Below are 57,671 nucleotides of genomic sequence, written 5' to 3' on the forward strand. Positions count from 1 at the left end.
CTCGCTACTCGCTACTCGCTTAGTACGGATCTTCCGACCAACCATCGCTATCTGACATATCTGGTGCGCCAGCGATGCTGTTCTCTTCGTCTGCCCATTCACCGAAATCAATCATCTGACATTGCTTGCTGCAAAACGGGGGGTGCGGGCTTTGTTCGCCCCATTCAACGTCAGCATTACATTGAGGGCATTTAACGATGGTGATTTTCTTCGACATAGTGATTCTTAATTTGAAGGTGTAATAATAGTGAGTTTAGGCTCGAGTGAGGACTCAAGCCAAACTATAAAAGGAAATTAATTAGGTGCAGATTGCCAATTCAAATTCGATGTCTTGAGTACAGGCTTGCCCAGTTTCAAAGCTCATGAACTTAACAGCAAAGCGGTTCTTGTGACCGGAGATCATCGGGTAGGCACCGTATTGCATCGGAATAGAAAGACGAAGGATATTCGCTTCATCTGCATCGCTCTGGAAGAAGCCAGCACGAGCGATTTGCTCTTTGAAGTGACCCGTTTCTCTGGTGAGCTTCAACCACAGTGTTAGCGCTTCATACAGAGGCTGTAAGCTGTCCATCCAAGCTTTAGCATCTCGCATTCTCTTATCAAGAGGAAGGTGCAGCCAATAATGCAGTGCCGGTAAATCAAAGCAGCATGAGCCACCTGGAAGATTAAAGCGCTGGCGAATCGCACTCAGGAAGCGGTCTTCTTTAAGTGATTGGCCAAAACGTTCTGCCTGCATCAGATCACGATAGATGTTACCAATGTCATTAAGTAGTGATGTCAGCATCTCTTGATCGACACCTTCAACATCCAACCAGCTTTTGTAGGTTACACGTTGCTTCTCAATATCTTTTGCCAGTTCGCTCTTGAGTTGGATCTGTTCGAAGATTTCAATCAGATCAAAGATGGAACGGAAAAAGAGTTGATACTGTTGAGCATCAGAAAATGTAGAAGACAAGTGTAGCTGCCTCAAGAGTGATTCGACTCTTAAGTAGATGCGTGTTTTCTCATTTAGAGGATGTTCAAATTTATGGGTGATCATCGAGCAAACCTTCATTCAACATTGTTCTATTCTGACCCATCTACAGCACTGATTGCCAGATACTTTTGATGTAAATCTGTGATTTGAGGCAAAAGTTCTTGGTTTTTAGTATGGTTTTTAATCACGTCATCTGCAACTGCTAAGCGTTGTTCTCTTGAAGCCTGTGATTTTAAAATTGATGCAACTTGTTCCCTAGAAACATTGTCACGACTCATCGTACGTTCTATTTGAACTTCTGCTGGCACATCAACAATTAATACGCGATCGGCCATGCCTTGCATTTGGTTTTCCACCAATAGCGGTGCAACTAATAAACCATACGGGGATGTGATTTTAGACAGGTCACTGTCAATTTTGTCACGGATCATGGGATGAAGAAGATCATTGAGCCACTGCTTCTCTTTAGGATCAGAGAAGATCAGCTCACGCAGTCGACTTCGGTTGAGAGTTCCATCTTCAAGCAAGATAGACTCACCAAAGTGTTCTGTAATCTGTTTTAAACCGTCACTGCCCAGCGCAACCACTTCACGTGCCACGATATCAGCATCAACAATATCAATATTAAAATGCTCATTGAACAGGTTAGCGACCGTGGTTTTGCCACTGGCGATACCGCCGCTTAATCCGATAATGATTGCCATGGTTAAATTCCTAGTACAGAAGTGAAATACCAACCCATGATGTCGTTACCCCACATCAAGCTTACCCAACCCGCAATTGCAAGGTAAGGGCCAAATGGAAAGGCTTTATCTATGCCTTGCTGTTTCAGGCGAAGTTGAATTAAACCAAACACAAGGCCTACCAGCGAAGATAAAAGGATGATCATCGGTAGGTGTTGCCAACCAAGCCATGCACCAAGCGCAGCCAGGAGTTTGAAGTCACCGTAACCCATGCCTTCTTTACCTGTTAGCAGTTTGAACAACCAATAAACAGACCATAAAGCGAGGTAACCAGCCATTGCGCCAACCACGGAATCTTGCAGCGATACTGGGCCGATATTAAACAGTGCTAATGCGATACCGGACCATACCAAAGGCAAGGTGATTTGATCAGGCAACAACATGGTATCGAGATCGATAAAGGTCGCGGTAATCAGTGCGAAGGTGAAAAGAATCAAAGCAATGGCGTAGTAACTGAAACCAAAGTGGCTAGCAACCATTGTGCAAAGTATTGCTGTAAGCAGTTCGACCAAAGGGTAGCGAGCACTGATTGGATTAGCGCAGCTGTGGCACTTACCCTTTAAGAGCAACCAGCTTAACACTGGGATATTGTCGACGATTCTTAATTGGGTTTTGCATTTCGGGCAGGTTGAACGAGGAATGCTGAGATTGAACTTTCCCTCTGGCGCTGGAATTTTATATTGAGAGAAATATTCCGAGCACTCTTGTTGCCATTCGCGTTCCATCATAATCGGTAAACGGTGTATGACTACGTTGAGGAAGCTGCCGATAAGAAGGCTAAAAATGAAAGCTAATACGGGGAATAGCCAAGGATAGTAGTGAAATACTTCCATAGTGTCCTTTACCACTTAATCAAGGTGAGCAGAGATTGCTGCTCATGGGTGTTTAGTTGCTTTAACTATCCTAACACACTCATAAGATTAAAGATCGGTAAGTACATCGCAACCACAAGTCCACCAACAACGGTGCCTAAAAACACGATGATCAGTGGCTCTAGAATCTTGCCTAAATTGTCGACGGTGTTGTCTACTTCAAACTCGTAAATCGAGGCTACTTTATTGAGCATATCATCAAGGTTTCCTGACTCTTCACCAATCATGACCATCTGTAAAACCATCTCCGGAAAGGCATTGGTATTGCGCATTGCAATGTACATCGGCATGCCTGCGGCAGTCTCACGGTGAACCTCGATGATTGCCGCTTCATAATGCAAATTACCCGCCGTTTTCGCCGTGGTTTTCAGGCTCGTTAAGATAGGGATCCCAGAACTAAAGCTGGTTGATAGCGTCCGGCTGAACTTTGCAATTGATGCCTTAGTGATGACAGCACCCAAGATAGGAAAGCGTAAACCAAGACGACTGGTTGAAAGTCGAATCGAATAAGATCGCTGACGCAGTTGCTGAATGGATAGGAATAATAAACCAATACCGATAGCAGTATAGAAACTGTAGGCCTGCATCCAATGGGAAAGATAAAGCACTTGTTGAGTGAACCAAGGCAAGTCTGCTCCGAAACCAGAAAACATCGATTCAAATTCCGGGATGACCATGGTTAGCATTAGGTAGGAGACAGTTAGTGCAACAATGACCACCATCGCTGGGTAGATCAGTGCTTTTATAACCTTAGACTTTAACTGTTCACTCTTTTCTCGATAAGTTGCCAAGCGTTCGAATACTTGCGCTAGATTACCGGAAAGTTCGCCTGTCGCGACCAAGTCAGTATAGAGGTCATCAAAGTGACGGCTTGCGGTTCGCATCGCTTTTGATATTGGCGTTCCGGCTTCTACGCCTTTGCAGATGTGCGATAAAATCGATTTCATTTCAGCTTTACGGTGGTTGTCTGATACCAACTTGATGGCTTGCACGATAGGCACCCCCGTAGCCAGCATGGTCGCTAGCTGCCTAGTCAAAATAGTGATGTCTTTGGCTTTGACTCTATGGGTTAAACGAGTGACGGCTGAAATACTTTTCTTTTTGATTTTCTTAATCTGAATGTGCTGCTCTTTGAGCTTTTCTCGTACTTCCAATTCGGTGAGCGCTAAGGTCTGCCCAGACACTTTCTTGCCGGAACTATTAATGCCTTTCCAGTGATAGCTTTTTAGTTGTGATTGTTTGGACTTGCTACTCATTGGTGATCCATTAGTTTATATGTACAGAACACGTTGCAGTTCTTGATAGCTGGTGGTGCCTTCAAGCAATTTATCTAGCCCCGACTCTTGCAGAGTTCTCATGCCTTCTCGACGTGCCAAGTTTTCAATGGCTAACGCGTTAGGTTTGTCGATTAGGTTGCTTTTCAGTTGATCGCTAAACGGCATCACTTCATAGATACCCACTCGACCCGAATAACCCTGGTTACACTCATTGCAACCTTGAGGACTCGCTTTGTAGATGGTTTGGCTGTTAGGAATCGAGTGACGCAGAAATATGTCTGGCGAGTCGTCACTTTCTTTACAATGGTTACACAACCGCCTTGCCAGTCGTTGGGCGATAATCAAACTCAATGATGAAGCGAGGTTAAAGGGCTCGATTCCCATATGAGCAAGCCGGGTCACGGTTTCTGCGGCGGAGTTCGTGTGCAGTGTTGAAAGGACCAAGTGACCCGTTTGCGATGCTTTGATCGCGATCTCTGCTGTTTCCAAGTCGCGGATCTCTCCAACCATTACAACATCAGGATCTTGTCGCAAAAATGATCGAAGTGCTTCAGCAAACCCAAAGCCGATCTTAGGTGTTACTTGTACTTGATTGATACCACACAGGTTAATCTCCACTGGGTCTTCAGCTGTTGAGATGTTGCGTTCAGTAGTGTTGAGCACTCGAAGGCCAGTATAAAGGGAGACGGTTTTTCCGCTGCCTGTGGGCCCGGTCATTAAGATCATCCCTTGTGGGCGTTTCAATGCATTAAGGTAGAGTGCTTTTTGATCTTCGCTATAACCTAACTTATCGATATCTAAATTAGCAGCGCTGCTATCGAGTAGCCTCAGTACAATTTTCTCACCCCACAAGGTTGGTAATGTGGAGACTCGCATATCTATCGCCAAGTCGTCATTTAGACGCAGTTTAATACGACCGTCTTGAGGCAGGCGACGTTCAGCGATATCAAGCTTGGCGAGAATCTTTAAACGAGCTGATAGACGACGACTTAAGTGAGAGGCGGGTTGTTGGATCTCGACAAGGATGCCATCACAACGCAGTCGTACTCGGTAGTGTTCCTCGTAAGGTTCAAAATGGATATCTGATGCACCTTTACGCACCGCATCAACCAGTATCTGATTGATAAAGCGGCTGACAGGTGAATCGTCTTGGCTGAGGTCTTCAATCGACGCTATCTCATCGTCAGACACCTCAACGAGATTAGCGAGTTCGTCTTGGGTGATCTCTTTGCGTTTCGAATCTTGCCCTGAAATAGAACGGCCATACAGCTTGCGTATTGCGCCTTCTAATTCGGAGTAGTTGGCGACAACCAATTCAATCTGTAATCCGGTTGCGAATCGAAAGTCATCTTCAGCCTGTAAATTCGTAGGGTCGGCAGAAGCGAGTGTGAGAGTTGAGCTAGAAACTGAAATTGGAATAGCACGATACTTGGTAATTAGTTCACGAAGTCCTAATTGTTCACACAGGGATTCGTAGTCAGTATTGGCTAATCGTACTAACGGTAAGCCGAAGATGGTTTTAATGTTGTTTGCTAAGGAATCGCTGCTGAAGAAATTCAGAGCGAGTAAAGCTTCAGGTGTAGAAACAGCTGAAGCATGTACATGTTCCGCAACGGCTTGTTCTTGAGTCAGACTAAGTAGATTAGCCTGACGTAGAACCGTGGGGAGGTTGGTTAGCATTATTTGACAGGACACCAATCAGAGGCATTAACATTATTATCTGTATCTGAACATTCGACAGTCCAACTAATTCCGCTAGTATCTTTATTTGAAGTCAAGGTTACTTTTGCAGAAGTAGGTAGTGATCCTTTACTGCCTGATACTGCAGATTCAACTATAGCGGCCCCACCACTTAATTTTGCTAGAACTTCAAAACCTGTAAATATTTGTTTTGCTGGAACGCCACTGTTACCGGAAGTACAACTGGCTGCTGATATGCTATCAGATAGACAAAGGCCAACAGCTGTTTTCATGGCAGATGACGCGTTTAACATATCACTCGCATGAGCTCTCATCGTATAGTTTTGATAAGCAGGCACTGCAAAAGCCGACAAAATTCCAATGATCGCCACCACGATCATCAATTCAATTAACGTAAAGCCTTTCTGACTTGTTCTTTTGTTTTTCATTGTTCTATTCCATTGTTTAGTTTGTTTCAGCGCAAGCACTGGTTGATGGAAAGAATAGAAGTTGAGATGGGGTAGTGGAATGGTGTTCAGGCGCGGTCGCGAGTGGTTTGGTGTTTATTGGTGTAGTGTTTCATATAGCAGGCAAAATTATGCGATCAGCTTAAATAACTGCTTGAAATATTGATAATTCAGGCAATAAAAAAGGCACCGTTATTAACAGTACCTTTACAGAAATTATTTATTATTCAGTCAATTACGCTTTGAATCTCATTGATAGATCCATTGCTTTCAGGTGCTTAGTTAGTGCACCTACCGAGATGTAATCAACACCCGTTTCAGCAAATTCTGCGATGGTGTCTAGTGTCACGTTACCAGAGTTTTCTAGTGCAGCACGACCCGCGTTAATCTTAACTGCTTCACGCATCATGTCCGTAGTGAAGTTGTCTAGCATGATGATGTCTGCGCCAGCGTTGATAGCTTGCTCTAGCTCTTCTAGGCTCTCAGTTTCCACTTCTACAGGCTTACCCGGGTTTAGCTCTTTTGCTGTTGAAATAGCTTTTTCAATACCGCCACATGCGATGATGTGGTTTTCTTTAATTAGGTAGGCATCGAAAACACCGATACGGTGGTTGAAACCGCCACCACAAGCCACCGCGTATTTCAGTGCACTGCGTAGGCCAGGGATGGTTTTACGCGTATCCAACAGGCGGCATTCAGTGTGTTTAATTTTGTCTGCGTAGATAGCGGTCGTAGTCGCACAACCAGATAGCGTTTGAATGAAGTTCATTGCATTGCGCTCACCCGTTAATAGCGCGCGTGCTGGGCCTGTTAGCGTGCAAAGCGTTTGGTTTGGTTCAACCTTGTCGCCATCTTCTACGTTCCACTCGATAGTCACTTCACCGCCCAGTTGCTTAAACACTTCATCAGCCCAAGCTTTACCGCAGAACACGCCGTGCTCACGGGTAATGATGGTTGCACTGTTGATTGCGTCTGCAGGGATTAGACTTGCCGTAATATCAGCCGCTGGATCTAACGTACCACCTAGATCTTCTTTGATAGTCTCGGCTACTGCACGAGTGATCTCTAGAGGCAGTTGCTCTTTTAAGTAGTCAAGGCGTTGGTGGCTGTTATGTGTATTTTTCATCGCAAATCTAATCTTGAAAGGGAGTGGGAATGGAATGATACTCTTGCTTAACTTCAAATTAAAGAGGCTAGCGCGACTGCTCTATGGGCAAGGTCACATCTTATTGTGCTAGCAGAAAAGAAAGTGAGACCAAGATGACGATCAGCTCCAACGGATGGTACGACAACGCTCGGCATGTTCCTTCTCCGTATTTTGATGCTCGACCGAGTGCCGACGATATCTCTCTGCTGGTGGTTCACAACATTAGCTTGCCTCCGGGTCAATTTGGTGGGCCTTACATAGAACTGTTTTTTACGGGCAAACTCGACCCGAAGGAACACCCGTTTTTTAAGGTGATTCACCAAATGGGCGTGTCGGCGCACTGTTTGATTCGTCGCGATGGGGAAGTGGTGCAGTTCGTTTCTTTCTTAGACCGAGCTTGGCATGCTGGCCAGTCGAGTTTTGCAGGGCGTGAAAGGTGCAATGATTACTCTATTGGTATTGAACTGGAAGGTAGTGACTTTGTAGCTTATAGCGAGCAGCAGTATCAAGCGCTTAGCCAATTAACAGAAACGCTCGTATCGACGTTTCCTCAAATCACCAGTGAGCGTATCACTGGCCATCAATATATAGCGCCTTTGCGTAAAACTGACCCTGGCTTGGTGTTTGATTGGCAGAAGTTTAAAAAAAATCTCAAAGCTTAAGCCTCAGTTTTTGACGATGGGCTTACCGCTGGTGGGCGTTGAATAGTCAACGCCTGGCATAATGACTTGTGAATTTTTGTTGTTGCGATGTAAAGAAAGTGGTGGAGAGAAGCGCATCAATTAATTGAGAGTGTGACGAACTTATCAAACACTCATTTATTAAAACTTATGAACAGAATTTCCACCCTAAATGTGCGCTTGGTTCGATTTTTAAACGAGTGACACTAATCTTTCTGAAACAATTCATTTTTATCCTGAAACTTTCTAGCACGAACACTCCCCAAAAGTATTACCCCTGTAAATGGTAAGACCAATTTGGTTGCTGTTTTAAATTTCATTTGTTAAATCATGGTTAATTCACGCTGTATTCTATGATGCAGGTCAATTTTAGGCTGGACAGTGGCGTTTTAATTATGTTAATTTCTGCCCAACTTAAAATTGGTATTACCAATTGTCAGCGAAGAAAAAGAAGAACAACAAACTATGGCTTATCAAAGGATTCGTCAGCCAAAACTCTCCGATGTTATCGAACAAGAGTTAGAAAGGTTGATAGTGGAAGGAACACTGGCTCCAGGGCAGCAGCTGCCGCCTGAGCGCGAACTGGCGAAACAGTTCGATGTGTCTCGTCCTTCGATCCGAGAAGCGATACAACGTTTAGAAGCAAAACGCTTGCTTACTCGCCGTCAAGGTGGAGGTACGTTTGTTAGCGAAAATATCTGGAAAAGCTTTTCAGATCCTTTGCTTAATTTGTTGTCGTCCCATTCTGAAACCCAACTAGACTTGTTGGAATCGCGTCATGCGATGGAAGGGATTTCGGCTTACTTCGCGGCATTGCGTGGAACTGATGAAGACTTTGCTCGAATTCAAGCATGCCAAGAAAAAATTCGCGGTGCGCAAGATAAGGTTGATATTGAAGCCGAATCTGCAGCGGTGATGGCTTTTCTTATTGCTTTAACAGAGGCAGCGCACAATGTGGTGTTATTGCACATTGTTCGTAGTTTGGCTCCGTTACTCGAACAAAACGTCTTAGAAAATTTAAAGCTGTTGCATCGTCGTAAAGACGTTGTGGAGAAAGTGAGTATACATCGAGCTAACATTGTGGATGCGATCGTTTCAGGACAGCCAGAACAGGCACGTGAAATGTCACACTCTCATTTAGCTTACATCGAAGAAACATTGATGGATTTGACCAAAGAAGAGTCGCGCCGCGAACGTTCTTTACGTCGAATTCAACAGGGTAAATAGCCGTAATACTTCGGCTATTTACGTGTTTAGTAGAATCCAACTAACAAAAAGGATAGATCGCCATGTCTGACATGAAGCATGACGTTGATGCTCTGGAAACTCAAGATTGGTTAGAAGCTCTTGAGTCAGTAGTACGTGAAGAAGGTGTAGAACGTGCACAGTTTTTACTAGAACAAGTTCTAGATAAAGCGCGTTTAGATGGTGTTGATATGGCTACAGGCATCAACACAAACTACATCAACACAATTCCAGCAGCACAAGAGCCAGCTTACCCTGGTGACGTAACTCTTGAGCGTCGTATTCGTTCGATTATTCGCTGGAACGCAATCATGATCGTATTGCGTGCTTCTAAGAAAGACCTAGACCTTGGTGGTCACATGGCTTCTTACCAGTCAGCAGCAGCGTTCTACGAAGTATGTTTCAACCACTTCTTCCGTGCTCCAAACGAGACAGACGGTGGCGATCTAGTTTACTACCAAGGTCACATCTCTCCTGGTATCTACTCTCGTGCATTCGTTGAAGGTCGTCTAACTGAAGAACAGCTAGATAACTTCCGTCAAGAAGTTGATGGTAAAGGTATCCCTTCTTACCCGCACCCGAAACTGATGCCTGAGTTCTGGCAGTTCCCGACAGTATCTATGGGTCTTGGCCCTATCTCTGCTATCTACCAAGCGCGCTTCCTTAAGTACCTTGACGGCCGTGGCCTGAAAGAAACTTCAGCGCAACGCGTATACGCGTTCCTAGGTGACGGTGAGATGGATGAGCCAGAATCACGTGGTGCTATCTCTTTCGCTGCGCGTGAGAAGCTAGACAACCTATGTTTCCTAATCAACTGTAACCTACAGCGTCTAGACGGCCCTGTAATGGGTAACGGTAGCATCATCCAAGAACTTGAAGGCCTATTCAAAGGCGCAGGTTGGAACGTTGTTAAAGTTATCTGGGGTAGCAACTGGGATTCTCTACTAGCTAAAGACACTACTGGTAAGCTTCTTCAACTAATGAATGAAACTATCGATGGTGACTACCAAACATTCAAATCTAAAGATGGCGCATACGTACGTGAGCACTTCTTTGGTAAGTACCCAGAAACAGCTGCACTAGTTGCAGACATGACTGATGACGAAATCTTCGCTCTTAAGCGTGGTGGTCACGATTCTTCTAAACTGTTTGCTGCATTCAACAATGCAAAAGAGACAAACGGCAAGCCAACTGTAATCCTAGCTAAGACTGTTAAAGGTTACGGCATGGGTGATGCAGCTGAAGGTAAGAACATTGCACACGGTGTTAAGAAAATGGACATGACTCATGTTCAACACCTACGTGATCGCCTAGGCCTAGAAGACATCCTTTCAGATGAGAAGATCGCTGAACTTCCTTACCTGAAACTGGAAGAAGGTACGCCTGAGTACGAATACATGCACGCTCGTCGTAACGCTCTACACGGTTACACACCTGCACGTCTTCCTAAGTTTACTCAAGAGTTCAAGGTTCCTGAGCTAGACGCATTCGCACCTCTACTAGGTGAACAGAAGCGTGATATCTCTACAACTATGGCTTATGTACGTACGCTAAACATCCTTCTTAAAGATAAGAACATTGGTAAGAACATCGTTCCTATCATCTGTGATGAAGCTCGTACATTTGGTATGGAAGGTCTATTCCGTCAGGTTGGTATCTACAACCCACACGGTCAAGAATACACACCTGAAGATAAAGGCATCGTTTCTTACTACAAAGAAGCAACGTCTGGTCAAGTTCTTCAAGAAGGTATCAACGAACTAGGTTCTATGGCTTCATGGGTTGCTGCTGCAACTTCATACAGCACAAACGATCTACCGATGATCCCGTTCTACATCTACTACTCAATGTTCGGTTTCCAACGTATTGGTGACATGGCATGGCTAGCAGGCGACCAACAAGCTCGTGGCTTCCTACTAGGTGCTACTGCAGGTCGTACAACACTGAACGGTGAAGGTCTACAGCACGAAGATGGTCACTCGCACATCCAAGCGAACACTATCCCTAACTGTATCTCTTACGACCCAACGTTCGCTTACGAGCTAGCGGTAATCATGCAAGACGGTATCCGTCGCATGTACGGTCCTGAGCAAGAGAACGTTTACTACTACCTAACAGTAATGAACGAGAACTACGCAATGCCAGCAATGCCAGAAGGCGCTGAAGAAGGCATCCGTAAAGGTATCTACAAGCTTGAATCTCACGCTGGTGCTAAGGGCAAAGTTCAACTAATGAGCTCTGGTACTATCATGAACGAAGCGCGTAAAGCGGCTGAAATTCTAAGCGAAGAGTACGGCGTAGCATCTGACGTATTCTCAGTAACGTCGTTCAACGAACTAACTCGTGACGGCCAAGCGGTAGAGCGTGACAACATGCTTCACCCAGAAGCTGAAGAGAAAGTACCGTACATCACGACTGTTCTTGGTAAAGAACCTGCAATCGCAGTGACTGACTACATGAAGAACTACGCTGAGCAAGTACGTGCGTACATGCCAACTGAGTCTTACAAAGTACTTGGTACAGATGGTTTCGGCCGCTCTGACAGCCGTGCAAACCTACGTCGTCACTTCGAAGTTAACGCTGGCTACATCGTAGTTGCAGCTCTAACTGAACTGGCTAAACGTGGTGACATCGAGAAATCAGTAGTTGTTGAAGCAATTGCTAAGTTCGATATCGACACTGAAAAAACTAACCCGCAATACGCATAAGACTGGCATTAAGGTAGGTAAATACAATGACAATCGAAATTAATGTACCAGACATCGGTGCTGACGAGGTTGAAGTAACTGAGATTCTTGTAAACGTTGGTGACAAGGTTGAAGAAGAGCAGTCACTGATCACTGTTGAAGGCGACAAAGCTTCAATGGAAGTTCCAGCGTCTCAAGCGGGTATCGTTAAAGAAATCAAAGTAGCGGAAGGCGATTCAGTTTCTACTGGTTCTCTTATCATGATCTTTGAAGAGGCAGGCTCTCCTGCGGAAGGTGCTGCTGCAGCTCCTGCAGCGGCGGCTGAGCTTAAAGAAGTTCACGTACCAGACATCGGCGGTGATGAAGTTGAAGTAACTGAAATCATGGTAGCTATCGGTGACGCAGTAGAAGAAGAGCAATCTCTTCTTACTGTTGAAGGTGACAAGGCTTCAATGGAAGTACCTGCACCATTCGCTGGTATCGTTAAAGAAATCAAGATCGCTTCTGGTGATTCAGTATCTACTGGTTCTCTAGTGATGGTATTTGAAGTGGCAGGTTCTGGCGCTCCAGTTGCAGCAGCTCCTGCTCCAGCGGCGGCACCAGTTGCAGCGGCTCCAGCAGCATCTGCTGAGAAAGAAGTGAACGTTCCTGATATCGGTGGTGACGAAGTAGAAGTTACTGAAATCATGGTAGCGGTTGGCGATACAGTAGAAGAAGAGCAATCTCTAATTACTGTTGAAGGCGACAAAGCTTCAATGGAAGTGCCTGCACCATTCGCTGGTACAGTAAAAGAGATCAAGATTGCAGCTGGTGACAAAGTGTCAACTGGCTCTCTAATCATGACTTTCGTTGTGGAAGGCGCAGCTCCAGTAGCAGTAGTGGCTTCCGCTCCAGCACAAGCAGCAGCTCCGGCGGCGGCACCTGCTCCTAAAGCAGAAGCACCTGCAGCAGCTGGCGACTTCCAAGAGAACGGTGACTACGCGCACGCTTCTCCAGTAGTTCGTCGTCTAGCTCGTGAATTTGGCGTTAACCTTTCTAAGGTTAAAGGTACTGGTCGTAAGAGCCGTATCCTTAAAGAAGACGTTCAGTCTTACGTTAAAGATGCACTTAAGCGTCTTGAGTCTGGTGCAGCTGCATCTGGCAAAGGCGGCGACGGTTCTGCTCTTGGTCTACTACCATGGCCAAAAGTTGACTTCAGCAAGTTCGGCGAAACTGAAGTTCAGAAGCTTTCTAAGATTAAGAAGATCTCTGGTGCTAACCTGCACCGTAACTGGGTAATGATCCCTCACGTTACACAATGGGACAACGCAGACATCACTGAGCTAGAAGCATTCCGTAAAGAACAGAACGCAATCGAAGCGAAGAAAGACACTGGCATGAAGATCACTCCACTTGTGTTCATCATGAAAGCTGTTGCTAAAGCGCTAGAAGCATTCCCAGCATTTAACTCTTCTCTTTCTGAAGATGGCGAAAGCATCATTCTTAAGAAGTACGTAAACGTGGGTATCGCTGTTGATACACCAAACGGTCTAGTTGTTCCTGTCTTCAAAGACGTGAACAAGAAAGGCATTTACGAGCTATCTGAAGAGCTAATGGCTGTTTCTAAGAAAGCACGTTCTGGTAAGCTAACAGCGGCAGACATGCAAGGCGGTTGTTTCACAATCTCTAGCCTTGGTGGTATTGGCGGTACTGCATTTACTCCAATCGTAAATGCTCCAGAAGTAGGTATCCTAGGTGTATCTAAGTCTGAAATTAAGCCAGTTTGGAATGGTAAAGAGTTCCAACCACGTCTACAGCTTCCACTGTCTCTATCATACGACCACCGTGTGATCGATGGTGCTGAAGGTGCACGCTTCATTACTTTCCTAAACAGCGCACTATCTGACATTCGTCGTCTAGTACTGTAATTGAGAAAGTAATTATTAAGGTGACTTTCGGGTCACCTTAATTCTTTATACAAAGACTATTTTTAGACAACAGTTTCCTGCATTTCTCATAATCTGATGGGGAATTGTTGTCTAGCTCACAGGCTAACTTAAAGCTACTTTCACACTGTTAACATCTCTGTAAAATGTTTCCTGTTTGAAAGCCCAATAATTTTAAGAACATCTACTCAGCCTGTTAGGGATAATGACTACAAGAGGTCACAATGAGCAAAGAAATTAAAGCCCAAGTTGTTGTACTTGGTTCAGGTCCTGCTGGTTACTCAGCGGCATTCCGTTGTGCGGATTTAGGTCTAGAAACAGTACTAGTTGAACGTTACAGCACTCTTGGTGGTGTATGTCTAAACGTTGGTTGTATTCCATCAAAAGCACTTCTTCACGTTTCTAAAGTAATCGAAGAAGCTAAAGCGATGGCAGAGCACGGCGTTGTATTCGGCGAGCCACAAACGGACATCAACAAGATCCGTATCTGGAAAGAAAAAGTAGTTGATCAACTAACTGGCGGTCTTGGCGGTATGGCTAAGATGCGTAACGTTACTGTTGTTAACGGTTTCGGTAAGTTCACTGGTCCTAACAGCATTCTTGTTGAAGGCGAAGGCGAAGCAACAACTGTTAACTTCGACAACGCAATCATTGCTGCGGGTTCTCGCCCAATCAAACTTCCTTTCATCCCACATGAAGACCCACGTATTTGGGATTCTACGGATGCACTAGAACTAAACGAAGTACCTGAAAAACTGCTTATCATGGGCGGCGGTATCATCGGTCTTGAGATGGGTACGGTTTACCACTCTCTAGGTTCTAAAGTTGAAGTTGTAGAGATGTTCGATCAAGTTATCCCTGCTGCGGATAAAGACATCGTTAAAGTTTTCACTAAGCGCATTAAGAACAAGTTCAAGCTAATGCTTGAAACTAAAGTGACTGCTGTTGAAGCAAAAGAAGACGGTATCTATGTTTCAATGGAAGGCAAAAAAGCACCAGCTGAAGCTGAACGCTACGATGCTGTTCTTGTTGCTATCGGTCGTGTTCCAAACGGTGCACTTATCGACGCTGAAAAAGCGGGTATCGAAGTTGATGAGCGTGGTTTCATCAATGTTGATAAGCAAATGCGTACTAACGTTCCTCACATCCACGCGATCGGTGACGTTGTTGGTCAACCAATGCTTGCTCACAAAGGTGTGCATGAAGGTCACGTAGCTGCTGAAGTTATCTCTGGTAAGAAGCACTACTTCGACCCTAAAGTAATCCCATCAATTGCGTACACTGAGCCAGAAGTTGCTTGGGTAGGTAAGACTGAGAAAGAAGCGAAAGCGGAAGGCATCAATTACGAAGTTGCTACTTTCCCTTGGGCTGCTTCTGGTCGTGCAATCGCTTCTGACTGTGCAGATGGCGTTACTAAGATGATCTTCGATAAAGATACTCATCGCGTAATCGGTGGTGCTGTTGTTGGTACTAACGGTGGTGAACTTCTTGGCGAAATCGGCCTAGCAATCGAAATGGGTTGTGATGCAGAAGATATCGCACTTACTATCCACGCTCACCCAACTCTACACGAGTCTGTTGGTCTAGCTGCGGAAGTATTCGAAGGTTCAATCACTGACCTTCCAAACAAGAAAGCAGTGAAAAAGAAGAAGTAATCCTTCTTTAGCCACTCGCTAATGTTTTTAAAAGCCGCTGATTCGTCAGCGGTTTTTTTATGTCTGAAGAAAAGAGCAGGAACGTTTCACTCCGAGATGCGAGTACGCTGCGCTTCGGGATGCGAAGAGACATTCCATTCTACAAAAAAGGGTTGGCCCATTAGGCCAACCCTTAAATTATTTACTCGAATCTACTTATAAATGCACAGCATGTTCAAGTAGCTATCCGTTAAGCTTGAAAGCTCTTCTGGCGTTTCTACACGTTTTGCTTGGATGAATAGCGAGTAGCAAATGCCGTGGAATAGATTGGCTAGATGTTTAGGATCGTGATCGTCACAAACTTCGCCACGTTCAATCGCTTTGCTAAACATGTTTTGTACTAACATTTGGTTAGTGCGGTTCGTTGTTACGAATAGCGGCCATACTTCATCACGAGTCGAAGCGCTCCATTCGAACCACACATTTAACCAATGGCTATCTTGAGCCACTAACGTCACCATTTCAGTCGCAATATTATGTAGGTTTTGTTTTGCGTGAATATCCAGATCGATATTGTCTGAAAGGAAGTTAGAGAATTGGCGTACAACGTGATTTAGTACTTCATCAACCAGATCTTCACGGGTAGGGAAGTAGTTAAATACAGTTGCGACAGACACCTGAGCGATGTCTGCAATATCAGCGTGTCCACCACGACCGATACCGCGGCGAGAGAATACCTCAAGAGCGATTTCCATCAATTGAAGTTTTCTTTTTAAAGGTGAAAGCCTAGTTCTAGGTCTCTTAGATATTGAGTCCATTTTATTTTCCTTGCCAACGAAATTTTTATATTAATGATTTTATTATTATTTAAGCCAAGATGAGTGTAATGGTGCATATGCGAATGGTCAATCCTTTCAGCTTGTTTTATAGACAGTTACATCAAACTTGATACATAAAGCGTGATCAGCATTGATGTGAAAGGAGACGAGTATTGGATAAGGCACCAGCGCACATTTCGTTGAGAATCTGACAGTAAATTCGAACCATAAGGTGGTGTGGGTATTTGAGCAGTGCTAGACTTACGCACAAAATTGAGCGACACAACTGACGAAACTGTCAACATTCGTCGCAATCACCAAATAGAATGAGAGCAGTATGAAGCATACAGTTGAAGTCATGATCTCTGAGCAAGAAGTTCAGGATCGAGTGAACGAACTAGGCAAACAGATCACGGAACACTACAATGGTAGTGAAGATCTAGTTTTAGTTGGCTTATTGCGTGGATCTTTTGTCTTTATGGCAGATCTTGCTCGTGCTATCGATTTAACTCACCAAGTTGATTTCATGACCGCGTCTAGCTACGGCAACGGCATGGAAAGCTCACGTGATGTTCGTATTTTGAAAGATCTTGATGATGATATCCAAGGTAAAGACGTTCTACTTGTAGAGGATATTATCGATACAGGTAACACGCTGACTAAAGTAAAAGAGATTCTGAGCCTACGTGGTCCTAAGTCTATCGAAATTTGTACGCTATTAGACAAGCCTTCTCGCCGTGAAGTGACTGTCGATACAAAATGGATTGGTTTTGAGATCCCAGACGAGTTTGTTGTTGGTGTTGGTATCGACTACGCACAAAAATATCGTCACCTACCGTACATCGGTAAGGTAGTACCTCAAGAGTAATCATTACGCTTGTGGTTTAGAAGTCATTAAAAAGCCCGCTTGATGCGGGCTTTTTGTATATATGACGGAATGGGTTAGCTTTGTTGACTAAGAAGAGGCGTCGTTAAGATCTTGTTTAATGCATCTAAGTGACTGTTCTCTAAAGTATCGTTACTTGAGCAACGTACGCCAAGGTCCTGTAGCTTGCCATCGCCAATACCATAAACCACACCATGGATTTCAACGTCTTGGCCACGCTCCCACGCATTTTGCATAATGGTTGAGTTACCTAGGTTATAAACCTGTTCTGCGACGTTAATTTCGCATAACTTGTCACCCCATTGCTCACGAGGAAGCCCCTCGATTTGCTTGCGGTATTTTAGGTAATTGTCACGGATGTGCAGTAACCAGTTGTTGATAAGACCAAGTTTAGGGTTATCAATCGCCGCGTTAACACCGCCACAACCGTAGTGACCACAGACAATAATGTGTTTCACTTTAAGCACATCTACTGCGTACTGAACAACAGATAGACAGTTTAGGTCTGTATGAACCACTTGGTTGGCCACGTTTCGGTGAACAAACAGTTCTCCAGAATATAAGCCAGTCAGGCGCTCGGCTGGAACTCGGCTATCTGAACAACCTATCCATAGAAAACCAGGGCTTTGACCCTCTTCAAGCGTTGTAAAATACTCAGGTCTTTCAGAGCGAATTTCTTCAGACCATTTGGAATTGTTCTCAAAAAGCTGTTTTATTTCTGGCATCTTGCTTCTTACATCCCTCAATTAAGATGCTTAACTATACACAATGTTACAAATTCAATCTCGTAAAAACTGCGTCAAAATTTACTCATCTGACGTGTTCTAGTACGGAAAATCATAAACTTAGCCCACTATCAATAATCCGGTTATAAGACATGAATAATGTGATTGAATTAACACTTTCTGAACACTTGATACATTTGCTAAAGTGATAAGGTTTGTCATTTCATCATCAGGAAGGTGTGTTTTGTTTGGAAGTCGTTTTACGGATATCAATCTCAAAGGGGATATGTTTGGCGGTGTAACTACAGCCATCATCTCGTTACCTTTAGCATTGGCATTTGGTGTTGCTTCTGGCGCGGGAGCTGAAGCTGGCTTGTGGGGCGCCATTATGGTTGGCCTATTTGCAGCATTGTTTGGCGGTTCGAGTAGTTTGATTTCTGAACCTACCGGCCCTATGACGGTGATCATGACTGCCGTAATGACGAGTATGGTTGCTAAATATCCTGAAACGGGTATGGCAATGACCTTTACTGTCGTGATGATGGCCGGTGCATTCCAGATATTACTTGGTACGTTAAAGCTAGGAAAATACGTCACTTTGATGCCATATAGCGTGATCTCCGGATTCATGTCGGGCATTGGCGTTATTCTGATTATCTTGCAGCTGTCTCCATTGTTAGGGCATGCCGCTCCATCCGGTGGTGTAATGGGCACGCTCTCTGCTTTACCTGATACGCTAGCAAACTTAAAAGTGAGTGAGCTATTTCTAGGTGCTCTGACACTCGGTATTCTTTTTGGCTTCCCCGCTAAGTATCGTAAGTATGTGCCTGCTCAACTGGTCGCGTTAGTGGCTGTAACGCTCTTGTCCGTCATTATTTTTGATACCGACTCTATTCGCCGTATTGGTGAAATCCCAGCTGGTTTACCTTCCCTCGTTATCCCTACGATCAGCGCTGAACAGTTTACTACTATGGTTATCGATGCCTTGGTGCTTGGTACATTAGGTTGTATTGATACGCTTTTGACCGCGGTTATCGGAGATTCATTGACTCGTAAAGAGCATGACTCAGACAAAGAGCTTCGTGGCCAAGGCATTGCCAATATGATCTCTGGCCTGTTTGGTGCACTACCTGGCGCGGGTGCCACTATGGGGACTGTAACCAATATTCAGGTGGGAGCGCGTTCTCCGCTTTCAGGTGTTATTCGAGCTTTAGTACTTGCGCTCGTGGTATTGGTTGCAGGTGGTTTAACAGAACCGATTCCTATGGCAGTGCTGGCTGGTATCGCGATGTATGTTGGTTTCAATATCCTAGATTGGAGCTTTATCCAGCGCGCGCACAAGGTTAGCTATGCCGGCATGGGCGTGATGTACGGCGTGATGCTATTGACTGTGTTTGTTGACTTGATTATTGCCGTTGGACTGGGTGTGTTTATCTCGAATATTCTGATTATTGAAAGATTAAGCCGAGAGCAAGCCAGACAAGTTAAGGCGATCAGTGATGGTGATGATGAAGACGATATCCCATGGACTGATAGCGAACGTCAGTTACTCGATAGTGCCAATGGTAAGGTGCTATTCTTCTACCTATCAGGGCCGATGATATTCAGCGTTTCAAAGGCGATTTCACGTCAGCACTCAAGTATCTCTGACTATGAAGCGATGATTCTAGACCTGACAGATGTGCCTATGATTGATGTCACTGTTGGCCTAGCGCTAGAGAATGCGATTAAAGATGCATTGGATGCGCAGTGTGAGGTGTATCTGCTGTGTCCTAATGAGAATACTCGTCAACAACTAGAGAAGTTCCACGTGATTGACCTAGTACCTGAATCCAACACTTATCGATTCAGATATGAAGCCCTGACGGCAGCAACAAGCTATGTCGACAGAGATGAGCATCAATTTGAGTCAGTTTAATTTTTCAGTAATAAGCTGATATGAATGACCTGATATGAATAATCTAATATGAATAAGCTATAGACGCTCACGTCAAGACTGATCATTAATGCCGTTAAGTGAATCACTTAGCGGCATTTTTATATTTATTGAACGTTGATTTAGTCTTCACGTAGCCAAGACGCTTATTTGTTTTCGAAAGAAACTCTCACACGATATTTGTATTAATCGTCAATCAACGATAAACTTGTTTGCAAAATGGCCGAGTTAACAAGTTTGGGTTAGTTTTCTGCTAGCTCGTTTTAAGCATTACTCTCTTCCTCAAGCTCGGTCGTCTACATCTTATCTATAGCAAATGGCAGTCTATCTCTATGTATGCATTAGAAATTGAGCAATTAAGAAAAACTTATGCTGGGGGCTTCGAGGCTCTTAAGGGCGTTAGTTTACAAGTAGAAAAAGGCGACTTTTACGCACTACTTGGTCCCAATGGTGCGGGTAAATCAACCACCATTGGTGTTATCTCTTCACTGGTAAATAAAACGTCAGGCAAGGTTAAAGTGTTCGGCTACGACATTGATACCGATCTGGAATTGGCGAAGCAAAACTTAGGCCTTGTGCCTCAAGAGTTTAACTTTAACCCGTTTGAAACCGTTGAACAGATCGTGCTGCAACAAGCGGGTTATTACGGCGTGCCAAAAGCATTAGCGAAAGAGCGAGCGAAAAAGTACCTATCTCAACTCGATCTGTGGGAAAAGCGTGGCGAACGCGCGCGTAACTTGTCTGGTGGTATGAAGCGTCGTTTGATGATCGCGCGTGCATTGATGCATGAACCTCATTTGTTGATCCTTGATGAACCGACAGCAGGCGTTGATATTGAACTACGTCGTTCAATGTGGGAATTCCTAAAAGAGATCAATGAGAAGCAGGGCATTACCATTATCTTGACCACGCACTACCTAGAAGAAGCAGAAATGCTGTGTCGCAACATTGGTATCATCAATCGCGGTGAGCTGATTGAGAACACAACAATGAAAGCGCTGTTGGGCAAATTGAGTGCTGAGACCTTTATTCTGGATCTGGAAGAGGGCACGACTGAACCTAAGCTTGAAGGCGTGAATAGCCAAGTGATGGTCAATGGCTCGCTAGAAATCGAAATCGACAAGAACCTAGGTTTGAATACCATCTTTGCTCAATTGAGCGAGCAACAGGTTAAAGTCCTCTCTATGCGTAACAAAGCAAACCGTCTAGAAGAGCTATTTGTGAGTATCGTCCGTGAGGGGAGTAAATAATATGTACAGCCTATATTGGACCGCTTTCTGCAGTTTGTTGACCAAAGAGATCAATCGCTTTACTCGTATCTGGGTGCAGACTCTGGTGCCGCCAGCGATTACCATGACGCTTTACTTCATCATCTTCGGTAACCTGATTGGTGCGCGTATTGGTGAAATGAACGGCTTTAGCTACATGGAATACATTGTTCCCGGTCTGATCATGATGTCGGTGATCACCAACTCATATTCCAACGTTGCTTCATCGTTCTTTAGTGCCAAGTTCCAGAAGAACATTGAAGAGCTGCTTGTAGCGCCTGTTCCTAACTACGTGATTATCGCCGGCTTCGTAATGGGTGGTGTGGTTCGTGGCTTGTTAGTGGGTACCATAGTAACCTTCGTGTCGTTGTTCTTTGTCGACTTACAAGTTGACCATTGGGGCGTGATCATTGCGACGGTATTTTTAACGTCGGTAGTATTCGCTTTGGGTGGCTTGATTAACGCGGTATTCGCACGCACGTTTGATGATATCTCTATTATCCCAACCTTTATCTTAACGCCGCTGACGTACCTTGGTGGTGTGTTCTACTCGATCAGTCTATTGCCTGAATTCTGGCAAGGTGTATCGAAGTTAAACCCTATCGTGTACATGGTTAACGCGTTCAGATATGGCTTCTTGGGTGTGTCTGATGTGGGGATCGTGACGTCGTTTGGCGTACTAGGTGTGTTTATCGTGCTGTTGTATGGCATTGCACACTACCTAGTGACAAAGGGTATTGGCTTACGTAGCTAACCTTTGGTTCATCTAAGTAACAGGTAAAGAAAAAGGTCGATATAACATCGACCTTTTTTTGTTTTGCGTTAAGAGCAGAAGCCGACTATTCAGTCGTTTCTTCTTTCACTTCTTCTTTGATTTCCGTTACCAAATCGAGAACTTGGTTATCGATAAGACGCGTCTTACCTAGGAAAGCCGACATTAGAATCACTGCTTGAGTTGATTCTGAAGTGATCGCTTGCAGAGTTTTAGCATCACAAATGAAGATTTCGTCAGGTTGAAGATCTGCAGCGCGTAGCTGGTCAGTAGCATCTTCAATCACTGATGCGTAATCATCGCGACCACCACGAATAGCGCTGCTGATCCAGCGCATAGTACGCGCTAAAACGGGCGCTCGTTGGCGCTCGTCAATCGTTAGGTTGCTATTGCGAGAGCTCATTGCCAAACCATCCATTTCACGAACGGTCGCAACGCCGACAACTTCAATGTCTAATGCTAAATCAGTGGTCATCTGGCGAATAACAGCAAGTTGCTGAAAGTCTTTCTCGCCGAAGCATGCAAAGTCTGGCTGAACGATATTAAACAGTTTAGTGACAATGGTTGATACACCACGGAAGTGACCTGGACGAGAGGCACCTTCAAGCATGTGAGATATGCCAGGGACCTCAACAAACGTCTGCTTGTCTAATCCATCTGGGTACATCACCTCTGGCGTTGGTGTAAATACTAGCTCAACCCCCTCACCTGTTAGTTTGCTTAAATCTGCTTCTAACGTTCGAGGGTAGTTGTTTAGGTCGTCTGCACGGTCAAACTGCATTGGGTTTACAAAGATGCTTACCACAACGATGTCGGCCAGTTCACGAGCTTTCTTTACCAGAGTCAGGTGGCCTTCATGCAGGTTTCCCATTGTCGGTACAAAAGCAACCGTACGTCCATCACGCTTAAACTGTTTAATCTGCTCACGAAGAGCCGCTATTTCAGCAAAAGTTTGCATACTTACTCCTAAGCGATTGTATGAGCTTCATCAGGGAAGCGCGCGCTCTCTACTTCTTCTTTGTATAGAGCTACTGCCTTACGCATATCACCTGTTTCTGCTAGGAAGTTCTTAGAGAACTTCGGCATGTAGTTCGCAGAAATACCGAACATGTCATGCATAACCAAGATCTGACCATCGGTAACATTACCTGCGCCGATACCGATAACCGGTACGTCACAAGCTTCTGTAATTCGTTTTGCCAATGAAGCTGGCACACATTCAAGTAGAACGATTTGAGCGCCTGCGTTTTGCAGTGCTAACGCGTCAGCAACCATTTTGTCGGCTTGCTCGTCGTCACGACCTTGAATCTTGTAACCACCAAAAATGTTCACAGACTGGGGCGTCAAGCCTAAGTGTGCACATACTGGTACTGCACGTTCTGTTAGCATCTTCACAGTATCAACCAACCAGCTTCCGCCTTCGATTTTTACCATGTTCGCACCAGCACGCATCAAAGTCGCTGCGCTCTCACAAGCTTGTTCTGGCGTCGCGTAGCTCATGAAAGGCATGTCAGCCATAAGAAGACAATTTGGGCTACCAGCACGCACTGAGCGAGTATGGTAAGCAATGTCTTCAACGGTTACTGGTAATGTATCGTTATGGCCTTGTAAAACCATACCCAGTGAATCACCGACAAGCAGAACTGGCATTTCTTGGCTTTCGAATAATTGAGCAAAGCTCGCATCATAAGCTGTCGAAGTCGCAAATTTACGGCCTTCACGTTTGCATTTGATCAGGTCGTTAATGGTTACTTTTTTCATTGGTTTTCCTTAATGCGCTTGGCTATTGTTGCCAAACATTGAGCCCGTTCTTATCTACTATTTTCAGTAGTTCTGTCAGCTCAGTCCCATCAGGGAGTTGTAAACTTGGTGCGATTTCAGCAAGCGGGTAGAGTACAAACTCTCGTTCTTTCATTCCATAATGAGGAACGATTAAGCGCTCTGAATCGATCACCTCATTGCCGTATAGCACAATGTCGAGATCCAAGGTTCTTGGTCCCCAACGTTCGTCTTTACGGACGCGCCCTTGCTCTAGTTCGATCTTTTGAGTGCAATCAAGCAGTTCAATTGGCGTTAATTCGGTTTGGATAGCGACTACCGCGTTGATGTAGTCTGGTTGATTTTGCGGTCCCATTGGAGTGCTACTATATAGCTGAGAGGTCGCAATAAACGTTGATCGCGGTAGGCTTTTTAGCGTTTCGATAGCCAAATTTGCTTGGCTAACTGGGTCGGCAAGGTTGCTGCCGACCGCAATGTAAGCAGTTATCATTCGGATTGCTTACTCTTTTTGTTTCGGTAAGTCTTACGGCGACGATGGCCTGACTTTGATGGTGCTGCAACGTCGTTAGCCATTGCTTGACGCATGTTGCGACCCGCAGTCTGATAACGCTCCCACCATTTTGCTAACTCTTTGGTTTCGCCACCTTCAATCTCACCACGCATTTCTAGGAAATCGTAGCCTGCACGGAATTTGTTTAATTCCATTAGACGAACAGCGCGTTTACCGTTGCGACGAGGCAGTCGAAGTTGCAGTTGCCAAACTTCGCGAATGGTTGCTGTGTGACGACGAGGAATAGCAATAGACTTTACTTGCTGATCTAGAATGATGTTACTCGCTTCCATGATCGCATCGTAGTGTGCCATACCCTGTTCAGCGACAAGTTTGTCTGCCAGCTTGTTCATTGGGTACCAAAGCATCGCTGCGAACATGAATGCTGGGTTTACTCGCTTACCATCTTCGATGCGAAGGTCGGTTGAATCGAGAACCAAATCAAGCATCTGCTCTGTGTGTGAGTCGTAATCTTCGGTGAAGTGCTCCGCTACCGCTGGGAACATCTGTTGGAATAGATTGTACTCGCGCATCAAGTGGTAGGTTTCTAAACCGTGACCTGATTGCAGTAATTTCAGAGACTCTTCGTAAAGGCGCGCTGCTGGGATATCTCTTAGAAGGTGAGCTAACTCTTCAATCGGGTCAGCCGTGTCTTCTTCGATGTCGAAATCCAGTTTAGCGGCGAAGCGCATTGCACGTAGCATACGTACTGGGTCTTCGCGGTAACGCGTTTCTGGATCGCCAATCAGGCGGATCAGTTTATCTTCTAAATCTTCTACACCACCCGCGTAATCGTGGATGCTGTAGTCTGCAATGTTGTAGTACATCGCGTTGATTGTGAAATCACGACGCTCTGCATCTTCATCAACACTGCCGTACACGTTATCGCGAAGTAGCATGCCTTCTTTCGATTGTGCAGAAACGTTCTTCGATGGTTCTTGGTGGTGACCACGGAAAGTTGCCACTTCAATGATGTCGCGACCAAACATGATATGTGCCAAGCGGAAACGGCGACCGATAAGACGACAGTTTCTGAAGAGGTGTTTGATTTGCTCTGGCGTTGCGTTGGTCGCAATATCAAAATCTTTTGGCTGAGAGCCTAATAAGATATCGCGCACACCACCACCGACTAGAAATGCGTCAAAACCCGCACCATTCAGGCGATATAGCACTTTTAGTGCGTTGTCGCTGATCTGCTTGCGTGAAATATTGTGCTCTTGACGAGTATAAATATTCAGAGCTAATTCGTGGAATCCGCGTTGTTCGCTTGGGGTATTGTCGTTTGTATTCATTAGTTTAGAACAAAGTAGGTATCGCCAACTTTGTTTTTCTCTTAGTCCAAAGTGGTAGTGCAGAGTTTAATTGCGGCTAATAATAGCTTAGCGCGAGCCATTTGAGAACATCGTCTGCTTAACCACAGTGGTTGGTTATGGCATTTTTATGTGTCGTTTTTGCTATTTGCCGTGAGTTTCGAGCTAATTACAGTGCTCTTTTTGTAAACTATCAGGTAACTGACTGACGTTCCATTGCTGGCAGCCCCACAATAAAATCTCATCCATTGAAGCCTCATAAAGGGCCGTCGGGATATCAAAACCTAAGAATCGCATCGCGTTGAGTAACGTTGGTTTTGGGTTGTCTAGATCTATCGCGGTGGCATGGTTCTGTTTTGACAGTTTATTCCCCAAGCCATCGGTTGCCAATGGTAAGTGCAAGTAGCTCACTGTTTTTTGCTTGAGCGTCTTATACAAACTGATTTGTCGACCTGTTGGTTCTATCAGGTCTGCGCCTCTTACGACTTCTGTTACTCCTTGGTCGATGTCATCAAGAACAACGGCCAAGTTATAGGCAAACAATCCATCTCTGCGTTTAATAATAAAATCTTCTGCAGCTAATGCTTTAGGGATTTGAATGGTGCCGTGGCGAACATCATCAAAGGACTCTACTGGAAAGTCCATGCACAAGCGCACCGCCTGTTCACCTGAATCGATTAGGCCTACATCTCGACAGTGACCATTGTAAAAGCCGCCCAAAGCCTTTATCTGCTTGCGGGTGCATTGGCAGTAGTAGGCTTGATTGTCAGCAACCCATTGATCGATTTGAGCTTGATACAAGTCATGACGTTGGCTTTGATAGACGACTTCACCATCCCAAAATAGATGGTAAGCCTCAAGCGTCTTAAGAATGAGGTCTGCAGCGCCGGCCATTTCTCTTGGCGGGTCGAGGTCTTCCATACGAACTAACCATTTTCCTTGGTTAGATTTCGCTTGAAAGTAGCTACCAAGAGCAGCAACAAGTGAGCCAAAATGAAGAGGACCTGACGGTGATGGTGCAAAGCGCCCGATATAATTCATGAGTGAACAACCTAATCTAAATGGTACCGCAGTAGCCGATTCTTAAGACGTTTGACAAGAGCTTTAATGCCTAGAACTAAGCTTCAATCTATAGAACAAGGTTTGATGTATAGAACTAAGGCTTAAAGCTGCTATTTACTATCAAGCGTGTGAAATACTTCGCTTGGATAACAAACAAAAAAGGGAGCCAAGGCTCCCTTTCTTTACATCTGCAAGAATTAACCTTGCATCTGTTTTTCTTTGATCTCTGCAAGTGTTTTACAGTCAATACAAAGATCAGCAGTTGGACGAGCTTCAAGGCGACGAATGCCAATCTCGATACCGCAAGAATCACAGAAGCCGAAATCGTCTTCTTCGATCTTGTCTAATGTCTTCTCAATTTTTTTGATAAGACGACGCTCACGGTCACGGTTACGTAACTCTAAGCTGAATTCTTCTTCTTGAGAAGCACGGTCAACTGGGTCTGGGAAATTCGCTGCTTCGTCCTGCATGTGGTGCACAGTACGATCAACTTCTTCCCTGAGCTGGTTGCGCCAAGCTGCTAAAATTTTTGTAAAATGTTCCGTTTGCTCAAGTGACATGTACTCTTCACCTGGCTTCTCTTGGTACGGTTCAACACCTGCGATGGCTAGGATGCCTAGCGCTTTTTTCTTAGATTCTGGCATACAGCATCTCCTATTTACACCTAGTCAACTGCAAAGCAGCTAATTTTAAGGCGGGTATCTATAGCAGAAAGAACGAATGGTGGCAAATACTCTTATTCAAACTTGCAATCAATGTGATTAGTTCAGCATCTTTGCTTAGCTATTGATAAATTCAACAGCTTGTTTTAGTTGTATTTGAGTACTGCTGAGCTCTGCTTTATAGCAAAGCACTTCAACTCCAGCGTCTTGTGCTTGTTTTAGTAATAACGAATATTTGGCGTCTATATGGTGTGCCGCAGACACTTTTTCAATACCTGAATGTAAAACAGTGAATAAAAGTACGGCTCTATTTCCAGATTCGACCATTTCTGTGAGTTCACGCAGATGTTTTTGGCCTCTGGTTGTGACCGCATCAGGGAAAAAACCTTGCCCTTTAGTTGACGTTTCTAGCTCGTCGAGCAAAGTGACGCTTTTCACTTCGATATAGCAAGGCGGCTTTTCGTTATCTTCAAGCAGAATATCAATGCGACTATTCTCACTGCCATATTTCACTTCGGTTCGTAACGCGTTATAACCTAAGAGTTCAACTATAGTCCCATTTTCAATTGCTTCCACTGCTAGCTGGTTTGCCCGCGCAGTATTTACACAAATACGATGACCTTTGTCTGTTTCTGAGATCTCCCAGCTGTTTGGGTACTTTCTCTTTGCATTATCGGAGGTTGAGTACCACACCGTATTGCCAGGAGTCGCACATCCTGTCATCGCTCCAGTGTTAGCGCAGTGAATAGTACGCTCGCTACCGTCAGGAAGTTGGATGTCAGTGAGGAAACGTTTATAGCGTTTAATAAGAGTCGCAGGCTCTAATGGCGGATTGAAGTGCATATTACTTATTTAGACAGGTAGGTTTTTATGTACAATGTTGCCAACATTACACCACAAGGTTCTCCCATTGCCACAACTGCCCATAGAAGCTGTGATGCCAGATCTGCTCGCTGGCGTAGAAACACACACTCAACTTATTCTAAAGGCCGCTCCCGGTGCGGGTAAGTCAACATTCTTCCCTTTACAGTTAGTTAAGACCAACGCCGTTCAAGGCAAAATCATCATGCTTGAACCGAGGCGTTTGGCTGCAAGGAATATTGCTACTTACTTAGCGAGCCAATTGGGAGAAAAGGTGGGAGAGAGCATTGGCTTTAGAGTTCGTGGTGAATCTAAAAGCAGCAGTACGACTCGCTTAGAGATTGTTACTGAAGGGATCATGACAAGAATGATCCAAACCGACCCTGAATTGACAGGGGTTGATATGGTGATCTTTGATGAATTTCATGAGCGCAGCATTCACGCAGATACCGCATTGGCGTTTAGCTTAGAGATCCAAGACGCGCTGCGTGACGATCTAAAAGTGGTTGTGATGTCGGCAACCTTAGATCAACAAGCGCTACAAACTTTGCTACCGGATGCCAAATACGTTGAATCACAAGGTCGCACCTTTCCGGTCGATTTCCGTTATCAGCCTCTTAGTGCAAATGAATATCTAGCCCCTAAAATGGCTAACGTGATTCGCTCTCTGATGGAGAAAGAGTCAGGCTCACTTCTGGCCTTTTTGCCGGGCGTTTCTGCGATTAAGCAGGTGGAATCTCAACTAGAACAATTCGCCAATGATATCGATGTGTGTCCTCTGTATGGGCAACTCAGCTTTTCTCAACAGCAGAAAGCGATCGCGCCATCAGAGAAAGGGCGTCGAAAGGTGGTGTTAGCGACCAATATTGCTGAGACTTCTTTGACGATTGAAGGTATTCGATTGGTTGTTGATTCCGGGCTTGAACGTGTGGCGAAGTTCGATCTGAAAACCGGTATTACTAAGCTTGAGCAAGTTAAGATCTCGCAATCTTCTGCTGAACAACGAGCAGGTCGTGCGGGACGAATTGAAGAGGGCTTGTGCGTTCGTTTGTACAGCGAAACGCAGCTGATGCAGCAACCAGCTATACCAGAACCTGAAATTCTTCATTCTGATTTGTCTTCGCTAGTGTCTGAATTGACGCAATGGGGCGCTGCGAGTGCTGATGAACTGCAATGGTTAGACGTTCCACCCAAAGCTTCTATCGGGCAAGCCAAGCAACTCTTACAGACTCTTGAATTGTTAGACGATAATGGTCAATTTACGGCATTAGGAAAACAGGTCCAACGTTTAGGTCTAGAGCCTCGTATTGCCAGCATGTTGGTTAAAGCGCAGCAAGGTAGTCCTGCTCTGTTGAATGTCGCGATTGTTGCTGCTGCTTTGCTGGAAGAGCCGGAGCGCAATGTGACGGATATTCAACACTCTTTGCATCGACTTAAGCAAAGAAAACATTCCAAAAATAGCGTTGTGATGCAGCGAGCGAAAAGTCTCGCGAGCAAACTCAATCATCACTTAGATTTGTCACAAGCTGACGAATCATTGCTACCATTAGTGCTTTGTTTTGCCTTCCCAGACCGGATTGCACAAGTGAGAAGCGCGACCAGCAGTGCTTTCCTTTTGGCGAATGGCCACGGTGCTGAGGTTCGTGATGATGATCCACTGGCGAACAATAACTATATCGTAGTGATTGATTTGATGCGCAGCACAGGGCGAGCCAGTCAGATTTTCTTAGCCACCGCGGTTGATATCGCACAGTTAGAAGCTGAATTTCCAAAACTGTTTGTGCGTTCCGATTACGCCGATTGGGATGAGAAACGTGGCCGTTTAGTTGCTGAGCAGCGTGTATCTCTGGGCAAGTTGATTATCAGCACCAAAGCTTTACCTGATCCCGATGCGAATCAGGCGAGCCAAGCGCTGCTCAATTATGTCGCTCGATGCGGGCTAGATCGCTTAAATTGGACACCTTCGGCTAAACAGCTGGTTGAGCGTGTACGCTGCGCTCAGCTTTGGATGCCTGAACATGATTGGCCAGCGATGGATGACGCGAGTTTGATTGAACACCTTGATGAGTGGCTATCTCCCTATCTGAATGGCATTAAGTCGGCAAAAGGGCTGGCTAGTGTTTCGATTGAGCAAGCATTGTCGGCTTATCTTGGCTGGCCTTTGAATCAAGAAATCGACCAATGGCTGCCAACACACTATCTGATGCCAACAGGCAGCAAGAAGGCCATTCGTTATCAATATCAATCTGAACCAGTGATCTCAGTGCGAATGCAGGAAGTCTTTGGCGAACAAGACTCGCCATTGATCGCGCAAGGGCGTAAAAAAGTAGTGCTTGAGCTACTTTCTCCAGCACAGCGACCACTGCAAATTACTCAAGATTTAGCCGGCTTTTGGGCTGGTGCGTACAAAGAAGTACAAAAAGAGATGAAAGGCCGTTACCCAAAACATCCTTGGCCGGATGACCCTGCTAACCATGTAGCAACCACTAAAACCAAACGACAGTTGAATCGATGATGACCAAAATGTTAACGCCAAAAAAGGCACCACCTAAAAAAGCGCCAGCAAAGAAGTCACCAGCGACCAAAGCCAAGCCAAGAAAACCAAGAGCGGCTGCGAAAAAGACCAAACCTAAGGCTAAGAAATCTGGCAAAAGAGGTTGGTTGAAGATCCTATGGGGCATTTCTTGGAAAGCGGGCTTAGCGCTTGCGGCATTGCTGTTGTTCGTCGGTATTTATCTTGATTCTGTGGTCAAACAGCGCTTTGAAGGTCAGCTGTTTGATTTGCCAACCGTGGTTTATGCGCGAGTGCTAGACCTGTCTCCGGGAACTCCGGTGAGTTTGGTTCAGGTTAAGAATGAGCTCGATGTACTTAATTACCGTAAGGTGAACGCGCCTCGTCACCCAGGCGAATACTCTTCTTCTTCGACCAAGATTGAAATGATTCGTCGTCCGTTCGAGTTTGTTGATGGACCGGAAGCGGATCGTCATGTGATGCTGCACTTCAATGGTAACGAATTAACTCGCATTCAGTCGCTGGAGAAGAAAGGCGACATGGGCTACCTGCGTGTTGAACCGAAAATGCTTGGCATGCTTGAGAAAAGTAACGATGAGCAGCGCCTGTTCTTAAAACGCAATCAGTTCCCAGAAGTGATGGTTGATGCCTTACTGGCAACCGAAGACCGAAACTTCTATCAACACGATGGTGTGTCGCCACTGGCCATCGCTCGTGCAATGGTCGTTAACGTCAAAGCTGGGCGAACGGTACAAGGTGGTAGTACGCTGACACAACAGTTGGCAAAAAACCTGTTCCTGTCCAGTGAACGTACATTGTGGCGTAAGGTTCGTGAAGCCTACATTGCACTTATCTTAGACCATCGTTACAGCAAAGACCGTATCCTAGAGGCTTACTTAAATGAGGTTTATCTTGGACAGAATGGTGGGCAAGCGATTCATGGCTTCGGTTTAGCGTCTCGTTTGTATTTTGGTCAACCTATTCAAGAGCTGCGCATCGATCAGCTAGCACTGCTGGTGGGTATGGTGAAAGGACCGTCGTATTACAATCCGGTTCGCTATCCTGAGCGTGCTAAGACTCGACGCGATCTGGTTCTTCGCTTATTGATGCAACAAGACATCTTAACTCCGCGACAATACGAAGAGGCGGCGAGTCGTGATTTGGATATTCAAGACAACCCACGCATTGCTAGCCGTCAGCCCGCTTATTTCCAACAAGTAAACATTGAGCTTAAGAAGTATGTCGGCGATCGATTTGAGGCGAAAAAAGGGATTCGAGTCTTTACCTCTCTGGATCCGGTATCTCAAGACAAGTTAGAGAAGTCGATTGCTCGTAAGGTGCCTGATTTATCGAAAACCGCAGGTAATAAGCTGGAAGCAGCAGCTATTGCCGTGGATAGAAATACCGGTGAAATCCGGGCGATGGTCGGTGGTAAGCGTACTGGCTACGATGGCTTTAACCGTGCCTTGAACGCGAGTCGCCCAATTGGTTCTTTGGTCAAGCCTGCAATTTACTTAACCGCACTAGAGCAGCCTCAGAAGTACACGTTGGCGACAACATTGAAAGACACGCCACTGAGCTTGAAAGGCAGTAAAGGTAGCGTGTGGAGCCCGAGAAACTTCGATCGTAAGTTCCGTGGCGATGTGCCTTTGTATGTGGCGCTTTCTAAGTCTTACAACGTACCTACTGTTCGTTTAGGCATGCAATTAGGCATTGATAGTGTCTCGGATACGATTGGAAAACTGGGGGTCGATAAAAATGAGATTCGCCCAGTGCCGTCGATGTTTTTGGGTTCGTTCTCACTGACTCCGTTCCAAGTTGCGCAGATGTATCAAACCATTACCAATTCTGGGCGTATAGCACCTTTGTCTGCGCTTCGCTCAGTTGTTGATAACGATGGCGAGGTTCTGTATCAGTCGATCCCTCGTGTATCACAAAGCGTTGACCAGCAAGCCGCTTGGCTTACAACCTATGCAATGAAACGTGGCGTGTCGGAAGGCACGGGCCGTTTCCTACAAGGTCAGTTTGCATGGGCAGGGTTAGCTGGTAAAACTGGCACTAGTAATGACAGCCGAGACAGTTGGTTCGTGGGCGTAGATGGTCGTGAAGTGACGACCATCTGGCTAGGACGTGATGATAATAAGTCGACTAAGCTTACTGGTTCGAGTGGTGCGTTACGTGTTTATGCCGATTATCTCAAACAGAGAACACCCGAGCAGTTATTACTGCCTTGGCCGACAGGAATTGTCACCGCTAACTTTACTCGAACTTCTGAAGGGGCTTTAGAGTTTGATTGTGATGGTGCAGTTAAACTGCCACTTTGGGATGAGGATGGAAACATTAAAAAGGGCTGTGAAAGTCAACCAAAACAGTGGCTAAAGAAGCTTTTTCAGTGGTAAAGTCGTAACAAGAAAGAATGACAAGGACAGTTAAAATAATGATTTCTCGTTGGTTAGTGAGTGGCTTAGGTGTTGTCGGTACTGTGATCAGTTTTCAGCTGTTTGCATCCACCGCGACACAGATTGATCAATCTCAGCAGGCTGAACAAGCTCATAAAAGGCCAACCGTTGCTGTCGTTCTTGCTGGTGGTGGGGCAAAAGGTGCAGCTCACATTGGTGTGCTTAAAGCTCTAGAAGAGATGCAAATCCCGGTTGATTACATTACCGGTACCAGTATGGGCTCATACGTTGGTGGTCTTTATGCGACAGGGATGAGCGCAGACGAGATCGAGAGCTTTATTTATACGGTTGATTGGAATCGCGGTTATCGTGATCGCGTTAACCGTAGTGATCGCCGTGTACGTGACAAAGAATATGAAGACCGCTACCAACTGAACACCGATCTCGGCTTAGGTTGGGGCGAAATCAAAGCAAGGAAAGGGGTGGTGCAAGGCCAGAATATGTTGCGTATTCTGCGTGAGACCACGGGTAATCTATCCTCATTCGATTCTTTCGACCATCTTGCTATCCCATACCGTTCAGTCGCAACTGACATTATCGAACTTGAAGAGGTGGTCATCGATCATGGCCACCTTGTTGATGCCATGATGGCGAGTATGTCAGTTCCCGGCGCGCTTCCCCCTTATGACCTCGATGGTCGAATGCTGGTTGATGGTGGTGTCACCAATAACATGCCCGTCGACGTAGCCAGAGCGATGGGTGCAGACATCGTCATTGCGGTGGATATCAGTACCAACTACAAAGGCAAAGATGATTTCACGAATTTTCTAGCCGCAGCTGACCAACTCTCTAATTATCTTGTTCAACGCAGCACCCAAGAGCAAGCTGAAACTTTAACAGACGATGATGTCTTCCTGCGCCCAGATGTTGGGGAAATGGAGACGACAGAATTTGATAAAATGCCATCGGCTTTCCTCGCGGGCTATGAAGTCGCTAAGCAGCATACTGATGAACTTTCTAAGCTATCGCTCTCAAATGCCGATTATCAGTATTATATCGAGGACAAACAAAAAGCGCGCAGACAGCTTAAACACGGCGATCAGACCGTCGTTGACCGAGTCGTTATTAATAACAATACCCACTATTCCGATAAGCTGATCGAAAACCGTTTAAACCTTGATTCAGGTAAGGTTCTGAAGACCAGTGAAATTGAATCTAAAGTACAAGACCTCTATGCGCTAGATAGATTCGAGTTGGTGACTTATGAATTTGACACAGTGAATGGCGAGGAGCAACTGCTAGTCGATGTGAACGAAAAATCTTGGGGGCCAAACTACCTCAATTTTCGATTCTTTCTTGAAGATGACTTCTCTACTACCAGTCAGTACTCGATCGGTGTTTCAGCCAACTTTACCGATATTAATAAGCATGGTGCAGAGCTAAGAACTAACGTCGAGATGGGTACTGACAAACGAATTGAAGCGGAACTTTACTCGCCCTTCTTTTCGAGTCAAAAACTGTTCACTTCTGCATCGATTGTTTACAGTAAGGAAAACAGAAACTTGCCAGTGGTTGAGGGGGAGGTTGGAGAGCCGACATTAGATGCGACTATAGACTATGTTCCACTGACTTATAGTCAATATGTTAGTGAATTGGCTTTAGGCTATCAGCCTACCTTGTGGCAAGAACTGAAATTTGGTGCTCGTTATACTGATGGGGATTTTGAGGTTTCTTCGCTACCATCTTTTGGTAACGGAGCGTATGCACGTATAGGTGCGTTTATTAGTTATCGACTCGATACTTTAGATAATTTTAGTTTGCCAACGGAAGGTTACTTTGTTGATCTTGAGTACCTTGTTTCTCATGATGATTTTGAGGTCAACACGTCTGGAGATAGCCCGGAGCTAGCGGCTGAAAGCGATACTGTTTACGAATTTTCGGCTAATTTCATGGCTGCAAAAAGTTATGAACGACATACTTTAGTCGGAAAGGTTGATTACGGCATTGTAGATAGCAAAAATTCGATTTTCCCTATTGATCCTAAAGAGCTTGGTGGCTTCTTAAACCTGTCAGGTATTCCAAGGAACAGTATGATTGGTCAGAACTTGGCTTATACCAGTCTTACTTATCGTTATAAGTGGTTTGAAAATGACTTCGGACTCTTTGAATCACCATTCTACGTGGGCGCATCCATTGAGCATGGTGGTGTTTGGTCGAACAATGATTTGAGTATTGATGAAGCGCCAATGTACACCGCGGGTTCTGTTTTCGCGGGTGTTGATTCTCCAATCGGGCCGATCATTTTAGCTTATGGCCGAACCGAAGATAATTTCGATTCGGTGTATCTGATTGTAGGTACGTCCTACAAATAATCATGCGCAGAGTCGCCATTTTAGTGCGTAATTAGGCAAAAATAGTGGGACTTTCGTCTTAACTTGCTATGTTGGTCAAAATGATAAGATTTTAATTTAACGTTAAATTTGCTATTCTACCGCCCACAGTTTGGCCTCTATGACGCCGCTCATCAATACAAATTGAATGACAAAAATGGCAATGGAGAGCCAAGTTTCCAAGGATGTTCACTTCTTTATTTTACTAACAATTATGAAGGGAAGAAGTGAACCGCAATGAGAGGAAAAAAGTCGTGCTTGAAGCCTACCGTAAACACGTCGAAGAACGTGCTGCCGAAGGAGTTGTTCCAAAACCACTAGATGCTGAGCAGGTAGCTGGCCTAGTTGAACTTCTGAAGAATCCACCTCAAGGTGAAGAAGAAATCATTCTTGACCTACTAGAAAATCGCATTCCACCGGGTGTAGATGAAGCTGCTTACGTAAAAGCTGGCTTCCTTACGGCTATCACTAAAGGTGAAGTAGCTTCGCCACTAGTAAGCAAAGCAAAAGCTGCAGAACTGCTTGGTACCATGCAAGGCGGTTACAACATCGAATCTCTAGTATCTCTACTAGACGATGCTGAGCTTGCTCCAATCGCTGTTAAAGCGCTATCTCATACTCTACTGATGTTCGATGCGTTCTATGACGTAGAAGAGAAAGCGAAAGCTGGCAATGCTGCTGCACAACAAGTACTTCAATCTTGGGCTGATGCTGAATGGTTTACAGCGAAAGATAAAGTAGCAGAAAAAATCACAGTAAAAGTATTTAAAGTCACTGGTGAAACGAACACCGATGACCTATCTCCAGCGCCTGATGCATGGTCACGTCCTGACATCCCAGTACACGCGAAAGCGATGCTGAAGATGGAACGTGATGGCATTACTCCTGATGAACAGGGTAGCGTTGGTCCAATCAAACAAATTGAAGAAATGCAAAAAGATGGCATTCCACTGGCTTACGTTGGTGATGTTGTTGGTACAGGTTCTTCACGTAAATCGGCAACAAACTCAGTACTTTGGTTCATGGGTGAAGATATCCCATTCGTACCAAACAAGCGTACTGGCGGTGTTTGTCTTGGTGGTAAAATTGCACCAATCTTCTACAACACAATGGAAGATTCAGGCGCACTACCCATTGAACTGAACGTACAAGACATGAACATGGGCGATATCATTGATATCTACCCGTACGAAGGTGTTGTTCACAAGAACGGTTCTGTGATTTCAAACTTTGAGCTAAGCAAAGTACTTCTTGATGAAGTGCGTGCTGGTGGCCGTATTCCACTGATCATCGGTCGTGGTCTAACGGGTCGTGCTCGTGACGCTCTAGGTCTAGCTGAAACGGATCTGTTTGCTAAACCAATCGATCCATCTGCATCTGATAAAGGCTACACGCTAGCTCAGAAGATGGTTGGTAAAGCATGTGGCGTTGAAGGTGTTCGTGCTGGTCAGTACTGTGAACCTAAAATGACGACAGTCGGTTCTCAAGATACGACCGGTCCTATGACTCGTGATGAGCTTAAAGATCTGGCGTGTCTTGGTTTCTCTGCAGACCTTGTAATGCAGTCTTTCTGTCACACATCGGCATACCCTAAACCAGTCGATGTAAACACTCACCATACGCTACCTGATTTCATCATGAATCGTGCGGGTGTTTCACTTCGTCCGGGTGATGGCGTTATCCACTCATGGCTAAACCGTATGCTTCTTCCTGATACTGTAGGTACAGGTGGTGACTCGCATACTCGTTTCCCTCTAGGTATTTCATTCCCTGCGGGTTCTGGCTTGGTAGCATTTGCTGCAGCAACAGGCGTTATGCCTCTTGATATGCCTGAATCTATCTTGGTTCGCTTTAAAGGTGAAATGCAACCGGGTATCACGCTACGTGACCTAGTACATGCCATTCCTCTTTACGGCATCAAGCAAGGCCTACTAACGGTAGAGAAAGCCGGTAAGATCAACGAATTCTCTGGTCGTGTACTAGAAATTGAAGGTGTTGAGCACTTATCTGTTGAGCAAGCATTTGAGCTTTCTGATGCATCTGCTGAGCGTTCTGCTGCAGGTTGTACCGTTAAGCTTTCTGAAGAGTCTATCTCTGAGTACTTGAACTCGAACATCGTGATGCTGAAGTGGATGATCGCTGAAGGTTACGGTGATGTTCGTACGATTGAGCGTCGTATTACAGCAATGGAAGAGTGGCTAGAGAACCCTGAGTTGCTATCTGCTGATTCAGATGCGGAATACGCGCACGTTATCGAGATTGATCTTGCTGACATCGATCAACCAATCCTATGTGCACCAAACGATCCAGATGATGCTCGTCTTCTTTCGGACGTTCAAGGTACTGAGATTCAAGAAGTGTTCATCGGTTCTTGTATGACCAACATCGGTCACTTCCGTGCTGCAGGTAAGATGCTAGAAGAGTTTAACGGCTCGCTAAATACTCGCCTATGGGTGGCTCCGCCAACGAAGATGGATAAAGACCAACTGACAGAAGAAGGCTACTACGGCATCTTCGGTCGTGCTGGGGTACGTATCGAAACTCCTGGCTGTTCACTATGTATGGGTAACCAAGCTCGTGTTGCTGATGCTTCGACGGTTATGTCGACGTCAACGCGTAACTTCCCGAACCGCTTAGGTAATGGCGCGAACGTTTATCTGGCTTCTGCTGAGCTTTCTGCTGTTGGCGCGATTCTAGGTCGCATCCCAACGAAAGAAGAGTACTTAGAGTACGCTGAGAAGATTAATGCAACGGCTGCTGATACATACCGTTACCTGAACTTCCATAAAATGGGTCAGTACACGGAAAAAGCAGACACGGTTATCTTCCAAGAGCCTGCGTAACGTCTGATTTTGTTGTAAATATAATTAAGGCCGCTGTGAATAGCGGCCTTAATTGCTTTTAGCATACAGCGAAAATTGCTTTTAGCTTACAGAGAGCTCGATTAGTGCTTAATCGTATACATTGCTGCAACATTGCGAGCAGTAAGTTCAATATTTTCAGCCGCTTCAGCCAAAGCTGTCGGCAAGTCTACTGAACGGTTCACTACCGCAAATACCGCGTCGATACCATGCTCATGAACCACACCACAATCACTGGCTAGACAGCCGGCAATACCGATGACAGGCAGTTTATGTTTTTTGGCTGTGCGAGCGACACCAATCGGTGTTTTGCCATGAATGGTTTGGCTATCAATGCGCCCCTCTCCTGTAATCACAAGATCAGCATCTGAGACTATTTCATCTAAATTGACGGCGTCCATTACGATGTTAATACCAGGGCGAAGCTCCGCATTTAACAGGCCAACAAGTGCCGCGCCTAGACCGCCTGCCGCGCCAGCACCAGGGAGATCAATGACATCGACGCCTAACTGGTTTTTCATGATACTGGCATAATGAGCAAGGTTAGCATCTAACAGCTCAACCATTTCTGGTGTTGCGCCTTTTTGCGGACCGAATACCTGTGATGCCCCTTTTGGTCCGCATAATGGATTATCGACATCACAAGCGACCTCTAAGCGTACGTTTTGTAGGCGTGGGTCGAGGTTGGTGAGATCAATGGTTGTCAGTTTTGACAGTTCACCACCACCAAACACCAGCTCGTGACCCTCTGCATCTAGCATACGAATGCCTAGCGCTTGAGCCATTCCTAAGCCACCATCATTGGTCGCACTACCACCAATGCCAATAATAATATGCTCAACACCTTTATCTAATACGGCTTTGATCAACTCACCCGTACCATAGGTAGTGGTTTTTAGTGGATTACGTTGTTCTGGAGAGACTAAATCTAGGCCGGAAGCGGCCGCCATTTCAATAATGGCAGTTTTACCGTCACCGAACATACCGTAGAAGCCTTCGACAATTTCACCTAATGGACCAATCACTGGATGTTGGATGATAGAGCCATTGGTCGCATCCACCAGAGATTGTACTGTGCCTTCACCACCATCAGCCATTGGTAATTTTACGTATTCGGCGTTTGGTATTAGCTGTTTAAAGCCATCTTCAATCGCTTGAGCAACGCCCATTGCTGATAGGCTTTCTTTATATGAGTCAGGAGCAATTACAATTTTCATTTTGATACCTTTAAACTTAAACAAACAGACCAAATACACCGAAGATCATTACTGAGACGAAGGCGATAACAAGACCGACCGCTGACTCATAAGGGATGAGTTTTAGACGTTCATGAATACTCATATGTACCGCACCACCCGTGGCATGGAAGAAGCTACCATGTGGCATATGGTCAAGTACTGTCGCACCAGAGTGGATCATTGCTGCGCCTGCGAGAGCTGGAACACCTAGCTCAAGAATGGTGCTGGCAAATACATTCGATGCCACTACTGTTCCGGCAGTTGTCGATGCGGTTGATAGTGCCATCAGTGCGCCAGAAAACGGAGCAAGTAAGTAAGAAGGCAGCCCAGACATCGTCAGCACTTCAATCAGATCAGCTTTTAGTCCTGAGTTAGCAATGATGCCTGCAATGGTTCCTGTGCCCAGTAGCATTACAGCAACCGGTGCCATACGTGACAAGCCTGAAACCGCAAAGCTATTGGCTTGTTTGAAGCGACCCATAGCCAGTGCACCCAGCAATCCACCCAAGGGTAATGCAATTAGAGGATCAACATTGATATCAGCGAGTGGTCGCAGCGCGAGTAGGGCAATAGCCACTAACGGTGCAACGATTGAAGAAGAAAAGCTTGGCAGTGAACTTTGATCCGCTTTGACCACTTCACTTTCCGCTACTTTTGAACCTTTATTGACGAGGCGCTTTGCCAAGAAGTAGGCGAAAAGCAGCCCAAATAGACCCGGAATCACGCCTGCAGCCATCACAGAGGTTAACGGAACATTGAACGCATCAGCCGCCGCAATGGCATTTGGGTTAGGCGACATGACATTACCTGCTTTACCGCCGCCCACCATCGCCAAAAGGATCGCGGTTTTAGAAAGGTCTGCGCGGCGAGCAATAGCCAGTGCAATAGGAGAAACCGTGATAACGGCCACATCAACGAAAACGCCAACAGCGGTTAAAATCATGGTCGCAATGGCAAGAGCAAGTAAGGCGCGAGTTTCGCCTACTTTTTTGATGATGGATTCTGCAATCGAGGTAGCCGCCCCTGATTCAATTAGTACGCCGGCCAACACACCAGCGGCGAGAATTCGCATCACTGAAGTGACGATCCCTTGGGCACCACCTATCATTAACTCAACGGTTTCGGTGAGAGAAACGCCGCCAACCACGCCGCCAACCAAAGCACCGATGATCATGCCGTAGGTGGGTGGCACTTTTTTAAGAATGAGCGCGATAGCAACAATCAATGCTGAAAGTGCGCCAAGAGTTGAAACTTCAATCATGTTCTATTTCCCAGATAACGATGTGTCATTTTCGGCAAATATAAAGATATAGGGTTGGTAAGTCTTTGTCATTCTCTACAAATAAGTGCTCAAATCGGTCCTTTTAAATTGTGCGGTTGCACATTTTTTAGCTCGACCAGTGGAATAGATTTATTGCAATGTAGAGTTGAAATAGATCGTCTATATTGTTGATATTTAATGATGTTATTTGGTTTATCTTGTCTGTTCGATAGCGTAGCGTATTGCGATGGATATGTAGTTCGTTACAGGTGAGAGCTGAATCACAGTTCTGCTTTAAATATGTCTTCAAAGTTTTGATCAGTATCCCTTTACTGTCCTGTTGTTGAAGATGTAGGTAAGACTGCTCCAGTTGCTCACGAATCCATGGATCTTGTAACAGGCTACTCATAATGGCCGGCAGTCGATAGTCTTGATAGAAAAACATGTCTCCGGGGCGGTTACCGACACTGCGCATAGTGAGCTCAGCGGTATCATATGAGCGTGCTAAACCAGAAAGTCCGGTAAAGTAATCCCCAAGCGCAATCTTGATTTGAAACTTAGCTTCTTTCTTTATTCTTTTGAGTAGCAATTTCACGCGCTTGGCTTCTGCATCCTTGGACCAGCTGTTCCCTATCAGGGTTATAGGCTTGAGTACCACCACTTCGTTTTGTGAAACAGACAAGATACCGACTAAATTATCGCGCTCGGGATATTCAAGTAAATGTACTAATTGCTGTAAGTTTTCCAATGAAGGCGCAGTGTCTCCTATCGGTAACACCTTGACGATGGCGGCAATCCGCGGTTGTGCAAGGTCGAGATCCAGACGCTGTGCGATGGATTGCAGTTGCATGTCATTAAGCGTGCTACCTCGGATTAATTGCAATACCAATTCTTCACGATGCCTCTTATTCCATTCTACTTGAGACATAAGTACAGCTTGTTCAACAATAAGCTCAGCGGTCATCTTCACCAGCTCACCAAAATGATGAACTTGCTGCAGTGTCCCAGAAACCCCAATCGCCCCAATGACATTATCCTGAAATAGAATCGGTAAATTAACTCCAGGCTTAACCCCTTTTAGGTGTTCGGCAGTGGCTTCGTCAATATTAACGACTCGTGATTCGGTGATGGCAAGTACCGCTCCTTCATGTTTTTGGTATAAGCGAGTAGGATCACTGGATCCAATAATGCGACCTTTATTATCCATCACATTAATCGAGTGTGGGATGATCTTCATGGTTCGTTCGACAATTTGTTTGGCAATCATTTCGTTCAACTGCATAGAGCCCTCCTCTTCATTGACTGTGTAGGTTGGATCGTAACGATAAATTCGTCAATACGCTCGTTTCTGACAAGACAATGGTATACTCAGAAATAGTATCGCTTGAGTATTAATGCAGTATAGGTTGAGTTATGGAGTTTGAATTTACTAGAAACACTCTAATGGGTGAATACTATGTGAAATGCAGCATGGGCCATGAGATTGTTGGCCGTTGGCTTCAAGAAGAGATCGGTAAAGATAAGCAAAAATTAGATCATGTGATGGCGTTGATTGAGCAATCTCGACAGGACTTGAGCAATGAAGTGACGTTGCTTGGCAAAGAGATTAGCCTTGCGATTAATGAAGACGAAGTAACGATTCAAGAAAACGTGTTAGCGCATGAGCAAGAGATGGAAGAGGGCAGTGAGTTCGACTTCTATAACTGTGAAAGCCAAGCAAGCTGTGGAATCGACGATTTCGAACTGCTAATCGAACGCTGGATGGATTTTTTAGGTTACTAGTCCTAAGACCTATTTGTTAGTCATTCAGAGCTTTGAAGGCTCCGTTGCCCAAAACTGGAGCAATAAGAGCATCGCGCATTAAGATAGTGAAAAGGCTGCACCATGTTGGTGCGGCCTTTTTCGTTATTACGACCTTATTATCTTCATCTTATTTAAAATCAAGCACTTAACTTTTTGGCACGCTACTTGGATTGTAATAAGAGAATTAACGGATTAAGTAAGAATTTAAGGAACGAATATGAAATTAATAAATGCCATTGTTAAGCCATTCAAATTAGACGATGTACGCGAAGCGCTCTCTGATGTGGGTATTGAAGGTATGACTGTTTCTGAAGTGAAAGGCTTTGGTCGTCAGAAGGGACACACTGAATTGTATCGTGGTGCAGAGTACCAAGTGGATTTCCTACCAAAGGTGAAGCTAGAGATTGCTACCCAAGCTGAGAATGTTGACCGAGTTGTTGAAGCGATTAGCCAAGCGGCACACACCGGAAAAATCGGCGACGGCAAAATTTTTGTGTATGACCTAAGCCAAGCCGTACGAATTCGTACTGGTGAAATGGATGCTGAAGCACTTTAAAGAATTACAAGGACTGGAGACTTTAATATGGAACTTACAACAACAGTAACGGAACTACGTTACGCACTAGACACTTTTTTCTTCCTCATTTCAGGTGCGTTGGTAATGTGGATGGCAGCAGGCTTCGCGATGTTAGAAGCTGGCCTAGTTCGTTCAAAGAACACCACAGAAATTTTAACTAAGAACATCTGTTTGTACGCAATTGCTTGTACAGCTTTCTTAGTGGTTGGTTACAACATCATGTATGTCGACAACGGTGAAGGCGGTTGGTTGCCATCATTTGGTACTCTAATTGGTACACAAGGTGAAGGCGCAGATCACTCTCTAGAATCAGACTTCTTCTTCCAGGTAGTATTCGTTGCAACAGCAATGTCTGTAGTATCTGGTGCGGTTGCTGAGCGTATGAAGCTTTGGTCATTCCTAATCTTCTCTGTAGTACTAACAGCGTTCATTTACCCTGTTGAAGGTTATTGGACTTGGGGCGGTGGTTTCCTATCAGAAGCGGGTTTCAGTGACTTCGCAGGTTCAGGTATCGTACACATGGCTGGTGCAGCAGCAGCGTTAGCTGGTGTTCTACTACTCGGTGCTCGTAAAGGTAAATACGGTAAGAACGGTGAAATCTACCCGATTCCTGGTTCAAACATGCCACTTGCAACGCTAGGTACATTTATCCTTTGGTTCGGTTGGTTCGGTTTCAACGGCGGTTCTCAACTGATGGTTTCGGATTTTGAGAACGCAACAGCAGTAGGTCAAATCTTCCTTAACACCAACGCAGCAGCAGCAGCAGGCGCAATTGCAGCACTACTAGTATGTAAAACAACTTGGGGTAAAGCAGACCTAACAATGATTCTTAACGGCGCGTTAGCTGGCCTAGTAGCAATCACTGCAGACCCTCTATCACCATCACCTCTATTTGCTGTAGCGATTGGTTCGGTATCTGGTGCATTGGTTGTATTCAGCATCATCGCTCTAGACAAAGCTAAGATTGATGATCCAGTAGGTGCTATCTCTGTACACGGTGTATGTGGTTTCTTCGGTCTAATGGCTGTGCCACTAAGCAACGCTGATGCAACGTTTGGTGCTCAGCTAATGGGTGCAGCAGTCATCTTTGCATGGGTATTCTGTGCTAGCCTAGCAGTATGGGCGGTGCTTAAAGCAACAATCGGTATCCGAGTAACGGAAGATGAAGAACTTGAAGGTATGGACATGCACGATTGTGGTGTCGGCGCTTACCCTGAGTTTGTATCAGTAAAATAATCAACAGTCGTCGCCTAATCTGAATGGGTTAGGTTGGACAAAGAAAGCCCCGCAACTCTTGTTGCGGGGCTTTGTTGTATTTACGGTTGCACAATATATAAACACGAACGTTGAAGTTAGGCTCATTGTTTAAGGGGAACGACAAGACACAAAGTTGAAATGGTTTGTTACAAAAGTGAGAGTTTGAATGGTCTGAGTAGACGGATTTTTTGTTGGTCGTCATTGTAATTATGTTAATGATGAATATAATAACGCAACTGATAGACATTATCATTTCGATATGAAGGATTTTACAATGAAGAAACTGCTAACACTTTCAGCTCTAGCGTGTGGTGTAATTGCCCCGACAGCAATGGCTGCGGAAGAAGTAAACGTATACTCTTACCGTCAACCTTTCCTTGTTGAGCCAATGTTCAAAGAGTTCACAAAAGAGACTGGTATTAAAGTAAACGTTAAGTTTGCTAAAAAAGGTTTAGCAGAGAAGTTAGCTCAAGAGGGTGAATACAGCCCAGCTGACGTTGTCTTAACTGTAGATATCAGCCGTCTATCTGAATTAACTAAACAAGGTCTAGTTCAATCTGTAGAGAGCGATGTACTTGAAAAGAACATCCCAGCTCAATACCAAGATACAGATAACGAGTGGTTCGCTCTAACAACTCGTACACGTAGCGTTTATTCTTCACGTGACCGTGTTGGTCGTCTAGGTGAAGAGTTCACTTACGAAGATCTAACTAAGCCTGAATTTAAAGGCAAAATATGTACTCGTAGTGGTAAGCACCCATACAATGTTTCTCTAGTATCTTCGATGATTGCTCACAAAGGTGAAGCTGAAACGAAAGAATGGCTAGAAGGCGTAAAAGCAAACCTAGCACGTAAGCCTCAAGGTAACGACCGCGCGCAAGTTAAAGCGATTAAAGAAGGTCTATGTGATGTTGCTCTTGGTAACAGCTACTACCTAGGTAAGATGGTTAATGATAAAGAGCAAAAAGCTTGGGCTGACTCTGTTTACATTAACTTCCCTAACCAAGAGACTACAGGTACTCACGTAAACATCTCTGGTATGGCAATGGCTAAATACTCTCCAAATGAAGAGAATGCCGTTAAGCTGATGGAATTCCTATCTGGTGACACAGCACAAAGCATGTACGCAGAAGTGAACTACGAATACCCAGTGAAAGCAGACGTTAAACCTTCTGAGCTTGTTGCTTCATGGGGCGAGTTCAAAGCGGATACTATTTCTCTAGACGAAATTGCAAACCACCACGCGGCTGCAATCAAGCTATTAGACGAAGTTAAGTTCGATCTATAATTTATTACGGTAGGCTTCGGCCTAAGTAAAATGACAACCTCAAGTCGCCATTTTGGCTACTTGGGGTTGTTTGTTATTGGAAAATCACTTTTTGATACAAAGCACCCCGTTGATCCCTTGAGTTATTAGCATCTCACCTTGAAGTCATTAGAGTATATGGGTATAAATAACCCCACCATTAAAAGGATATGAGATGTATTTGCAAATGCATTTGTGTTTCATTAAGCCTCGTTGTAGTTAGGCGATGAAAGAAAAGAATTATTTATGGAACACCAGTAGCGGCATTATTGCTGTATTACTGGTCTTACCGATCTTAGCGATTTTTACGACGGCTGTTGGAGAAACAGATGAGCTATTTTCTCATCTGATGTCCACAGTGATGCCTACCTATGCCTACAATACGGTGGTTTTAGTCATAGGAACCATGTTCCTGTCTTTAGTTTTTGGTATTCCGTCGGCTTGGGTTATGGCAATGTGCCGTGTTCCGGGAGAGCGGGTTTTGCAGTGGGCACTCGTCCTGCCATTAGCAATGCCAGGCTATATTGTTGGCTATATCTTTACCGATTGGTTCGACTTTGCCGGCCCTGTTCAGGTTCTACTGCGAGATCTTACTGGGTGGGGACCCGGTGAGTATTGGTTCCCAGATATTAGAACCTTATCCGGCGCTATTATTGTTCTGTCTCTCGTTCTCTATCCTTATGTTTATTTGCTGTGCCGCGCGGCATTTATGGAGCAAAACGTCTCCTTATTACAATCTGCTCGTTTGCTAAAATGCTCGCCTTGGGAAAGCTTCCGTCGTATCTCCTTACCACTTGTTCGTCCATCAATGGCGGTCGGTTTATCGCTTGTTGCTATGGAGACCATCGGTGACTTTGGTACCGTGAGTTACTTTGCGGTAAATACTTTAACGACTGCGGTTTATGATACTTGGCTAGGCTACTCAAGCTTAACGGCAGCTGCGAAAATATCGGCAATCATGCTGGTTATCGTGATCCTACTGTTGAGCTCAGAGCGATACAGTCGCCGTAAGCAGAAGCTATTCCAGAATCAGTTCAGCAGCCGCGAAGATTTTCGTTACGACCTTTCTGGTTGGAAAAAATGGCTGGCACTATTCTGGTGCTGGGGATTAGTTTGCGTTGCGTTCTTATTCCCTCTTGGCCAGCTCATTATTTACGCCTACAAATATTTTGCTCAAAGCTGGACCCCTGAATTCAGAGAGTATGCCATCAACAGCCTTTACGTTTCGGTAGCTGCTGCGATTATTGGCGTGATTATCGCGATGATTGTTAACTTTAATCAACGCGTTAGTCCGAGTAAGAAAAATCAGGCTTATATGCGTCTCGCTTCGATGGGCTATGCCGTTCCAGGCACCGTGTTAGCGATTGGGGTGATGGTACCTGTTTTGTTCATGGATCACTTGGTTAATGACATTGCGAAAGTGATGGAGTGGGGGCGACCTGGTTTGATCTTCTCTGGCTCCATGTTCGCGCTAATTTTTGCCATGGTCGTACGTTTCTCTGCAGTGGCAATTGGCAGTATTGAAAGCAGCTTGAGTAAAGTATCCCCTTCATTGGATATGGCCTCAAAAACCATGGGTTGCAATACCAATCAGATGTTACGCCGTGTTCATTTACCTTTGATTAAACGTGGCGCATTGATCGCTGGCTTACTGGTGTTTATCGAATCAATGAAAGAGTTGAATGCGGCCTTGCTGCTGCGTCCTTTCAACTTCGAAACATTGGCGACTTATGTTTATAACTATGCCTCAGATGAGCACCTAGAATTGGCGGCGATGCCTGCTGTATTATTGGTGTTGGTGGGTTTAATTCCTCTAATCATCGTAAACCGTTCCTTGGAGCAGAAAAACTAATGAGTTGTGCATTATCAATTAAAGATCTGACTTGTAAGTATGAGTCGCAAACCATTTTGGAAGCGCTCTCGTTAGAAGTTGAGCATGGTGAAATTGTTTGTCTTCTTGGTGCGAGTGGCTGCGGTAAAACGACCTTACTGAAGGCGATTGCGGGCTTACTTCCATTGAGTAGCGGTGTGATGAGTTTAAACTGTCAAACCATCGATGATGGCGATAATTGGTTGCCACCGGAGCAACGAAATATCGGTATGATTTTCCAAGACTACGCTCTGTTCCCTCACTTGACGGTCAACCAGAACGTTGGCTTTGGACTAAAAGAACTCTCAGAGCAGCAAAAGAAAGAGAAAGTTCAAGAGATGTTAGAGTTGGTTCATTTAGATGAGTATGGTGAACGATACCCGCATCAACTTTCTGGTGGTCAACAGCAGCGTGTTGCGATTGCCCGATCTTTGGCATACAAGCCTGACTTACTGCTGTTAGATGAACCATTCTCGAACATTGACACTCAAGTTCGTCATGAGCTGATTTCTCAAATTCGTAAGATCTTTAAGAAGCAGGGTGTGACCGCTATTTTTGTGACTCACAGTCGCGAAGAGGCATTTGCTTTTGCAGATAAGATGGCTGTGATGAACCATGGTGTGATTGAACAGTATGGTTCGGCATCTGAGTTGTATTTCCACCCTTCGAGTAAGTTCGTTGCTGATTTCTTGGGTGGCGGTAGCTACTTAAAGGCACAGCGTATTTCGGAGCATGAATTTGAAACCAGTTTGGGTATGGTTGAAGCCAAACCGCAAACGGAGATTGAGTTCGGCAATACATGTGAGCTTCTGCTAAGGCCCCAGCATATCCAAGCAAGTTACGAGCAAGATAGTGCTATTTCGGTGCTAGAACAGCAATTTATGGGTGATCACTGTCGTTATGTAATCGAAGCGCATGGTCAGAAGTTATTAGCAACCTCGTCAGAAGCACTTGAAGTGGGTATGCCGGTCAACGTAAAAGTGGATACCAAAGGCGTATTGGCTTTTTAAAGAGATATAACGCGATACTAATCGTTACAAGAATCGCGATAAAAAAGCCCAGCACTTTAATCAAAGTACTGGGCAAGAGTTCTTCACTTATAGGCTTTAACAAGGCAGTGATTTGTTAAGTCCCATCCAAAACTGCTGCACTCTATAAGCCTATAGAGAGAGGAAGTCTTTCACTTTTTGAAGAACACGTTCTGCAGTGTCTTTGTCTTCCATTTCTGCGAAGATTCGTAGTAACGGCTCTGTTCCTGAGAAACGAGCAATCACCCAGCCGCCATTCTTGAAGTACACCTTAGCACCATCTTCATAGCTGACTTTTTCAATTTCGTATTCAAATTCAGGCAGTTGTTTCTCTACGTAGATCTTAGTGTAGAGAGTTTCCTTCTCCGAAGGCTTAAACTTACAATCGCCTTCAGCGGTGTAGGCATAGCCATATTTAGAGTAGATTTCATCAAGCAGCTCAGACAATTTCTTACCTGTTACGCTGATCATCTCAACCAGTAGGCTTGACGCGAAGACACCATCTTTGCCTTTGATGTGACCACGAATGGTTAAACCGCCTGAGCTTTCGCCACCAATCAGTGAGTCATCGGCTTCCATTTGCGAGCTGATATGTTTAAAGCCTACCGGAACCTCAAAGCTTTTCTCGCCGTGATCCGCCGCCACTTTGTCGAGTAGGTGTGTGGTTGCGATGTTGCGTACGACAGAACCTTTCCAGCCTTTGTATTCCAATAAATAGTAGTAAAGCAGCAATAGCACTTCGTTAGGATGGATGAAGTGACCCTTCTCATCGATGATACCCAAACGGTCGGCATCACCATCAGTACCAATACCAATGTCATAACCTTCTGCGGCTACTAAGTGCTTTAAGCGATACAGTGTTGCGGCATTTGGCGATGGCATCAAGCCACCAAAATCTGGGTTTTTGCCATCGTTGATCACGTCGACATCACAGCGACCGTTAATCAGAACGGTTTGCAACGCGTTTTTCGCGACACCAAACATAGGGTCAATCAGTACGCGCAGATTCGCTTTCTTGATCGACTCGATATCGATGAAGTTAATGATCGAATCAACAAAGTCGTTCATTGGATTGATGATCTCGATCTCTTTGTCGTTCAACGCTTGTTCAAAGTCGACACGGATAACGTCTTCGTTGGTTAGAGTTGCGATTTGCTGCTCGATCTTCTCAGTGATGATCTCGTCAGCATCACGACCACCTTCAATGAACACCTTTATACCGTTGTAATCCGCTGGGTTGTGAGATGCGGTAATACATGCCGAGTAGGTACACCCCATCTCTTTTGCTTGGAACATCACGATAGGTGTTGGAACGAATTTATCAATGAAGCTTACTTTGATGTTGTTCGCTGCAAGTACTTCTGCAAACCAGCATGCCGCTTTATCTGAAAGGAAGCGACGGTCATAGCCGATCACAAATCCGTTCTTTGCAGCATCTTCGTTGTTGATGATGTTAGCGAGCGCTTGCGCTACCAAACGGACGTTTTCTCTAGTGAACTCCTCACCAATGAAAGCGCGCCAGCCACCTGTACCAAATTTAATCATTAGAAAATCCTTTTAGTCTCATTGTCTCAAGCCTGTAAAGACTTGAGACAAGAGCTGTTCGTTAAATTGAGTGACTAGCCTAGAACAACGACAACATCGTTCTCACTGCCTTCTGCTTGTACTGGGATTGCACCTTCAACTGACTCACCATTGATAGTGATAGAAGCAACGCCTTTGCTTACTGCATTCGGGTTTTGCACTGTGATGTTGTAAGTTGCGCCACGCCATTGACGAGTAACCTCGAACTCTGGCCAATCTGTTGGGATACATGGATCAACCGTTAATCCTTCAAAGCCAGTACGAACACCAAGAATGAAGTTGGTTACCGCAAAGTAAGCCCAACCAGAGGTACCGGTTAACCAAGGGTGGTTTGCGCGGCCGTGGTCTTGGTGGTCTTTACCCATGATGAACTGCACGTACGAGTATGGTTCTGCGTAACGTGTTTCAATCATGTCGTTTTGGTTATACGGGTTAAGTGCATCGTAGAATTTCATCGCACGGTCACCACGGCCAAGTTTCGCTTCTGCTACCCAAGCCCATGGATTCGGGTGAGAGAAGATTGCGCCATTCTCTTTTACGCCTTGGTAAACGCGAGTCACGAAACCGATGTCATCGTTTGGTGTTGCAAATGAAGGGGAGTTTAGGTGTAAGCCGTATTCAGAGAATAGGTTCTCATCTACTGCGTCCATCGCTTTCTCACCGCGCTCTTGAGAAACGGCACCAGACAGAACTGCGAGCGTGTTTGACTCAAGGTGTACACGGCCTTCAGCTTGTTGTGCAGTACCGATCTTGTCGCCATTTTTAGTCAGGCCACGGATGTACCAACCACCCTCGTCATCCCAAAGGTGAGTTTCACACGCTTCGCGTACGTTCGCTGCCATTTCTGTGTATTTAGCAACATCAGCATCGTTATTGCGGAACTTAGCAAGGTCTAAAAATTCTTGTAGCGCCCAGAAGTGTAGGAATGACACCATTGAAGATTCACCGCCACCTAGGTTCAAACAGTCATTCCAGTCAGCACGTAGACCTTTACAAATACCAGTTTGCCCCACGTATTCTGCAGAGAAGTTCAGTGCCGCTTTCATGTGTTCGTAGACAGTCGCTTCACCTCCGTCTGCGTATGGAATTACTTCATCAAAGAAGTCATGTTCACCGGTTTCCATCACATATTTGATGATGGTCGGAACGATCCACAAGTGATCATCAGAACAAGTATCTTCAATGCCGTGGATCTTGTCGTCATCTGACGGTGTTGGAACAACAGTTGGTGATTTTGAAGGCTCAACGTCTGCTTTCTCTGGATCGAACCAGTCTGGATCGAATAGGTGTAGACCGTAGCCCGCTTTTACTTGGCCACGAAGCAGGTCGATAATACGTTTCTTGGTCATTTGTGGGTTGGCATGAGGTACTGAAATCGCATCTTGCGCAGTATCACGGTAGCCAAGACCAGTACGCCCCCCAACTTCAATGAATGATGCAAAGCGTGACCAAACTACACAGGTTTCTGCTTGGTACAGTGTCCAAGTGTTGATCATGGTGTCTAAGCCTTCGTTTGGAGACTTAACTTGGAACTTGTTGCAACGCTCGTCCCAGTGATCTTTGATGCCTTGGAAAGCCGCATCAACGTTTGCTGTATCTTGGTACTTCTCGCGTAGGCGTTCCCCGTTGCCTTTACCTATACCTAGTACGTACGCAAAGCGAACTTCTTCACCCGGTTGAATGGTAAATTGCTTGTGCAGAGAACCACAGTGGTTGTAACAGGTTTGAGCGCTGTTCGAACACTGACCGTTTTCAACCGCAATTGGATTAGCTTCATCACGGTACATGCCAAGGAAGTTGTCACGTTGGCCATCGTAGCTGTCTGGTGAGAAGGTTGACGCTAGGTAGTAGAAGCCTTCAAAGTCGTTAGTGTTGTAGTATAGGTCGTATTCCAACACACCTTCTTGGTAAGACGTGCCCGCAGAGTACAAAGACATCTGGTGGTTCTGGTTGTCCGATTGGATGTGGCTGAACGAGAACTCAACAAATGAGAAGGTGCTGATAGTACGTGGCTTATCAGTGTTGTTCTTTAGCACAACGTCCCAAACTTCTGCATCTTCGCCTTTAGGTACGAATAGCGTTTTGGTTGCGGTAATGCCGCTGTATTCACATTTGAACTTTGAGTATGACAGGCCGTGACGAACCTCGTAGTTCGCTTCATCTAGGCTCTTGGCCACTGGTTGCCAAGAGATAGACCAGTAATCACCCGTCTCATCATCACGCAAGTAAACATAGTGTCCAGGACGGTCAAAGGTGCCGTTTGGACGGAACTTAGTAACACGGTTGTATTCCGGAGAGTTGTAGAACGAGTAACCGCCCGCATTGTGCGAAATCACGGTACAAAACTTTTCAGTACCTAGGTAGTTGGTCCAAGGTGCTGGTACATCAGGGCGAGTGATGACGTATTCGCGATTGTCGTTATCGAAATAGCCGTATTTCATTGTCATTTCCTTTTTAACAAACTGCATCTATGCAGCTAATTTTTAAATAGTGATGCTGAGTCTTATCTGACTGAGCACCTTAATTTGAGTTAGCAAGCGCTCGATGTGAGTGTTGCTTTGGTTTTGTTTTATTGAGCTTTCCAAGGGTTGCGATAGTCAACATTGAGTCTGTCGAGTAGCGGCAAGTGACCCTTTAGGCGAGACAGGTAATCTAGCCAGTTTCGGTTGTTTTTATGTGTCCAACATCCTTCAGCTAAAGCGCTAATTCTTGGAAATACCATGTAATCCATACGCTTTTGGTTGGTGACGATCTCACACCATAGAGCACACTGAATTCCGCGGATCCGCTTACGAATTGGGTCGGTGTCGGATATCTCAGCAAGCGCTTCGTAGGTATAAGCTTGTTCTAATGGGATAACGGCAGCCCAATCTACGCCCGGCTCTTCCGGTGCATAATCTTGGGTCATGTCGAGATAGGTAAACTGTGCAGGTTGCAACACCACATCAAAGCCTTGGCGAGCGCAATTGACAGCCGCTTCTTCACTGAGCCATGAGTAGATGATGGTCTCTTTACTCACTTTGTCGCCGTGCTGTGCTTCTTCCCAGCCGACCATGCGTTTGCCGAGTTGCTTAAGCTTGTTTTCGGCATAGCGGAATAGGTGGCCTTGTAGGTCTTTGCTGTCTTGGTACTGGTGTTCTTTCATCAATGCTTGAGCAGCAGGGCTGTTGGTCCACACACCGGGTGGCACTTCGTCTGCACCCATGTGAATCAATTCGCTCGGGAATAGCTCTGCGACTTCTTCAATAACTGCATCTAGAAATTGGTAAGTACCGGGCAAACCTGGGTTTAGTACATTGTCGTTGTAGTGCTGAATGCTCTTGTATTGAGTGGTATCCGCTTGCTCTACCAGCATGTCAGGCAGTGATTTGATTGCGGCACGGCAGTGTCCCGGAATATCGATCTCTGGGATCACCGTGATGCTGCGTTGCTCTGCATATTCAATGACTTCACGAATTTGTTGTTGCGTGTAGAAGCCGCCGTAGTTTTCCGCAATGTGGGTATATTGCGGCTCTAGTGCATGATCAGGGCCACGCCAAGCGCCAATTTCTGTTAGCTGTGGCAGGCTCTTTATCTCAATTCTCCAACCTTCATCGTCAGTTAGGTGCCAATGAAATACGTTGAACTTGTAGTGCGCCAGTTGATTGATTAAACGCTTCACTTGCTCTACTGAGTGGAAGTGACGAGCGCAGTCCAACATCATGCCGCGGTACTTAAAGCGCGGTTGGTCGGCTATCTTGCAACATGGTAGAGAGAAGTTCTCTGCGTCCAGTTGTTGAACTAGTTGAATCAAGCTTGCCACAGCGTGTGTAAAGCCCGACTGGCTGCCTGATTCAGCAATAATCTGTTGTGCAGTGATGGTCAGTTTGTATTCGGCTTCATCTAACGTCGGGTTGCTGCGAAATAGAATGTTGCCGCTTTCGTCTTTTGAAAGTTCAGCTGAAAGCGCGGTCGAAAGAGACAGCTCAAAGGTCGAGAGCAACTCTTGCTGGAACCAAGAGACTGCCTTATCAGCAAGATGAGATTGAACCTCAATTCTGCAGTCGTTATTTAGCGCGAAGTTACTTAGCGCGAAACTACCTTGCTGAAATTCGATCTGATTAGGCTGAGGAATCAATGCAATCTCAGCAGCGTTAACTTCAGGTATTTGATTGCGTTCACGGTATGGCGAAGCCAGTACTATGGGTGATATCGCGACAGGCAGTACCGATGTTTCTCCATCATTATGTGACTGGATAAAGGCATCGTTAAGGCCATCAGAATAGAAGCGGAATGGTGCGCTTTGAATACTGAATTCAAGGTAGTAATGGTTGTTGGCCTTTAACACTGACGAACTTGGTGTGAATGAGCAAAAGCTGCCAACTTGAGTCAGCTCTCCTTGCGATAAACTCTCTGGAAGGATGAAACGATCAAATGCAAAGTGCAGAGACCAATCTTTTACGTCGAGGTCACTTAAGTTATGTACCGTAAGGCCAAATCGGCAGTTATTTTTTTGTTCAGAAAGAACAGCTAAGTCGATGCGATAATTCATATAACTTCCCTGCTAAGCCTGTTGATACAAGTTGTGTTGTGGTTTTCCGGCAAACATCAATGCGCCTTCAATAGCGTCGAATTGAGGTTTAACGATCCATTGTTGTACTGGTGGTGATAGCCAGTTGAGAATACGCTCAGCGATACTTCCCATTAAGCACACCTTGTCAGCGCCTTTTCGATGCAGTGCTAAGACAAACATTTCGATATCAGCCGCGGTTTGCTTGAGCATATCGATAGCCAGTTCGTCACCTTCGTTAGCGAGTTGAAAAATAACTGGTGAGAATTGACCGTAATCCTTTGGAATAGCACCTTTTGACCATTCGACAATGGCATCCACATCATTATTAAAGTGATTCATCACATGTAGAGTCAGCGGGGTTTTGTTGCGAATACCGTCTTCTGCAAGCAAGACTTGTTGAATCAAACGTAAGCCCATGACTGCGCCGCCGCCTTGATCTGAAATCGGAAATTCACGACCGCCAACCACATATTGCTCACCGTCTTTTAGGAAGATACCGCAAGAACCCGTACCACCGATCATGATTGCGCCGTCTTGGCCATTGTGAGCACCAATGCAAGCGCCATAAGCGTCGGTATTTAGTGTCATGCTTGCGAAAGGGTGTGGTTGAGCCATGAAGTCGAACCATGCTGATTTTTGCTCAGCGCCAGCCAGCGCTAGGCCAACATGCATATTTGAAAAATGGTCTGAGTTGAGTTGCCCTTGTTGTGCCGCTTTTGTGATGGCATCAATAATTGAGCTCATCGCAACATCAACACCCAAAAGGATGTTGCCACTGCCACTTTTCGCTTCACCAATCAGTTTGCCTTGAGCGTCACGAATACGAGCACGACAAGAAGTACCACCACCATCAATACCGACGTAGTAAAGAGTCATTATTATTGCTCCTTACGCTGAGCTAAGAAGTTGAACTGTGCAGCGGTTGCTAATAAGAACCACGCACCATGAGGGATCCATTGCTCACCCCAGCGCCAGTTTTGAAGCATGTCATCTTTTTGTGCTGGTGGATTGAACGCAATGTCTTGTTCATCTTCAAAACCAGCTGTGATGCCATTACAGATACCGCCTTTCGCATTGAAGAACCCAAGCTGAGGTAGGTAGTCTGGGTTGTTATGGCCGTGACCATCGAGCATGCACATGTGGTATGGGTTGAGGCCCAAGATCCAATCAAGGCTGTTTTGTGAAAGCTGGATTAGACGCTGTTGAAGGTCATTATCCTTAATGTGCGGTTGAACTAGGTAAGCCATGGTTGCGAGTGAACCAAGGCGAGCATTTTCACCTTGCCACCAGTAACCTGTCTCGTTCTGTTGAGCGACGAAGAAGGCATCACGTTTATCACCATCGACAGATTTAACGTACTGTCTTGGGTAGCCGAATGGGTTGATGACTTTGTCGGTAATATTGATTTCGAACTGACAAGCTTTTTCAACAACCGAGCGAGCTTTTTCTTTTAGCTCGGCATCGGTTTCATTGCCGATGTATTCGCATAGCGCAATCACCGGAAGGCCAGCTTCTGCTGCATGAAAGTATGGGCGAGAGCCATCAGAATTTGCAGACCAGAAGTGTTCAAATGAATTATCTGACTGTTGGCGAGAGATTAAACGAGTCGCCCAAGTTCTTGCTTCTGTTAGGTATTGCTGGTCTTGAGTTACGCGATACAGCTCATTGGCTGCGAGTAGGGCGCAATACTCATCGATGATGTTCTCTTCGCCATCGTTTAGGTATTGAAGGTTGTGTTCTTTAAGGTGCCAATAGCCTTTCGCAGCTGTATCAAGGTAGGTTTTGCTAGAGTAACTGCCAGAGGTTTCAAGCTCAGATGCAGCAGCCAGTGCTGCAATAGCAACACCTGCACCTTGTCGGTAGCCAGCTTGTAAGTCTGTTGATTTATGGCCTTCTTGAGTCGCATAAGCGCAGATGTCGCGCTGATTGATATCTTTGCTCCATTTGTCGAATACCGTCATATAGAAGTATCCGTCGGCGTCTTGCATACGCACTAAGAAGTCGGCACCGAACAGAGCCTCTTCAGTTAAACGAGTCATGGAGAATTTTGGGAAGTCTGGGTTATGGCTAGTCAAGCGTACACTTTTTAGCATGTTCCAAACGACCATTGGAATTTGTTGTGGGTTTAGGTAGTTACCATAAGACAGGTGGCTAAAATACTTACTGACATCTCCTGATGCGTCATACCATCCTCCGTGGACATCGACGTATCGGTCGGTACCTAGAATTTGTGCTTGTCGATCTTTTTTGTCGAAAATACCGCCACAGCGTTGTGACTTAAAGTAATGAAGCACATCAGAAAACGTGTGGTTCATTAATAAGTTGCTACCAATCTCAAATACTTCTGAACGCAGGTTGTCAAAACGTAGGTAGTAGCGACCAGATTCAGTGACTGAACTGAAATCAATAGTGAAGAATTGCCCTTGATGCCAATTTGCTACGCGGCCTTGTTTAACCACATCAAAATTTCCGACAGTCATATGGTTGTCAGCACAGACGAGTAGAGCCGTAGTGCTTGATAGGCGAGCTTTCTTAGTTTGTAGGATAGCTTGCTTCGGGCCTGTGGACTCATAGCCAATATGGTTGGTCAATAACAGCATCAATATTCTCCGACAGTCCTAGTTTCTATTGGCTAGGTACTTGAATGTTTTGGATATAAATAGTTAGGGTCCGAAGACCCTAACTTGGGTTTTATTGCTTAGCTTTCGTGTAGGTAACAGCGCACAAAGTGGTTATCAGCGAGCTGCGTAACCCCTGGTAGCTGCTCTTTGCACTTATCCATTGCGTGAGTACATCTGCCTGCAAATGGGCAGCCTGCTGATACTGGTGTCCACAGAGGAATCTCACCTTTGTTGCCTGCAAGTTGCTCGTGGATCGACTTCTTAGGATCTGGAACGGCCGAAACAAGCAATTGGGTGTATGGGTGCTGAGGGTTAGCAATCACGTCATCGGTATCGCCCCATTCCACCATGTGTCCCACGTACATCACCGAAAGGTCTTCAGCGATGTAACGAGCGGTTGCGATATCGTGAGTGATGTAAAGCAGAGACATTTGCTTCTCGAACTTCATC

Annotated in this window: 45 protein-coding genes (1 of these 45 running past the window's edge); 19 read left to right on the forward strand and 26 right to left on the reverse strand. The window is 45.3% G+C overall.

From position 1 onward, the window contains the following. Window positions 1-19 precede the first annotated feature (19 nt). From yacG to nadC, 8 genes are all read right to left on the reverse strand, one after another. Window positions 20-217 carry a DNA gyrase inhibitor YacG gene (gene yacG / locus AB4482_RS00855; RefSeq protein WP_372180395.1) on the reverse strand — a complete coding sequence of 66 codons (198 nt, stop codon included), beginning with the start codon at window positions 215-217 and terminating at the stop codon, window positions 20-22. An 81-nt stretch (window positions 218-298) separates the two neighbouring features. Further along, window positions 299-1,039, reverse strand: coding sequence for a cell division protein ZapD (gene zapD, locus AB4482_RS00860; RefSeq protein ID WP_017063237.1), 741 nt, complete (start codon window positions 1,037-1,039; stop codon window positions 299-301). A 26-nt stretch (window positions 1,040-1,065) separates the two neighbouring features. Continuing rightward, window positions 1,066-1,680: a dephospho-CoA kinase gene (gene coaE / locus AB4482_RS00865; RefSeq protein ID WP_048612337.1), complete on the reverse strand. Its 615-nt coding sequence runs from the start codon at window positions 1,678-1,680 to the stop codon at window positions 1,066-1,068. 2 nt (window positions 1,681-1,682) lie between these two features. Continuing rightward, the gene (locus AB4482_RS00870; protein ID WP_017065897.1) at window positions 1,683-2,552 is read right to left on the reverse strand and encodes an A24 family peptidase; all 870 of its coding nucleotides are present in this window, start codon (window positions 2,550-2,552) and stop codon (window positions 1,683-1,685) included. Window positions 2,553-2,617: 65 nt separating this feature from the next. Further along, window positions 2,618-3,847: a type II secretion system F family protein gene (locus AB4482_RS00875; protein WP_372128456.1), complete on the reverse strand. Its 1,230-nt coding sequence runs from the start codon at window positions 3,845-3,847 to the stop codon at window positions 2,618-2,620. A gap of 15 nt (window positions 3,848-3,862) precedes the next feature. Beyond that, window positions 3,863-5,548, reverse strand: coding sequence for a type IV-A pilus assembly ATPase PilB (gene pilB, locus AB4482_RS00880; RefSeq protein WP_372128457.1), 1,686 nt, complete (start codon window positions 5,546-5,548; stop codon window positions 3,863-3,865). Then, a complete protein-coding gene (locus tag AB4482_RS00885) occupies window positions 5,548-5,997 on the reverse strand; it encodes a prepilin-type N-terminal cleavage/methylation domain-containing protein (protein WP_108117542.1) in 450 nt (149 codons plus the stop codon). The genes pilB and AB4482_RS00885 overlap by 1 nt, the downstream gene beginning before the upstream one ends. Window positions 5,998-6,250: 253 nt before the next feature. Continuing rightward, window positions 6,251-7,141 (reverse strand): carboxylating nicotinate-nucleotide diphosphorylase, encoded by an 891-nt coding sequence (gene nadC / locus AB4482_RS00890; RefSeq protein ID WP_016790034.1) that lies wholly within the window; start codon window positions 7,139-7,141, stop codon window positions 6,251-6,253. An 83-nt stretch (window positions 7,142-7,224) separates the two neighbouring features. Here nadC and ampD point away from each other — a divergent pair, with 83 nt between their 5' ends. The 5 genes from ampD to lpdA all read left to right on the forward strand — a co-directional run bounded on the left by ampD (window position 7,225) and on the right by lpdA (window position 15,354). Further along, entirely contained in the window at window positions 7,225-7,824 is a 600-nt protein-coding gene (gene ampD / locus AB4482_RS00895; protein ID WP_017059444.1) for a 1,6-anhydro-N-acetylmuramyl-L-alanine amidase AmpD, read from the forward strand. A gap of 483 nt (window positions 7,825-8,307) precedes the next feature. Continuing rightward, complete coding sequence (gene pdhR / locus AB4482_RS00900; RefSeq protein ID WP_065584924.1) at window positions 8,308-9,069, forward strand: pyruvate dehydrogenase complex transcriptional repressor PdhR; 762 nt, start codon at window positions 8,308-8,310, stop codon at window positions 9,067-9,069. A 62-nt stretch (window positions 9,070-9,131) separates the two neighbouring features. Further along, a complete protein-coding gene (gene aceE / locus AB4482_RS00905; RefSeq protein ID WP_017059442.1) occupies window positions 9,132-11,795 on the forward strand; it encodes a pyruvate dehydrogenase (acetyl-transferring), homodimeric type in 2,664 nt (887 codons plus the stop codon). A gap of 26 nt (window positions 11,796-11,821) precedes the next feature. Further along, the gene (gene aceF / locus AB4482_RS00910; RefSeq protein WP_372128458.1) at window positions 11,822-13,681 is read left to right on the forward strand and encodes a pyruvate dehydrogenase complex dihydrolipoyllysine-residue acetyltransferase; all 1,860 of its coding nucleotides are present in this window, start codon (window positions 11,822-11,824) and stop codon (window positions 13,679-13,681) included. A gap of 242 nt (window positions 13,682-13,923) precedes the next feature. Further along, entirely contained in the window at window positions 13,924-15,354 is a 1,431-nt protein-coding gene (gene lpdA, locus AB4482_RS00915) for a dihydrolipoyl dehydrogenase (RefSeq protein WP_017059440.1), read from the forward strand. Window positions 15,355-15,545: 191 nt separating this feature from the next. Here lpdA and AB4482_RS00920 read toward each other — a convergent pair whose 3' ends face one another. After that, complete coding sequence (locus AB4482_RS00920; protein ID WP_019824386.1) at window positions 15,546-16,151, reverse strand: LuxR/HapR/OpaR family quorum-sensing transcriptional regulator; 606 nt, start codon at window positions 16,149-16,151, stop codon at window positions 15,546-15,548. Between the two features lie 337 nt (window positions 16,152-16,488). Between AB4482_RS00920 and hpt the strand changes: the two genes are divergently transcribed. Continuing rightward, on the forward strand, window positions 16,489-17,019 hold the full coding sequence (gene hpt, locus AB4482_RS00925; RefSeq protein ID WP_017059438.1) for a hypoxanthine phosphoribosyltransferase: 531 nt from the start codon (window positions 16,489-16,491) through the stop codon (window positions 17,017-17,019). A gap of 74 nt (window positions 17,020-17,093) precedes the next feature. Here hpt and can read toward each other — a convergent pair whose 3' ends face one another. Beyond that, entirely contained in the window at window positions 17,094-17,762 is a 669-nt protein-coding gene (can, locus tag AB4482_RS00930) for a carbonate dehydratase (RefSeq protein ID WP_017063246.1), read from the reverse strand. Window positions 17,763-18,048: 286 nt separating this feature from the next. Between can and AB4482_RS00935 the strand changes: the two genes are divergently transcribed. The 3 genes from AB4482_RS00935 to AB4482_RS00945 all read left to right on the forward strand — a co-directional run bounded on the left by AB4482_RS00935 (window position 18,049) and on the right by AB4482_RS00945 (window position 21,720). Further along, window positions 18,049-19,680: a SulP family inorganic anion transporter gene (locus tag AB4482_RS00935; protein WP_372128475.1), complete on the forward strand. Its 1,632-nt coding sequence runs from the start codon at window positions 18,049-18,051 to the stop codon at window positions 19,678-19,680. 350 nt (window positions 19,681-20,030) lie between these two features. Continuing rightward, window positions 20,031-20,948 (forward strand): ABC transporter ATP-binding protein, encoded by a 918-nt coding sequence (locus tag AB4482_RS00940; RefSeq protein ID WP_017059435.1) that lies wholly within the window; start codon window positions 20,031-20,033, stop codon window positions 20,946-20,948. A gap of 1 nt (window position 20,949) precedes the next feature. Next, window positions 20,950-21,720: an ABC transporter permease gene (locus tag AB4482_RS00945; protein ID WP_010435987.1), complete on the forward strand. Its 771-nt coding sequence runs from the start codon at window positions 20,950-20,952 to the stop codon at window positions 21,718-21,720. Window positions 21,721-21,805: 85 nt separating this feature from the next. Here the strand turns inward: AB4482_RS00945 and panC are convergent, their stop codons facing one another. From panC to sfsA, 7 genes are all read right to left on the reverse strand, one after another. Beyond that, window positions 21,806-22,696, reverse strand: coding sequence for a pantoate--beta-alanine ligase (gene panC, locus AB4482_RS00950; protein WP_372128459.1), 891 nt, complete (start codon window positions 22,694-22,696; stop codon window positions 21,806-21,808). 8 nt (window positions 22,697-22,704) lie between these two features. Continuing rightward, window positions 22,705-23,499, reverse strand: a complete 795-nt coding sequence (gene panB / locus AB4482_RS00955) for a 3-methyl-2-oxobutanoate hydroxymethyltransferase (RefSeq protein ID WP_017059433.1) — start codon at window positions 23,497-23,499, stop codon at window positions 22,705-22,707. 22 nt (window positions 23,500-23,521) lie between these two features. Further along, window positions 23,522-24,007 carry a 2-amino-4-hydroxy-6-hydroxymethyldihydropteridine diphosphokinase gene (folK, locus tag AB4482_RS00960; protein WP_004735459.1) on the reverse strand — a complete coding sequence of 162 codons (486 nt, stop codon included), beginning with the start codon at window positions 24,005-24,007 and terminating at the stop codon, window positions 23,522-23,524. Continuing rightward, window positions 24,004-25,359, reverse strand: coding sequence for a polynucleotide adenylyltransferase PcnB (gene pcnB, locus AB4482_RS00965; RefSeq protein ID WP_017059432.1), 1,356 nt, complete (start codon window positions 25,357-25,359; stop codon window positions 24,004-24,006). The genes folK and pcnB overlap by 4 nt, the downstream gene beginning before the upstream one ends. Window positions 25,360-25,542: 183 nt before the next feature. Then, window positions 25,543-26,418 carry a tRNA glutamyl-Q(34) synthetase GluQRS gene (gluQRS, locus tag AB4482_RS00970; protein ID WP_372128460.1) on the reverse strand — a complete coding sequence of 292 codons (876 nt, stop codon included), beginning with the start codon at window positions 26,416-26,418 and terminating at the stop codon, window positions 25,543-25,545. Between the two features lie 218 nt (window positions 26,419-26,636). Further along, window positions 26,637-27,083, reverse strand: a complete 447-nt coding sequence (gene dksA, locus AB4482_RS00975) for an RNA polymerase-binding protein DksA (protein WP_017059430.1) — start codon at window positions 27,081-27,083, stop codon at window positions 26,637-26,639. A 135-nt stretch (window positions 27,084-27,218) separates the two neighbouring features. Further along, on the reverse strand, window positions 27,219-27,944 hold the full coding sequence (sfsA, locus tag AB4482_RS00980; RefSeq protein WP_048612328.1) for a DNA/RNA nuclease SfsA: 726 nt from the start codon (window positions 27,942-27,944) through the stop codon (window positions 27,219-27,221). 34 nt (window positions 27,945-27,978) lie between these two features. On the opposite strand from sfsA, the gene hrpB reads away from it, so the two are divergent. The 4 genes from hrpB to acnB all read left to right on the forward strand — a co-directional run bounded on the left by hrpB (window position 27,979) and on the right by acnB (window position 38,106). Further along, a complete protein-coding gene (gene hrpB, locus AB4482_RS00985) occupies window positions 27,979-30,477 on the forward strand; it encodes an ATP-dependent helicase HrpB (protein ID WP_372128461.1) in 2,499 nt (832 codons plus the stop codon). Beyond that, a complete protein-coding gene (gene mrcB / locus AB4482_RS00990; RefSeq protein WP_372128462.1) occupies window positions 30,474-32,873 on the forward strand; it encodes a penicillin-binding protein 1B in 2,400 nt (799 codons plus the stop codon). Before hrpB ends, mrcB begins: the two co-directional genes overlap by 4 nt. A gap of 38 nt (window positions 32,874-32,911) precedes the next feature. Continuing rightward, complete coding sequence (locus AB4482_RS00995) at window positions 32,912-35,245, forward strand: patatin-like phospholipase family protein (RefSeq protein ID WP_372128463.1); 2,334 nt, start codon at window positions 32,912-32,914, stop codon at window positions 35,243-35,245. A gap of 272 nt (window positions 35,246-35,517) precedes the next feature. After that, window positions 35,518-38,106 (forward strand): bifunctional aconitate hydratase 2/2-methylisocitrate dehydratase, encoded by a 2,589-nt coding sequence (gene acnB / locus AB4482_RS01000; protein WP_017072021.1) that lies wholly within the window; start codon window positions 35,518-35,520, stop codon window positions 38,104-38,106. Between the two features lie 101 nt (window positions 38,107-38,207). Here acnB and AB4482_RS01005 read toward each other — a convergent pair whose 3' ends face one another. The 3 genes from AB4482_RS01005 to AB4482_RS01015 form a co-directional block, all read right to left on the reverse strand. Beyond that, window positions 38,208-39,341: a glycerate kinase gene (locus tag AB4482_RS01005; RefSeq protein WP_017059424.1), complete on the reverse strand. Its 1,134-nt coding sequence runs from the start codon at window positions 39,339-39,341 to the stop codon at window positions 38,208-38,210. A 16-nt stretch (window positions 39,342-39,357) separates the two neighbouring features. Next, the gene (locus AB4482_RS01010; RefSeq protein ID WP_017059423.1) at window positions 39,358-40,623 is read right to left on the reverse strand and encodes a GntP family permease; all 1,266 of its coding nucleotides are present in this window, start codon (window positions 40,621-40,623) and stop codon (window positions 39,358-39,360) included. Window positions 40,624-40,750: 127 nt separating this feature from the next. Beyond that, window positions 40,751-41,905 (reverse strand): sugar diacid recognition domain-containing protein, encoded by a 1,155-nt coding sequence (locus tag AB4482_RS01015; protein WP_017066809.1) that lies wholly within the window; start codon window positions 41,903-41,905, stop codon window positions 40,751-40,753. Between the two features lie 131 nt (window positions 41,906-42,036). Between AB4482_RS01015 and AB4482_RS01020 the strand changes: the two genes are divergently transcribed. The 6 genes from AB4482_RS01020 to AB4482_RS01045 all read left to right on the forward strand — a co-directional run bounded on the left by AB4482_RS01020 (window position 42,037) and on the right by AB4482_RS01045 (window position 48,446). After that, window positions 42,037-42,405 (forward strand): YacL family protein, encoded by a 369-nt coding sequence (locus tag AB4482_RS01020; protein ID WP_019824378.1) that lies wholly within the window; start codon window positions 42,037-42,039, stop codon window positions 42,403-42,405. 238 nt (window positions 42,406-42,643) lie between these two features. Next, complete coding sequence (glnK, locus tag AB4482_RS01025; RefSeq protein WP_004738200.1) at window positions 42,644-42,982, forward strand: P-II family nitrogen regulator; 339 nt, start codon at window positions 42,644-42,646, stop codon at window positions 42,980-42,982. A 27-nt stretch (window positions 42,983-43,009) separates the two neighbouring features. Further along, window positions 43,010-44,239 carry an ammonium transporter gene (locus tag AB4482_RS01030; RefSeq protein WP_372128465.1) on the forward strand — a complete coding sequence of 410 codons (1,230 nt, stop codon included), beginning with the start codon at window positions 43,010-43,012 and terminating at the stop codon, window positions 44,237-44,239. 295 nt (window positions 44,240-44,534) lie between these two features. Then, entirely contained in the window at window positions 44,535-45,548 is a 1,014-nt protein-coding gene (locus AB4482_RS01035) for a Fe(3+) ABC transporter substrate-binding protein (RefSeq protein ID WP_017059419.1), read from the forward strand. 244 nt (window positions 45,549-45,792) lie between these two features. Then, complete coding sequence (locus AB4482_RS01040; RefSeq protein ID WP_017059418.1) at window positions 45,793-47,418, forward strand: iron ABC transporter permease; 1,626 nt, start codon at window positions 45,793-45,795, stop codon at window positions 47,416-47,418. After that, window positions 47,418-48,446 (forward strand): ABC transporter ATP-binding protein, encoded by a 1,029-nt coding sequence (locus tag AB4482_RS01045; protein ID WP_102394603.1) that lies wholly within the window; start codon window positions 47,418-47,420, stop codon window positions 48,444-48,446. Before AB4482_RS01040 ends, AB4482_RS01045 begins: the two co-directional genes overlap by 1 nt. A gap of 150 nt (window positions 48,447-48,596) precedes the next feature. Here AB4482_RS01045 and AB4482_RS01050 read toward each other — a convergent pair whose 3' ends face one another. The 6 genes from AB4482_RS01050 to AB4482_RS01075 all read right to left on the reverse strand — a co-directional run. Next, window positions 48,597-50,009 carry a phosphoglucomutase/phosphomannomutase family protein gene (locus tag AB4482_RS01050; protein WP_171349772.1) on the reverse strand — a complete coding sequence of 471 codons (1,413 nt, stop codon included), beginning with the start codon at window positions 50,007-50,009 and terminating at the stop codon, window positions 48,597-48,599. A 74-nt stretch (window positions 50,010-50,083) separates the two neighbouring features. Next, window positions 50,084-52,489, reverse strand: coding sequence for a GH36-type glycosyl hydrolase domain-containing protein (locus AB4482_RS01055; protein ID WP_372128466.1), 2,406 nt, complete (start codon window positions 52,487-52,489; stop codon window positions 50,084-50,086). Window positions 52,490-52,617: 128 nt separating this feature from the next. Beyond that, a complete protein-coding gene (locus AB4482_RS01060; RefSeq protein WP_372116608.1) occupies window positions 52,618-54,579 on the reverse strand; it encodes a beta-N-acetylhexosaminidase in 1,962 nt (653 codons plus the stop codon). 12 nt (window positions 54,580-54,591) lie between these two features. Next, the gene (locus tag AB4482_RS01065; RefSeq protein ID WP_017066804.1) at window positions 54,592-55,476 is read right to left on the reverse strand and encodes an N-acetylglucosamine kinase; all 885 of its coding nucleotides are present in this window, start codon (window positions 55,474-55,476) and stop codon (window positions 54,592-54,594) included. A gap of 2 nt (window positions 55,477-55,478) precedes the next feature. Then, window positions 55,479-57,200, reverse strand: a complete 1,722-nt coding sequence (locus tag AB4482_RS01070; RefSeq protein ID WP_372128467.1) for a glycoside hydrolase family 9 protein — start codon at window positions 57,198-57,200, stop codon at window positions 55,479-55,481. Between the two features lie 98 nt (window positions 57,201-57,298). After that, window positions 57,299-57,671 carry the end of an ABC transporter ATP-binding protein gene (locus AB4482_RS01075; protein WP_017059411.1) on the reverse strand. 623 nt of this gene lie beyond the right edge of the window, so only the last 373 of its 996 coding nucleotides appear in the window; its start codon lies beyond the right edge, outside the window; the stop codon is at window positions 57,299-57,301.

This window comes from Vibrio sp. 10N.222.55.C7 (assembly GCF_041473335.1).
GTDB lineage: Bacteria > Pseudomonadota > Gammaproteobacteria > Enterobacterales > Vibrionaceae > Vibrio > Vibrio crassostreae_C.

Excerpts from the sequence above, each read along its gene's own strand:
- AB4482_RS00875 (WP_372128456.1), bottom strand. The coding sequence starts at position 3,847 with ATGAGTAGCAAGTCCAAACAATCACAACTAAAAAGCTATCACTGGAAA.
- AB4482_RS01070 (WP_372128467.1), bottom strand. The coding sequence starts at position 57,200 with ATGCTGTTATTGACCAACCATATTGGCTATGAGTCCACAGGCCCGAAG.
- AB4482_RS00935 (WP_372128475.1), top strand. The coding sequence starts at position 18,049 with ATGTTTGGCGGTGTAACTACAGCCATCATCTCGTTACCTTTAGCATTG.
- AB4482_RS01050 (WP_171349772.1), bottom strand. The coding sequence starts at position 50,009 with ATGATTAAATTTGGTACAGGTGGCTGGCGCGCTTTCATTGGTGAGGAG.
- AB4482_RS01060 (WP_372116608.1), bottom strand. The coding sequence starts at position 54,579 with ATGAATTATCGCATCGACTTAGCTGTTCTTTCTGAACAAAAAAATAAC.
- AB4482_RS01055 (WP_372128466.1), bottom strand. The coding sequence starts at position 52,489 with ATGAAATACGGCTATTTCGATAACGACAATCGCGAATACGTCATCACT.
- pilB (WP_372128457.1), bottom strand. The coding sequence starts at position 5,548 with ATGCTAACCAACCTCCCCACGGTTCTACGTCAGGCTAATCTACTTAGT.
- AB4482_RS01015 (WP_017066809.1), bottom strand. The coding sequence starts at position 41,905 with ATGCAGTTGAACGAAATGATTGCCAAACAAATTGTCGAACGAACCATG.
- AB4482_RS00995 (WP_372128463.1), top strand. The coding sequence starts at position 32,912 with ATGATTTCTCGTTGGTTAGTGAGTGGCTTAGGTGTTGTCGGTACTGTG.
- panC (WP_372128459.1), bottom strand. The coding sequence starts at position 22,696 with ATGCAAACTTTTGCTGAAATAGCGGCTCTTCGTGAGCAGATTAAACAG.
- AB4482_RS01040 (WP_017059418.1), top strand. The coding sequence starts at position 45,793 with ATGAAAGAAAAGAATTATTTATGGAACACCAGTAGCGGCATTATTGCT.
- AB4482_RS00940 (WP_017059435.1), top strand. The coding sequence starts at position 20,031 with ATGTATGCATTAGAAATTGAGCAATTAAGAAAAACTTATGCTGGGGGC.
- AB4482_RS01045 (WP_102394603.1), top strand. The coding sequence starts at position 47,418 with ATGAGTTGTGCATTATCAATTAAAGATCTGACTTGTAAGTATGAGTCG.
- folK (WP_004735459.1), bottom strand. The coding sequence starts at position 24,007 with ATGATAACTGCTTACATTGCGGTCGGCAGCAACCTTGCCGACCCAGTT.
- AB4482_RS00870 (WP_017065897.1), bottom strand. The coding sequence starts at position 2,552 with ATGGAAGTATTTCACTACTATCCTTGGCTATTCCCCGTATTAGCTTTC.
- mrcB (WP_372128462.1), top strand. The coding sequence starts at position 30,474 with ATGATGACCAAAATGTTAACGCCAAAAAAGGCACCACCTAAAAAAGCG.
- AB4482_RS01035 (WP_017059419.1), top strand. The coding sequence starts at position 44,535 with ATGAAGAAACTGCTAACACTTTCAGCTCTAGCGTGTGGTGTAATTGCC.
- yacG (WP_372180395.1), bottom strand. The coding sequence starts at position 217 with ATGTCGAAGAAAATCACCATCGTTAAATGCCCTCAATGTAATGCTGAC.
- AB4482_RS01065 (WP_017066804.1), bottom strand. The coding sequence starts at position 55,476 with ATGACTCTTTACTACGTCGGTATTGATGGTGGTGGTACTTCTTGTCGT.
- glnK (WP_004738200.1), top strand. The coding sequence starts at position 42,644 with ATGAAATTAATAAATGCCATTGTTAAGCCATTCAAATTAGACGATGTA.
- AB4482_RS00920 (WP_019824386.1), bottom strand. The coding sequence starts at position 16,151 with ATGGACTCAATATCTAAGAGACCTAGAACTAGGCTTTCACCTTTAAAA.
- gluQRS (WP_372128460.1), bottom strand. The coding sequence starts at position 26,418 with ATGAATTATATCGGGCGCTTTGCACCATCACCGTCAGGTCCTCTTCAT.
- nadC (WP_016790034.1), bottom strand. The coding sequence starts at position 7,141 with ATGAAAAATACACATAACAGCCACCAACGCCTTGACTACTTAAAAGAG.
- hpt (WP_017059438.1), top strand. The coding sequence starts at position 16,489 with ATGAAGCATACAGTTGAAGTCATGATCTCTGAGCAAGAAGTTCAGGAT.
- AB4482_RS01010 (WP_017059423.1), bottom strand. The coding sequence starts at position 40,623 with ATGATTGAAGTTTCAACTCTTGGCGCACTTTCAGCATTGATTGTTGCT.
- AB4482_RS00945 (WP_010435987.1), top strand. The coding sequence starts at position 20,950 with ATGTACAGCCTATATTGGACCGCTTTCTGCAGTTTGTTGACCAAAGAG.
- AB4482_RS01030 (WP_372128465.1), top strand. The coding sequence starts at position 43,010 with ATGGAACTTACAACAACAGTAACGGAACTACGTTACGCACTAGACACT.
- AB4482_RS01020 (WP_019824378.1), top strand. The coding sequence starts at position 42,037 with ATGGAGTTTGAATTTACTAGAAACACTCTAATGGGTGAATACTATGTG.
- coaE (WP_048612337.1), bottom strand. The coding sequence starts at position 1,680 with ATGGCAATCATTATCGGATTAAGCGGCGGTATCGCCAGTGGCAAAACC.
- hrpB (WP_372128461.1), top strand. The coding sequence starts at position 27,979 with ATGTTGCCAACATTACACCACAAGGTTCTCCCATTGCCACAACTGCCC.
- panB (WP_017059433.1), bottom strand. The coding sequence starts at position 23,499 with ATGAAAAAAGTAACCATTAACGACCTGATCAAATGCAAACGTGAAGGC.
- aceE (WP_017059442.1), top strand. The coding sequence starts at position 9,132 with ATGTCTGACATGAAGCATGACGTTGATGCTCTGGAAACTCAAGATTGG.
- AB4482_RS00885 (WP_108117542.1), bottom strand. The coding sequence starts at position 5,997 with ATGAAAAACAAAAGAACAAGTCAGAAAGGCTTTACGTTAATTGAATTG.
- pcnB (WP_017059432.1), bottom strand. The coding sequence starts at position 25,359 with ATGAATACAAACGACAATACCCCAAGCGAACAACGCGGATTCCACGAA.
- ampD (WP_017059444.1), top strand. The coding sequence starts at position 7,225 with ATGGGCAAGGTCACATCTTATTGTGCTAGCAGAAAAGAAAGTGAGACC.
- zapD (WP_017063237.1), bottom strand. The coding sequence starts at position 1,039 with ATGATCACCCATAAATTTGAACATCCTCTAAATGAGAAAACACGCATC.
- sfsA (WP_048612328.1), bottom strand. The coding sequence starts at position 27,944 with ATGCACTTCAATCCGCCATTAGAGCCTGCGACTCTTATTAAACGCTAT.
- aceF (WP_372128458.1), top strand. The coding sequence starts at position 11,822 with ATGACAATCGAAATTAATGTACCAGACATCGGTGCTGACGAGGTTGAA.
- lpdA (WP_017059440.1), top strand. The coding sequence starts at position 13,924 with ATGAGCAAAGAAATTAAAGCCCAAGTTGTTGTACTTGGTTCAGGTCCT.
- AB4482_RS01005 (WP_017059424.1), bottom strand. The coding sequence starts at position 39,341 with ATGAAAATTGTAATTGCTCCTGACTCATATAAAGAAAGCCTATCAGCA.
- dksA (WP_017059430.1), bottom strand. The coding sequence starts at position 27,083 with ATGCCAGAATCTAAGAAAAAAGCGCTAGGCATCCTAGCCATCGCAGGT.
- pdhR (WP_065584924.1), top strand. The coding sequence starts at position 8,308 with ATGGCTTATCAAAGGATTCGTCAGCCAAAACTCTCCGATGTTATCGAA.
- can (WP_017063246.1), bottom strand. The coding sequence starts at position 17,762 with ATGCCAGAAATAAAACAGCTTTTTGAGAACAATTCCAAATGGTCTGAA.